We start from the raw sequence: 57,671 nt of genomic DNA on the forward strand, positions 1-57,671 counted from the left end.
TTGGCGGAAAAAGCCCGACGATCATTGACAGCGGCTATGATTTAATGGACGCAGCGAAAAAAATCGCCGTCGGCAAATTTGTCAATGCGGGGCAAACATGTATCGCTCCTGACTATCTCCTTATGAAGGAAGATGTACAGGACACCTTTACAGATCTCCTGCAAACTATTGTCAATGCAGGTTTTATGGAGGATGATCATACGGTTGACCGCAATAAATTCACGCAGATTGTCAATGAGCGCAACTTTAACCGTGTCAAAGCTCTATATGATGATGCCATTGAAAAAGGGGCGAAAACGGCCTTCGGCGGCGTATTCGATGCGCATGACCGCACGATTTCTCCGACCGTGCTGACAAACGTCACGCCTGATATGAAGATCATGCAAGAGGAAATTTTCGCACCGATTCTGCCGATTATGAATTACGAAGATATTAGTGAAGCCGTTGATTACATCACTGAACGGGATAAGCCGCTTGCCTTATATGTATTCAGCCGTAATCAGGAGCTGATCGATTATGTTCTGCAGCACACGACGTCCGGCAATGCTTCTATCAATGATGTCGTCGTTCATTTCACTGACGTTAACCTTCCGTTCGGCGGCGTTAATACGAGCGGAATCGGTTCATATCACGGTGTGTACGGCTTTAAAGAATTTTCTCATGAAAAAGGCGTTTTTATTCAAGCCTCTAAATAAAAAAAGAATCCGCGCAGATGACGCGGATTCTTTTTTATTATTTTTTTGCCCCGAATGCGAGCAGTTTCGTATAAGTGCCGACGTAAAGCGTGCCGTCTTCAGCCAGAACCGGGGAGGAAATGACATTGCTGTCTGTTTGATAGCGCCATTTTTCATTACCGTCAGCGTCAACCGCATAGACGTTTTTATCGTCGGAGCCGAAGTACACATTGCCGTCTGCATCAATCAGCGGCGCCGTTCTCACAGGCCCGTCCGTATAGAAAGACCAGTTCATATTACCGGTTTTGCTGATGGAAAACAGTTCGCCGCTTCCGGAACCGATATACACATTGCCGTTATGGTCAATCGCTAATGAAGAGCTCGAGAAACCATTTAACGGGAACGTCCATTTTACAGCACCCGTTGATGTATAGGCGTATAAGCTGCCGTCTTGGTTTCCGGCGTAAACGGTGCCGTCTCTGTCAATAACCGGATAGCCTTTAAACCCGTTGGACGTCGTTTTTGACCATTTCACTTGGCCCGTTCCGGAATTGATCGCATAAAAGATATTATTGTACGTTGCCGTATACAGCGTGCCGTTTGATGCTAACACGGGAGCGGAGCCGACCACGCCGTTTGTTTTAAACTTCCACTTTTGCGTCCATGTCGAAGGCGACGTCGGTTTAATCGCATAAATATAGTTATCCAGCGTCGACACATACAGCGTGCCGTCAGAACCGATAGCCGCATCGGAACTCGGCGCTGCGCTCAGCGGAACTGAAGTTAAAATGTTTCCGGTTTCTTTGTCGATGAAATACAGTTTTTTATCGTGAGAAGGAAGATAAATGACACCGTTTGTTCCGAGCACCGGAGTCAGCGTATAGGTTGTCCCGAGGTTTTCCGTCACCCATTTCACAGAACCGTCCGGATGATATGCCGTCAGCTTCCCGTCTTTTGATTGAATAAATACGGTGCCGTCTCCGTCAACCGCGGCTCCCGCACCGTTTTGAGGATTGGCCGGGACATTCTTTTCCCATTTTAACGATCCGTCGGCAGTGCTTGTGAACCGGCTTTCCCTTGACCAGTTGAACATCGTCGGAGACATCGCCTGCGCGTCATACCGTCCCGTCAAGAAACCGGATGCCGCATGATTTTGTTTAAATACCGTTTCCGCAGCTTGAGCAGCCGCTGGATGCAGCCATTTTGCCCCCGGCAGATCAGAAACCGCTCCCACAGATAAAGCCGCAGCAACCGCAGCGCCGGCCGCCAATGTTTTCATTCGAAGTGAAGCTGTCTTTTTTTTCAATGTCAGTTCCTCCCGTTTCTATTAAAAACTGCTATACCGCTTTCATCATACCATAATCATCCTATGAAATATTTGTATTTTAAGTAGATTTATAGAACAAATGTCACATAGACTGCTGCTGATGCTTCGGGGATGATCGAAACGCGGCAATGTACCACACCACATTGACGATAAAAGCCGCGCCTGACCAAACGAGAAGACCGTAATAAAGAGACAGCTCCTGCCCTAAGGAAATGGCGGCCAATAGCGCCACCAACAAGACAGCCGCGCAAATGATAAGCCCGATTCCGCAAAAAACGGCCATGATGATTTTCATGACACGAACACCGAGAACATACATAATGAACGGGACCGCATATATAACAAAGATCTGGCCGACGGCGGCCCACATGCCTGCAGAGTTAAAACGATTCGCGTTCGGCCCCGTTTCTGCAAGCGGAGAAAGCGAGACGATGACCGGCAACAGACAAAACATCAGAGCGGACAGCAAGGTCACCGCGACCGTACCTTTTTTCTTTTGATTCATGTGAATATCCTCCTGACAAATACCCGGATTTTTTACCGGTAATCTGATAATATGTTATATTTTAACACGGTTTTTACTTATTTTGAGAAGCGTTTCGTTAAAAAACGAATTTACAAATCCAGAAAAATAGATATAATAAACGTTATGGAACCGATATTGATTCATAAAGCGTTATCCAACAAAACACGAAGTGATATTATGACATGGCTTAAACACCCGGAGGACCATTTTGATGAAAGGCCTTATCTTGAGCAGGGCCTCAGTTTCCGCACCGGAATTTGCGTCGGTGATATTCAGGCAAAGTCGGGGCTTGCGCAGTCCGTCATCTCCAGCTACCTGCTGACCATGCAAAAAGCCGGCCTGCTGGAATCTGAACGAATCGGAAAGTGGACCTATTACAGAAGGAATGAAAAACAAATTAAAGCCTTTGCTGACTATGTTCAGCACCAGCTATAACCATGAAAGGAGGGCTTTTTCGTTCTAACATATCTATTTTTCTATATATGTAGTTATAAAAGGAGGCATACATAACAATGAAAAAAAGCAGTTCCATCTTCATTCTATTTTTGGCACTAGGGGTTTTCGGGATTATTACAACCGAGATGGGCATCATCGGGGTTCTTCCGCAAGTGGCGGACAGATTTCATATTTCTGCTTCAAAAGCGGGATGGCTTGTCAGTATTTTCGCATTCATCGTCGCTGTGTCGGGGCCGTTTTTGACCTTGCTTGCTTCAGGTATAAACCGGAAATACATTCTGCTTTTGACGGTGCTGATGTTTGCCGTTTCTAATGCGGTCTACGCGTATACGGCGCATTTCAGTGTCATGCTTGCGTTTCGGATCATTCCGGCTTTATGCCACCCCGTGTTCTTTTCTGTAGCGCTTGCGGCCGCGGCCCGCCTTGTGCCCGCCGGCCAATCCGGAAAAGCCGTAACGAAAGTCTTTTCAGGCATCACCGCCGGCTTTGCGTTCGGCGTTCCTTTCACATCCTATTTGGCTGAGCGTCTCTCCCTTGAATCAGCCTTCCTATTCGGCGCGATCGTCAGTCTCATCGCGTTCATGGGCATTCTTCTCTTTTTGCCATCCATGCCGGTCACAGAAAAAATGTCTTTCAGAAGCCAGCTCGGCATCCTTCGCAAACCGGCCTTGTGGCTTAATATCGCTGCCGTCACCTGTCTCTTTGCGGCCATGTTTTCTGTCTACAGCTATTTTGCGGAGTACCTCGGACGGGTGTCCCATATGAACGGCACATGGGTCAGCTTTATGCTGATGAGCTTTGGGGTGATTATGATAGCCGGGAATTTCGTCTTCGGCGCTTTGTTATACAAAAATATGAAAAAGACCGTCATCCTGTTTCCGCTTCTTTATACAGCCGCCTACTTGCTCATATACGGGTTTGGGACGTCTTTCGCACCGATGGCCGTCCTTGTCTTCGTATGGGGCGCCGTTCATTCCGGCGGTCTCATTGTGAGTCAGACATGGCTTACTGCGGAAGCAAAGGAGGCCCCCGAATTCGGCAACAGCCTGTTTGTCTCCTTTTCCAACCTCGGCATCACCATCGGAACGGCGGCGGGCGGCTGGTTTATTTCACATTTGGGAATCCATCAGCTGATGTGGTGCGGCATCATGTTTGCCCTTCTGGCTTTCGGGCTGATCATGGGACGCTTAGCATGGGGAAAGAGGCCGCTCGCAGAAGCTTAAGCTCCGTTGCAAAATCCGGCATGATTACGTATAATATGGCAGATTAAAGCAAGGGAGAGAAAAAGATACATGGAAAGACCGGCAGGATTTTGGATTCGGTTTCTGGCTTACGTCATTGATCAGATCATCATAGGAATTCCGATTTTTATCATTCAATTTGCAGTCAGTTTTTTATTTGCGGCAGGCGTTGCGGCGGCTGACCCCTTCATGACCGAAAATCAGTTTAACATCTCTTTTCTGGTGTTCGGCGTTATCCCGATTCTTGTGAGCTCTTTTGTGATCAGCATCTTATATTTCAGCCTGCTCACAGCCTCAAAGATGCAGGGGACACTGGGAAAAGCATTGCTCGGCCTTAAGGTCGTCAATGAAGATGGCGGACGCGTTTCCATCGGCCAGGCCTTCGGACGCGCTTTCGCTTATATCATATCTAAGGTCATTCTTTATATCGGTTTCATTATGGGTGCCTTCGGAGAGAAAAAAGCGCTGCACGACATCATGTGCAGCACCCGGGTGGTTTATAAATAATGTCCTTAAGTCCGGGCCTTTTGAGCCCGGGCTTTTTTATGACGGCTGCGCCCGCTTGATGTCAATGCCGCCTTTTCCGTCAGCCTCAATGCGGATCGTCCCGTTCACAATGACAGACAGCGGATGAAACTCCGCATGCTGATCAGAAAAAATCCAGCGGCGCCCGTTCCGCCCTAAAAGCAAAAACGCCCCATCATTGTAATCACCCATAAAATGAAACCCGTTCTCCTTAAGAGGCGCGCCGTCTCTCACCGGTATACCGAAACGCTGCAGCTCCTTCCCCGTCGATACCACCTCGGCAGCCGTCAGATTCACCTCGCCGATATTCAGGACGGACTCAATCGAAAAACGTTCTGCGCTTGCCGGTGACGTTTCTCTCGCGATGAATTCCGCCAGATTGTTGGACGGATCTTTGAAATAAAAGGAACGCGCATGTATATGAGAGAAATACACCTCATCCTCCCCATCTTCCGTTTGAAAAACGACTTTATCCTTTATCCACGCCTTCGCCTCATCAAAACGATTATTCGGAATGTTAAACGCGAAATGATACGCCGGATGAGATTGAGAATCGGCGCGCCTGAATTCCAATTCACTTTCTCCCGCCTTGATTGTAAACGAATCATCGGACTCACCCGCTAAAGAAAAACCCAACACCCGTACGTAGAAGTCTTTCGTCTCCTCTAAAGCACAACTGTACAAAGTAATGTTATTTATTTGCATGATCATACCCCCTTTGGTTTATACTGCCATATAGAGGGGTTGATTCCCACTATTTCGTTTCACCAATTGAGAATCCACCTTCCGCCCGGCGCTGAACGTGATAAACAGCGCCAAACCGCTTATACCAAGCGATTTTTAACGTCTAAAGCAAAAAAAGCAGAAAATAATACCTCATATAGCTTGACAAAAAATAAATGTTATTTAATAATCTATATATAATTAGAATTATTATTGAAAGATAAAGTGAATGCTTTGTCTTTTTAATATATTTTAAAATCACATTTCAGGAGGAAGATATTATGTCTTTAATCGGAAAAGAAGTACTGCCATTCGAAGCAAAAGCTTTCAAAAACGGTGAATTCATCGATGTAACAAACGAAGATTTGAAAGGTCAATGGAGCGTTTTCTGCTTCTACCCAGCAGATTTCTCTTTCGTTTGCCCGACTGAACTTGAAGATCTTCAAGGACAATACGCTGCACTGAAAGAATTAGGCGTTGAAGTATACTCTGTTTCTACAGATACTCACTTCGTACACAAAGGCTGGCATGACAGCTCTGAAAAAATCGGCAAAATCACTTACGCAATGATCGGTGACCCATCTCAAACGATCTCCCGCAACTTCGACGTTCTTGACGAAGAAACTGGTCTTGCTGACCGCGGAACATTCATCATCGATCCTGATGGCGTCATCCAAACAGTTGAAATCAATGCTGGCGGTATCGGCCGTGACGCAAGCAACCTTGTAAACAAAGTAAAAGCAGCTCAATACGTTCGTCAAAACCCAGGTGAAGTCTGCCCGGCTAAATGGGAAGAAGGCGGCGAAACACTTACACCTAGCCTTGATTTGGTAGGTAAAATCTAAGGAGTGCATTCAATTGGTACTTGATGCAAATATCAAAGCACAATTAAATCAATACATGCAGCTAATTGAGAACGACATTGTTCTCAAAGTAAGCGCTGGTGATGATGACACTTCTAAGGACATGCTGGCTCTCGTTGACGAACTGGCTTCCATGTCATCTAAAATTTCAGTTGAAAAAACTGAATTGAACAGAACACCGAGCTTCAGTGTTAATCGTACCGGAGAAGACACAGGCGTTACATTCGCCGGTGTTCCTCTCGGCCACGAATTTACATCATTAGTGCTGGCATTGCTTCAAGTCAGCGGCAGAGCGCCTAAGGCTGATCAAAAGGTCATTGACCAGATTAAGAACATCAGCGGAGAATACCGTTTTGAGTCTTATATCAGCCTGACGTGCCACAACTGCCCTGATGTCGTCCAAGCATTAAACATGATGAGCGTGCTCAACCCGAATATCACTCATACAATGATTGACGGCGCGGCATTCAAAGAAGAAGTAGAAAGCAAAAACATTATGGCTGTTCCGACTGTTTTCTTAAACGGTGAATCTTTCGGAAGCGGCCGTATGACCATCGAAGAGATTCTCGCGAAAATGGGCAGCGGCGCAGATGCGTCTGAGTTTGCCGACAAAGAGCCGTTTGACGTTCTTGTTGTCGGCGGCGGACCTGCCGGCGCAAGCGCGGCGATCTACACGGCGCGTAAAGGCATCCGCACTGGTGTCGTCGCTGAACGCTTCGGCGGCCAGGTACTCGACACCATGAGCATCGAAAACTTCATCAGCATCAAAGCGACTGAAGGACCGAAGCTCGCTGCAAGCCTTGAAGAGCACGTGAAAGATTATGATATTGACGTCATGAACCTTCAGCGCGCGAAACGCCTTGAGAAAAAAGACCTCTTCGAACTTGAACTTGAAAACGGCGCTGTACTGAAAAGTAAAACAGTGATCCTGTCAACAGGTGCCCGCTGGCGCAATGTCAACGTACCTGGTGAGCAAGAGTTCAAGAACAAAGGTGTTGCATACTGCCCACACTGTGACGGACCATTATTTGAAGGCAAAGACGTAGCCGTTATCGGCGGCGGAAACTCCGGAATCGAAGCGGCGATTGACCTTGCAGGTATCGTCAATCACGTGACTGTGCTGGAGTTCGCGCCTGAACTGAAAGCAGACGAAGTCCTGCAAAAACGTCTTTACAGCCTGCCAAACGTCACTGTGCACAAAAATGCACAAACGAAAGAAATCACAGGCGACCAAAACGTAAACGGCATTACGTTCGTTGACCGTGAAACAGGCGAAGAAAAACACGTTGAACTTCAAGGTGTATTCGTCCAAATCGGTCTCGTGCCTAATACAGAATGGTTAGACGAAACTGTCGAACGCAACCGCATCGGCGAAATCATCGTCGATAAGAGCGGCGCGACAAGCGTTCCCGGCCTATTCGCCGCAGGGGACTGCACAGACGGCCCGTACAACCAAATCATTATTTCAATGGGATCAGGTGCAACTGCCGCTTTAGGCGCATTTGATTATTTGATCCGGAATTAATATAAAAAAGCCGCCATATGAATGGCGGCTTTTTATGTTATCAGTTAGGGTTTGCCCCGCCAACACATGCTTTTCCTCATCGTTTTGCAGCTGCTCCCACTTTTTCGCCTTCTTTCTATATCATTTGAATTTTAAGGGTAATGTTAACATTACCCTTGTTAAAATATCAATATATTTCCATTTATATCTATTACTTTTTTCCTTTAATTAGAAAGGGGTTATTTGAATTGCAAAGAAAGTCTTTTACTGACTCATCCATTTTCTTTTTTTTAATTTGTATTTTGGGAGGCATACTTTTTCTTTTAATAAAATGATTCGAGTCTTTTTTAGTTGTTGACTCTCTAATCTATTTATACATAAGGCTTGCTCGCTATTAAGGCCCTATATTCGCCTGGTCAACGAAAGAAAAAGACAGCATACTGCAAGCGGTACGCTGTCTTTTTCTTGAAACTCTGATGACTATTTCATTCATAACCTTTATGTCTTGCTCCCTCTCGCCCGATAGATAAGAAACAGTCCAATAAACCACAGCGGCGTCAGCAGCAAAGCCGGGCGCGTCGCATCCGCAAATAGCATAATCACCAGAATGGCGGCAAACAGCGCCAGCACGGCGTAATTGATAAACGGCGCGAACGGCGCCTTGAAAGACGAGCTTGCGTGTAAGTCCGGACGGCTTTTCCTGTATCTGATATGACAGACAAGAATCACGCCCCACACCCAAATGAAACAAATTGCGCTGATGGTGGTCACGATGCCAAACGCTTCTTCCGGTATCAATTTGCTTAAAAGAGCGCCCGCTGACAGCACAATGACGGATACCCATAATGCGCTGCTCGGCACATGGTTTTTATTCAGCTTCGCGAAACTTGCCGGCGCCTGTTTCGTTTTGCTTAAGTTATACAAAATCCGGCTTGTAGAAAACATCCCGCTGTTACAAGCAGAAGCGGCCGACGTTAATACGACAAAATTAATGATTCCCGCAGCCACCGGAATGCCGACTAAGCTGAAGGTTTTCACAAAAGGACTTTCCGCCGCATTCAGCTGCGTCCAAGGGTTAATACATAAAAGAATGATCAATGCCCCCACGTAGAAAAATAAAATACGCAATGGAATTTTATTGATAGCGGACGGAATGTTTTTTTTCGGATTTGATGTCTCCGCTGCCGACACACCCACTAATTCCACACCGACATAGGCGAAGATCACCATCTGGAACGACAGCAAAAAGCCCGAAAACCCGTTTGGAAACAAGCCGCCGTGCTCCCACAGATTCGCCGCTGAAACCGTTCCGGTATGCGTTTTGAACCCAATCACCAGTAAAACCAAACCGATGACAATTAACGCGAGAATCGTGATCACCTTAATTAAGGCGAACCAAAACTCCAATTCTCCAAAAATCTTGACCGTTAACAGATTAAGCCCTAATAAAATGAGCAAACAGATAAGTGCAGGAACCCACTGCGGAATGTCAAACCAATATTTCACATATACACCGACGGCGATCACATCCGCCATAGCCGTCATAATCCAGCAAAACCAATAAGTCCAGCCGGTGACAAACGCCGCACGCGGCCCTAAATACGCCTCGGCAATATCCGTTAATGATTGGTACCCCGCTTTAGATAACAGCAGTTCTCCCAGCGCCCTCATGACGAAAAAAAGCGCAATACCTACAATAAAATACGCAAAGATGATAGAAGGACCCGCCAGCTGAATCGCCTTACCGGATCCTAAAAACAATCCGGTGCCGATCGTGCCGCCAATGGCGATCAGCTGCACGTGCCGATTCGACAAGTCCCTCTTTAGCTCTCGCTGTTCCACACCTGACTCCTCCTTACTTTTTGATGAACGACGAGAAAATAAAGCCAATAAAAAAAGAGATTGGATGCCCTCCAATCTCATGGTCATAAGAATATCAAATTATATTTGCGCCGCTGACAATCAACAGCATGCCAAATACATATTCGGTACTCTTCTGTCCTTTTGCCTGAGATTGTGAACCCTTCGGCGCCGCGGTAAACCCGCGGTCTCTCCAGAAGCCGCTCCTGCTGTAGTGCGACCCACAGCAATCATAGCCTGCTACGTATTAAGTTTCCGATAGAAATAACTATCAGATAACTTTTTATTTTAATGGAAGTTTAATCATTTGTCAATAGGGTGATGAGCTGTCTGCGGAAGGTATATGTTGAGGCCTCAAGCGCCGCATTTTCTGTTTTGTTTGTCTCAAAAAGGACTTATGAGGTACTATCATATAAGGTCTAATGATTTAAATATCATGTCATACTTTAAATTCACCTTATCATGCAATCGCTCGTAAATAAAAAGGGGATGGACGAGATTGGAAACCAAATATTTAGATCTGCTCGCACAAAAATACGATTGTGAAGAAAAAGTGGTCACAGAGATCATTAATCTGAAAGCGATACTGAACCTGCCGAAAGGAACCGAGCATTTCGTCAGTGATCTGCACGGAGAGTATCAGGCATTCCAGCACGTGCTGCGGAACGGTTCAGGAAGAGTCAAAGAGAAGATCCGCGATATTTTCAGCGGCGTCATTTACGATAGAGAAATTGATGAACTGGCGGCTTTGGTCTATTATCCGGAGGACAAACTGAAGCTGATCAAACATGACTTTGATACGAAAGAGGCATTAAACGAGTGGTATAAAGAAACGATCCATCGGATGATTAAGCTCGTTTCATATTGTTCTTCCAAGTACACCCGCTCCAAATTGCGCAAAGCGCTGCCTGCCCAATTTGCTTATATTTCCGAAGAGCTGCTGTACAAAACAGAACAAGCCGCCAACAAAGAACAATATTACTCCGAAATCATAGAACAGATCATCGCGCTCGGCCAAGCTGATAAGCTGATCATCGGGCTTGCTTACAGCGTTCAGCGATTGGTAGTCGACCATCTGCATGTTGTCGGCGATATTTATGACCGGGGACCGCAGCCGGACAGGATTATGGAAGAACTGATCAACTATCATTCAGTGGATATTCAATGGGGGAATCACGATGTTCTCTGGATAGGCGCCTATGCCGGTTCGAAAGTATGTCTGGCCAATATTATCCGTATCTGTGCCCGCTATGACAACCTGGACATTATTGAAGACGTCTATGGCATCAATCTGAGACCGCTATTGAACCTTGCCGAAAAATATTATGATGATAACCCGGCTTTCCGCCCGAAAGCAACCGAAAACAGACCGGAAGATGAGATTAAGCAAATCACAAAAATCCATCAGGCGATCGCGATGATCCAATTCAAGCTTGAGAGCCCGATTATTAAGAGACGGCCGAACTTTAATATGGAAGAACGGCTGTTACTGGAAAAGATTGATTATGACTGCAATGAAATCACGCTGAACGGAAAAACATATCAACTGGAAAACACCTGCTTCGCGACGGTGAATCCCAAACAGCCCGATCAGCTATTAGAAGAAGAAGCAGAAGTCATGGACAAGCTGCTGTTCTCTGTCCAGAATTCCGAAAAGCTGGGCCGCCATATGAATTTTATGATGAAAAAAGGCAGCCTGTATTTAAAATATAACGGCAACCTGTTGATTCACGGCTGTATTCCTGTTGACGAAAACGGCAATATGGAAACGATGATGATAGAGGATAAAGCCTATGCGGGCCGTGAGCTTCTCGATGTATTTGAACGGTTCTTACGGGAAGCGTTTGCTCATCCGGAAGAAACCGATGACCTTGCGACAGACATGGTCTGGTACTTATGGACAGGCGAGTATTCCTCCCTCTTCGGAAAACGCGCCATGACCACCTTTGAGCGGTATTTCATCAAAGAGAAGGAAACGCATAAAGAAAAGAAAAACCCGTATTACTATTTGCGTGAAGATGAGGCAGCCTGCCGAAACATCCTGAAGGAATTCGGGCTCAACCCGGATCACGGCCATATCATCAACGGCCATACACCGGTAAAAGAAATCGAAGGCGAAGATCCGATCAAGGCAAACGGAAAAATGATCGTCATCGACGGCGGCTTCTCCAAAGCCTACCAATCCACAACAGGCATCGCCGGCTACACGCTCTTATACAACTCCTACGGCATGCAGCTCGTCGCCCATAAACACTTTAACTCCAAGGCCGAAGTGCTGAGCACAGGAACCGACGTCTTAACGGTGAAACGATTAGTTGACAAAGAGCTGGAGCGGAAGAAAGTGAAAGAAACGAATGTCGGTGAAGAACTGATGAAAGAAGTCGCGATCTTGGAGAAACTGCGGGAGTATCGGTATATGAATTGAGGAATATGGAGTTCAGGGATGATTCTCTGGGCTCTTTTTTATGATTCCCCGTAACAACGGCTAATGATCCCCTTTCCCTGTATGTAAAACTGATTTAACCGCTTCTTCAATCTCCTTATAACCCGTACATCTGCAAATATTGGACTCCAGCCAATTTTTAATCGTTTCATCACTTGCATTCGGCTCAGTATTCACTAAAGCATGACAATTCATGATAAAACCAGGTGTGCAATACCCGCATTGAAACGCAAATTTTTCAATAAAAGCCTTTTGAATCGGCGTATTGATCAGTCCTTCAATTGTCGTAATGTCCTTTCCTTCTCCTTCTGCCGCAAGCATTAAGCAAGATTTCATCGGTATCCCGTCCGTTAATACCGTACAGGCGCCGCAATCCCCATTTAAGCAGCCCGGCTTTGAACCAGTTAATCCGAGACGAAGACGGAGAGCAAATAACAAAGTATCGGCCGGTCTGACCGTCATCTGTCTTTCTTCGCCATTTACTTTCAACGTAATAGGATCAGACATGGGAACCTCCTTCTAATTCTTGTAAGGCATCTAAGATTGTATGCTGCAAGACAAATATCCGATATTCACTTGAGCCTTCTGCATCATCAAGAACGGGTTTAGGTACATACTGTAAAGACCTGCGCACTCTATCTTCTGCTGTGCCGCTTTTATCGTTAAGCACAGCCTCCATTTCAGCAGAACGAAAAGGAAATGGACATACGCCGCTGAAGGCCATTCTGATCTCATCATCTTTTTTCAGCGCACAGACTGTCACCAATGGATATCCGACATTCCACTGCTGTCTTCTTTTGATACTGACAAACGGCAAGTCAACATACGCTCGATCCACCACGACATGAAATAAAAAATCTCCTTTTCGCAACTGTATTTCCTTGTTAAATACTTTATTTATGGGACGGTAATGAATCCCCGCTCTCCCTGCAATCCCTAGCAAACTATCAGAAATCAGCAGCGGCAGCACGGCCTCACGGTAATAGATGCCCCCGCAAATGTTTCCGCCCAGGCTGATTTTATTTCGAGACGTCCGATCCGCAATTTCACTTACTGTTTTACTTAATAGCGGAAATGGATTTTCTTCCTCCAGTTTCGTTAGTGATACGCCCGCTCCGATCACCAGATCATGTTCATAAAAACGGATGGCGTGAAATCCCGGAAGTGCGTTCATATCTATCACTGCATCCGTATAGACGATATTCAGCCTTCCTAACGTGATAATTTCCGTGCCGCCGGAAAAATACATTGGTGTTTTCTTTTCAGCCGCAAGCGAGTGAAACAGACGGGTTGTTTCTTGTATGGTCTTCGGCTTAAAATAGTCGAAATCAAACGGTATCATCTTTCCACCCCATTTGCGTCCTCCATAATTGTTCGGGAATGAGAGGAAGTTGATTCAATTGGACTCCTAAAGCGGCGGAAAGGCAATTTCCCAATGCTGCAGGCATCCCCAGCAGTCCGTGTTCCCCGCCGCCGCGCGCTCCATAAGGCGCAATCACATGCGAGGTTTCAACAAATTCAATGATATATTCAGGCTGCTCTCCATAGTGAAGGGGTCTGTATGTTCTGAGTTGAGGATTTAATACTCGGCCATACGGATCAAATACAAAGGTTTCTCTTCCTCCAAATGCGATTCCCATACTCATCCCTCCCATCACTTGACCCCTTGCAGCTTTTTCATTCAGTACAGTTCCTATATCTACAACAGAATAGGCTTTTGTGATCCGATACGTATAATCCCGCTTATCCAACTCAACTTCAATTCCCTGCGCACCTACAGCCCACTCGGGTCCCGGCTTTCCTCTTCCCGTTTCCCGGTCTAAATTCGTCATCCGGGTTAATGTATAATTGCCGCTCGCAATGATTTGGCCGCCAATGGTATTTCCATTTGGAAACGTGTATCCGTAAGCAATGTCTTTTATGTCAACATGTACAGCAGGATAATCTATAAAATAAACCTTCCCATCGGCCACTTCCAATTCCTCGACAGGAACCCGCAACACGCATGATGCCACTTCCTTAAGCTTTCGAATGGCTTCTTCCGCTGCATTCAGTACGGCTCTTCCGGCCATTAACGTCCCTCTGCTCCCCACGGTTTTCCAATGCTCGGGTGTTGTTTGGGTGTCTACAAGCATTTTCACGTGAATTTTGCTTATATCCATTTTCATTCGTTCCGCCAAGATTTGGGCTAACACTGTTTTTGTCCCTGTTCCAATTTCCACTACCCCTGACATCAAATTAATGCTTCCATCGGGATTAAAGGTTAAAATCACCCCGGACGTTGCATTTGTATCAAATGTTGAGGTTTTCCAAATGCAGCTGATCCCCTTCGCCCGTATCTTCCGGCCGTCGATTTCAATTCTCTGTCCCTCGGACCAATTCATTAATTCCTTCAATCTCTCAATGCATTTCGGCACATTTCCGACCGTGCTTGAATTGAGAAGAACTTGAGTAGGTGTAGTATCACCGGGACGAATGGCATTTTTATAGCGGAGTTCTAACGGGTCCATGTTCAGCTTTTCCGCCAATACATCCATCGTCCGCTCAAAGGCAAATAACACTTCAGCATGGCTGTAGCCCCTGAATGCACTTGGATATGGATGATTCGTATACATACAATATGAATCACACGATATATGATCGATAGCGTACGGACCCGTACAATCAACCACCGCAGCCCGGCTGATGTCCACTCCTTTATCAGAGTATGCTCCGCCATCAAATAAAAGCTGAATGTCTGCCGCCTTTAAAATTCCATCCTTTGTGGCCCCTAATTTGACAATGGCATCCAATCCTATGTGACCAGGAGATGTGATCATATCCTCTTCTCTCGTATTAAATAATTTGACGGGCCGGCCTCCGACTGCTTTTGAGGCCAAATAGGCAATGACCTCTAACTGAACGGCTGCTTTTCCCCCGTACGCCCCTCCTACTAAAGGAGTTTTGACGATAACCTTTCCGGGTTCAATTCCAAAGTACCACTCCATTAATTTTTTAATGGCAAAAGGAGCTTGAGAGGATGTTGTCATGATAATCTCCTCATCAGCCCGAATTTCAACAATCGAGCATCTTGTCTCCATAGCCGCGTGATCAGAAGGGTTAAAGGAAATTTGGAATTCTGCTGTCACATCACTTTCCTTAAACCCGTCTTCAATATTTCCTTTTCTGATTTTATCCAGGTTCGCGATATTTGTCTTCGGAACCGGGAATACACCTGCCTTCTTCTCATAGCGGTCAACATGTTCATGGACGAGGGGAGCATCCTTTTGAAAAGCCTCACGGGGGGAATTGACGACGGGAAGAGGTTTATAGGACACTTTAATGGCATCCGCGGCCTTTTTAGCTATGATTGGATTTTCCGCCACAACTACAGCAACCGGCTCCCCGTGGTACCTGACCCTTTTATAAGCAATCGGCGGCCTGTCTTTAATTTCTTCACCTGCAAGCGGAAAAGGTTCATCGCCCAATATCGCTTTCACTCCGGGAATCTTCCAGGCTTCTGAAAAATCAATAGACTCAATATCGGCATGAGCATATGGGCTGATCAGCATTTTTGCGTGTAATGTGCCTGTTGCATGTAAATCATCCGTATATTTCGCCTTACCCGTCACTTTTTCAAGAGCCTCTTTCCGAATGACACTTTTCCCGATATACTCCAACTCATTCACTCCCCGAATTTATTCAGCAGGAAAGTATAATCTTCAGCCGTGTCTACGTCATAAAAAAGCAAAGGGTCTTGAAAGCTGATCATTTTTCCCGTCTTGACCATACTTTCACGGATCACGTGCCGGGCGCCCTGATCTCCCTTTAACTGATGCAATACTGGAAAACATTGATTTGAGAATAAAATGGGGGGCATAGGAAGATGCTGATTTTCAGCGGCGATAAATGAATAGCGGCGCTCCTTTTGATAAGAATCAATCAACGTATTGATGATATCTGCGGTGACAAACGGCTGATCTGCAAGGAGAATGATAACGGCGTCAGCCTCGTACGCTGCCGCTTTTTTCAAACCGCATTGTATAGAATGGCCTTGGCCCTTACCCGCTTGCTCACATTCTGCCTGACTCCACTTATTTGAGATGGGATTTAAAAAGAAAAAATCCGAAAGCCAATGCAGTGAATCTCCCTTTCTCGTTATAACGAAGATATGATCTAATTCAGATAACAGGGCATGTTTAAGCGCCATACTTCCGAGGGAGACCCCATTGAGAAATAAACTGCGCTTATCCGTCCCCATGCGTCTGCTTGTACCGGCTGCCAGGTAAATGCCTGCTGTTTTCATAAGCGAGCCCTTTGTTTTCGCATTTCTTTTATCATCTCGCCAACAATGCTTACAGCAATCTCCTCAGGCCCTTGTGCCCCGATGGGAAGCCCAATAGGGGAATGAATATTCTCTGGAATCTCAGCTCCGCCTAATAGCCGCTCGGTGCGCCTTCTGGGGCCTAATACACCTTTATAAAACACATTCTTGTTTTTTAATGTATGTAAAATGATCTGATCTTTTTGAAAGCTGTGCGTCATAATAACAACAAAATCCCTTTGGGTCATGCTCAGGCCTTCTATGACTTCTTCCGGTGCTCCTATTATCAATTGGCCGGCTTCAGGAAAATGGCCGTGATAACATAAAGCGGGACGCCAGTCAATCACCGTCACATGAAAGCCCGCACGAGCCGCCAACGAAACGAGCGGCCTTGCATCTTCTCCTGCTCCGAAGACGTATAGACAAGGTTTTGGAACCATCTGATGGATAAAAAATAAATCAGATGTATGTTCATCCCTTTTGATTCCCTTTTCTGTCAGTCTCAGTTTTTGAATACAGCCTTGTTCCATAACATCCCCGGTTCCAAACACGCTGCCGTCTTCAGCTATATACAGATCTTCCTTCGGCTCTAACGTTTCAGTGAATCGTTTCATTCGGGTCACAGACTTTTTTTCATCTAAGCATGTCTTGACTGTCATCAGATTTCGTTCCAATTCCCCTTTTACAGGCTCAAGCAACACCGTCAAAGCACCATTACAGCCAACACCCTGCCCCCAGGATAAATCGTCCTCCGCACTCATATCATAGCGGACAATCAACGGCTCTCCCGCAGCCCAGATCTGCTCTGACCTTTCAGCAAGATCTTCTTCCAGACAACCGGCGGATAACATTCCGACTCTTGTTTTGTCCCCTAAAATTAACATGGAGGCCCCTTCCTTCTTATAAGCGGACCCCTCTGTTTTAATGATGGTAGCCAGTACCTTAGCTTTCGCAGAAGCCGCGATGACATCCAAAATCCGGTGTATATCATCCATTTGATTTCCCCCGCTTTTACCTGATCATCTGTATATCCATATTCTTTTTTTCCAGAGAACATTACAAACTCTTCAGCAATTTCTTCGTTTCTAAAAAAAAAGAGTCTTTATAGACCTTATGACCGGGCGGCGGGTGTGACTTCTTGCCGGAACGGAGAGATTCCAATAACACGTTCTGTTCCTTCTGTTTCCAATTGTCTGTTTCACCCTGCTGTATGCCTTTAAAACCCGCAAAAAATTCACTTAACACTTGTAAATCATTGCCCAGCTCCCTTTTGTCACTTGAAGATAAAGCTCCTTCTTTTTCCCATTCTTTTAACGTTTTCACGACATTGGATATATACTCATATCCAGCATTCATCTTTTGCATCTCTGTTTGATATCTTGCAAGAATGATTTTATGTTTTTTTCTGATGGGGTTGAATTTCAAGCTCTCAGAGGCTGTTTGCAGCATATCTTTTGCCGTATGCAGCTCCTGCAGAAGGTTATTCACTCTATCTTCCATGAGCGTCCCTTTTCCTTGTCCCCACTCTGATTGCACCCATTGGGAAACGTCTGAAAGTGTGTCAGAAAGCTGATGAGCCAATTTTTGAAAAGAGTCCGCTGCCCTTTTTGTATAGTCCGGCGGGAAAAGGAACATATGAACCAGAATCGCGATGACGACGCCGATCACCGTATCGATGATCCGATCCATTGCATAATCTTTAGAGTGTCGTTCAAACGTAAATACCAATAAAATGGTGAGGGCTACCTGATGCAGAACCGTTTCATCTATTCGCAACCACTTTGCAATGTAAGTCCCGCCTAATAGTAACAGCCCCAGCATCCAGCCATTCATTTGTAAGTAACTGACAAGATAAGAGGTTAACATGATTCCGATGACCGTTCCCGCAATCCGATGAAAAGAAAATCGAACCGACTGATCTATGGTCGATTGCAAACATAAGATAACAGATAGAGGCGCTAAATACGGGTGTTTAGAACCCGCCAGCTTTGCCGCTTCCCAAGAAACAGCGGAGGCAATCGCCATCTTCCAAACCAAGGATGATTTGTTTTGGTTTTTTTTACTTTTCTTCATCATACGCCCCCCTCCTTTCAGAAACCTTTTCCACTAGGTTTCCGTGACGGAAAGGGATTTATACTGTCGTATGGAAAAAGCGGAAGAAGCTGTTGTTCGATGGGGGATTCTTGAATGATGGATTCTTTTTGGGGTTGGGGAAACATTAGGAAACGATACATCTTTGGTCACTCTTGGGAGCAAACGGAAAAATGATCGTCATTGACGGCGGCTTCTCCAAAGCCTACAACCCACAACATGCATCGACCGCTACATGCTGCTGTACAACTCCTATGGCATGCAGTTCGTCGCCTATAAACACCTTGACTCCAAGGCCGAAGTGCTGAGCACCAGGCCCCCACGTCTTAACGGTGAAACGATTAGTGGACAAAGAGCTTGAGCGGAAGAAAGCGAAGGAAACAAATGTGGGTGAGGAATCGCTGAGGGAAGTGGCTATTCAGGAGTAAGTGATAGGAGGCTCCCCCTACAGGCGCCAGATGAAATAATAAAATCGGTTTACCTTGGGGGAGTTTTTTCGTGATTGGAAAGTCATAATCAAAAGAGGTAACTACTACTTTGAAAAATATAGCATTCACACGCAAGTGGAGAAAATAGCCCGATATGGCCGATATTATGATTCTTAAACGTTAAAACATCATAAGTTATACCTCTTTCGCTTACATAAAGAGCTAGTTATCTGATACTACTTACAAAAAAACGATTACTCCAGTAATAAGAATAGCTCCGTGAAAATAAAATATTTATAATATAAGGAAAATAACTACTTCACATCGTCTCAAACTATCAAGTTATATCTTTAACTTCACATAGCATTTCTATAATTAATTCCTCAAATGTTTCATTAATTTTATCAATTAAAGTATGTTGAGCTTCTGGAATACTTCTATATTCATGAACAAACAAATTTCTTACACTATAAAGAGCTTCTGCAACATTATTTTTAATACCTCTATTTACAATTTCTAGTAAAGAATTGCAAAAATTCATTAACATTGTTTTAGAATTCATAGTATTAGTATACTTAGAGAAAAGTTTTATTATTCTTTCTTTCTCTCTTGCAATATTACTCAAGTCCTCCTTAACCTGAAATAATGATTTTTTTTGTGTGGATAGGTCGTTTAGCATGTTTGTTAGTTCTTTATTAAATACTTTCTCAATTAGTAGCTCAATAACTTGATAAAGCAAATAAAACTTTACAAGATGATGCTTTTCATATAACAATAATTCTTTAAATAACTGAATAATAAAACCATCATTCTTTACACTATCAGAAACACTTTTTAAATTGAGTCTTTTGTCATTTATCGAGATTGGATTTCTGTAATTTCCGGTAGTATAGTAAAAACCTTTACTGTATAAATAAGGTAGGTAATTACAAATATCAAAACCTTCAATACCTTCTAAGTTCTTTTTACTTAAAATCATTACAATAGACTCGTCAGTGTTGTAAAAATCGTCCAATGAATATTTATCCTGATCATTGAAGAGTGGGATATTTATAAATTGAGGTTGATGGATGTTTAAAAGTTTTTCAAAAGCTACATATGCATAAGGTAAAAAGTGTTCATTTTCTGCATAATTATGTTTATTAGACAATAATGATTGCATAGGAAAAACCCAACCCACTCTAACACCATGTTGATGCTCATATACTTGATAAATATCATTCTCGGCAAAATTATCATTGAAAAATAAGTAAATTTCATATTCATCCTTTTTATATTGAGTTTTAGGCTCTAAAGGATAATTGATTTCAGCTTTAAATTTATTGAAATTCTTAGAAAAACCCCTTAATACAAATTCGGATTTTTCTGTATTGAACTGTATTTTTGTTAATTCTACAATGTCTGAGTCATCAATTTTCACTCTTAAGTTCATTATATCTACTCCATTTGACTACGGTATCTTTGATAACCATTTAGAGTTGCTTCGTTAAGATTTAAATAAGAGTCACTGTCTTCATTAAACAACTCCCTAAAAAACCAGTAAAAATAAATCCGCTGTGAGTTACCTATTTTTTTAGAAGTAGTTTTTATTTTATCTAAGTGGCTTAGGATATTTAAAATCCATTCTTCCGGACTACCTGTAAAACTTAAGCTATCAATCTTTTTTTCACAGTCATCAAATCCATTAACTTTATTTACATCTTTTAATTTTCCTAGAGCTGCACCAAAACCAGTAATTGATTGTGACTTGTTGAATATTTTGTAAGCTTTTTTACCAAATGGTTGACCAGATAAATTTAATTCTTCCTTATCCTCTTCACTTATTTCCCACTCTTCACTTAACTCATTCACCTTCATTACAAACTTATTATATGAAATTAAAAACCCTTCAAACAGATCTTTTTTCTGGTTTTCTTCAGACAGTTTTTCAAGCCCCTTAATGTTATTTAAAATTTCAAATCTATCTATTGGCAGCTCATTTCTTTCTAGATATGAGTTGAAGCCATCAATTATATCTTTAAACTTATATCTTTTTATTTCACTAATATTTTCACCATCTACTTCTGATACAAGTTTTACTCCGTCAAGGCCATCCATCATATAATCTTTATATAGAATTTCTACTTGATGTCGAATAGACATAGGTGACTGACCTGTATTAAGCGTGAGCATTCTGTATAAAATCCCAAATTTATTAATCCCTAAATAAAGTTCTATTCTTAATTTATTTTTATTAAATATTTCTATTTGTTCCGATTCTTCACTTTGAAGTAGCTCACTTTCTACGTCTAGAAAAGTGTGAGTCCTTTGAAGTCCATCTAATATGACCATTTTTTCTTTATTACTATTAAAGTATTCAATAATTTCTTCATTACTCATACTTTGGTAATTTCCCTCTCCGCCATTTGTTAACGCCAACACTATAGGCGGAACTAAACAACCTCTCTTTAAATCAGTTCTTAGTAAGGAGTAAACTGTATTAGATGATTTAACTCTCCTTCTTTGAAGAGGGTTGTTTTTGGTGATTTGTCGGGCTACGGCTAAGTATTCCTGATAAGTTAATTCGATAAAGATATTTTCAGCATTTATTCTTGTATCTGTAATTCTTGATTTTATCTCCACTTCATTTACCCCCGAATTTTTCTCAGAATTTATTCTAGATTTTTAATGGTGTTTAATTCTAATTTGTTTTTACCACTTTTTTCTTATTGCTTATAGAACCCTAAGCTATTTGACTGCAACTTACCTATCCTCAAAAACTAAAAAGTTTTTTAATACTTTTAAAAAAACCTTAATTACTTATGATAAGGCACACCGCAATATATCGAAGTGAGGTTTTCTCTACATTACTTTTCATAAAAATTGTAATTACTTTCATTACGTATTCATTATTACTCTTAACTCTTGTTCTAATTCTTTAAAAAAATAAGAATCATACTCCTCAAATACACTAGAAAATCTGTTACCTAGAATTATATTAAGATTTAAATCTAATCGTGGGTAAAAATGATAATTAGGAGAAATCCAATACCCAAACTGCGCTAGTTCATCAGAATGCAATGATTCTATAGCCAAATAATTTTGTGTTCTATATTCTAGGTACTCAAAAAAAGTTTTTATTCCATTTATTCTAGTGGAAATCCACAGGATTTTTTGCAATGCAAAAATATTAACTACCCATGTATCTTTATACTTTTCTTCTAAATATCTATTTGATAGCTCTGCTAAATCTAAATATTCGTCTAGTACAACTACTATTTTATATATTTTTTTATGCTCTGATTTACTAATCTTTAGTACTTCTTTTCTCTCTTTTTTATTATTAGAACTATAATAAATAACATTATTATTATTTAACAAATACTCTTTTCCTCTTTGACATTGCTTACATGCTTTCACAATAACATCTTTAAAGTGTTTTTCTATTGTTGATGTTGCATCTTTTCCTTCTATAAAGATATTTTTAAAATTTTGAGACTTACATTCTATGAATAAAATTATATCTTCATATGTTATAATTAAATCTTGTTCATTTCCTTTATTGTCAAATGAGGTATGGTATACTTTTTCAAAAAAATTTCCAATAATTTCTTTTGAATATGTCTCTAAAACATCACCTTTTTTGTCTTTAGATTTTGGACTTTCTAGAATTCCTCTTAAAATGTTTTCAAATAAATGATAAGTTCGCGGAACATATAAACCATCAGAAAACTTTATTCCTAGTTTTCCTTTAAAGGCCTTTCTTAGATTATCTTCAATAAACATTTTTTCATTAATTTCATTACCATCTATAAATAAGTTATCAAAATCCTCTTGTTTTCCAAATTCCTCTTTAAAATTTTTATTTTTAATATATAGATTTTTTGTTGATGATAAAAGGATAATCAAATTATAAAAATTTCTTTTTATTGATATACCGTAAATATCTTCAGACAATGTTTCAAAGTATTGAAATAGCTTAAAATACTCGTACAAATGAATAGAAGGATAATCATATTTGTAATTAAAATATCTTCTAAAATTATTTCTTTCAAATCCATTATTAATTACTTTCTTGGACCAATCTAATTCATATATTTTCTCTATAATAATTATAAATATTTCTTTTTCCGTAGCTAAATCAAATTTATATTTACCTAAAGTTTTAATAATATTAGTCTTATACGAAATAAATATAGAACTTAACTCAACAGATAGTCTTAAAGAAAAATTAAACCTTTCTAAATTCACTTGTCTATCTTGTATAACTTGATTAAAAATTAGGGCCCTTTCTGTCCTATTTAGTTTTCTATAATGTATCTTAGCAAATCTAATTACTTCAGCTATATCGGTGCATCTGTTTATTACTTCCATAATTTTTTTAAGGTCAGTCATCTACAATCTATCACCCCTTTTATAAACCACACTCACTTATGATAAGGCTCCCCACGATTAATCCGAAACGCGCGATAAATCTGCTCTACAAGTATGAGACGCATCAACTGATGAGGAAATGTCATTTTCGAAAATGACAGTTTGTCGTCTGCGCGTTTCATGACGGCGTCGCTTAGGCCGAGTGAGCCGCCGATGACGAAGGTGATTTTGCTTTTTCCATAAGTCGCCAGCTTATCTATTGTATCGGCCAGTTCTTCGGATGTTTTCATTTTTCCTTCGATGGCGAGGGCGATGACGTGGGTGTCCGGACTGATTTTGGCCAGGATGCGTTCGCCTTCTTTGTCTTTGACGATTTTCATGTCTTGGTCGCTCAGGTGTTCCGGAGCTTTTTCGTCCGGGAGTTCGATGATGTCGATTTTTGCGTAGGCTGAAAGTCGTTTTTTGTATTCTTCAATGCCTTGCTTGAGGTATTTTTCTTTTAGCTTTCCGATGGTCACAATATTGATATTCACAGGTCATCCCCACTTTAGAAACAAGTTATTCATATATATTGTCCACAATTGTGGATATCTTTTCTGTATTTTGTGTAGGATCATTCGTTCCCTACTAGATATGTTGCAGTGTCCCCACATAATTCACAGGCTGTGGATAAACTGTTAGTATGTTCGATTTTTCTGATTTCGGGCGGAAGCTCATGATCATCTATGTACATGTCCAGCACGGTTTCGATATGTTCTTCACAAGAATAATAAGCGGTTTTCATTGTTACATCCTCCGGTTTTCTTTTGCGCGCGGCAATTGTTCTCTTTTCAATATAACCTATTTATACACATGTTAGTAGTGCTTCGGGCTGAGTTTTATCCACAATTCGGCAAATCACGCGCAAAAAGAGCCGGCGTTTGCAGCATCCGGCTCTTTACGTGTTTTCTCTTTTTTCTAAGCGAAGGACGAACAGAATTCCTAATAGACACGCCAGCAGCGTACAGCATACGTCAATCCAGTCCGGCTTTCCGCCGTTTAGAAATGAGTTGGTTATCACGGAAACCAGGAGAATGGTTACGGTCACCGCGGCAAGCTTTTTCTTCATCGGCTCCCTCCTTCATCTGACTGTCTTCTGCTTTTACGGTTCAAATTCCTCTATTTCTATGTTCGGTCGGCTTTCTTCTTGCTATATAGCCTGATTATGAGGGTCACAACGATATATACAATCATAATCAATGCCCCGTTACTCACATCCGGGAATCCAATCAACATATTCATTATGACAAAAACAATGGTTATACAAATGACGGACAACAATAAGAAGAGACTGAATGATTTCAAATGAACACCTTCTTTCTTGCAGTAACGTTTCATTATAAAAAGCTTACCAAAAGCGGCAAGCTCTTCCCTAATGTTCATACTCTTCAAAACCCGCCCATCACCTGCACATCATACAGCTTGAGATGGCTTTTCGGTGACACGATGTCTTGCAGGCTGGGAATGGTCCGGTCGTTCAGCTTTTTGCCCGTTTTCAGGTCGAAGGATTCGATTTTGGCGGGCTTTTTGTAGCTGTACGTGAACAGATACAGCTTTCCGTTTCGATGCGTCAGGTCTTTGAAGTCAGCTTTCATTCGTGATGCGGGGAGGGTGAAGGCCTTTTTGCTTTTTCCGGTCTCAGGATTGATGCGGTGGACGGTTCCGAAGCCGTCAACGAAATAGAAGCTGCGCCGCTCCATGAAAAAGCTTTTTTTGAAGCTGAACGGCATGGAGTCATAGATAGTCTGTTCGTCATTTCTATAGGTGGCGATGTCATATGTTTTGATCGCGCCGCTCTTTCTCATAACTTTCACCATTTGGTAGATGTGTTCTGCTTTTTCCCCTCTGGTGACAAAGCAGACGGCGCCGTCGTCCGCAGCGAGCTGGGATTCGACTGACGTGCCTTCTTTATACGTCCATGTCGCAATTGATTTTGTATGGAGCTTTTCTTTATCGGCCTGAATGTCTTGTATGTGATAGCCTTTTTCGTCATCTGTCGGCGTGAGCGCGAAAAGATGATCTTTAAAAAAGCCTGAAGCGCGGATATAGTGCGGGATGACGTCTTGCTTCCACCTGCCGTCAATCTGGCGGTACAGCTCTGAGCGGTAGCTGCCGCCGCTCTTGTCGTAGCCCGAATTGTACAGCGTGTAAAAGCCTTTCGTCCGTTCGATATACCCGGCGCTGTCTCCCGTATGCTGGTACGCTCTTTTATACGTGTGAAGACCATTTTGAACGGTGTAGATTCCTTTTTTGTCCTCCAGCAGTACGCTGCCGTCATGCACTTTGGCCGATCCGAGCTCAAGCCCCTTCATTTGATAAGAAGAGAGCCGCCCCTTTTTATCGGCGAAGAGGGCATAGCTTTTTCCGCCGCCGAATGTGTCTTGATCAGCCGCAGTGGAGAAATACAGCAGCGCTTCTTTATCTTTCAGAAAATCAGGGTCATTTAATGTTTCCCTATCAACCTCCGCAGGCTCTTCCGTGCGGAAATAGAAGAAGCATAAGACCGCTGCGGCAAGGATGAGCACTAAGGGTATCCAGATGATTTTTTTCACGTTGTTCCCCTTAGTGAATGGTCAGAATCGTGGTCGTGTAAGACGAGCTTGTGATGTCGCGCGGATATACGCCTAAGCCGCCGTTAGAGTCGATATCAATCCCGGCTTTTAAAAGGAATGCCGACCACAGCAGTTTTGAGCAGTTTTTGGCGCCTTCATGGCCCGTATTTCTGTTATTGACGAAGTTGAAGGAGTATTCATCACCCACTCTTGATACAGCCCAGTCAGCGGCGGCTTGTTTTTGGGCATCAGTGACTTTCACGGTCTGGACGATTGAATTGTCTTCGACTTCTCTTCCGTTATAAGCAATCTGGCGGACGCCGTCTCCCGGCACGGATTCGACAATTTTATCAGCGGATGAATACATGCCGACATGCCCGTGGTTGTAATAAGCCGTGTATGAGTTCGTGTAATAAATATTGCCTTTTGTGCTTTTCGGAAGTTTTTTTGTGCCGGATGATCCGCCCATTGCAGAGAGCCCGCCTTTGGAAGCGATTACATTTCCTTGCACCTTGTCTGCCGTGATTTCTTGATGAAACTGCTTGAGAATCGCTTCTGTTGAAACGTGCTTCTGCTCGGCAAGCTCTTTGGCGGATCGGATAACGTCTTGCGGGGTTGTGCCCTGCTGAAGCTCTGCGATTTCTTTTGCGTAGCGGGCTGCTTCTGTTTCTTTCGCTTTGACATTCGTACCGGAGAACGACAGAACCATGGTGAACGACAGGGCAAACGGGAGGACAGCTTTGAACAGCTTTTTACACATATTACTTCGCCTCTTTTCTCAAAGTATAATTTTTCCACATTTGCATTATATGACGGAATTGTGATAAAAAAATAGCCAATTTACAGATTTTTAAAAATTTTATAACAATAGTAAAAGATATGCATAATCGTCTTATCAAATACATAACAATCGGGTCGTTGCGGTTTTCTCATTGGGGTTAGGGTGCATGGGCATGCAGGAAGGACTACGGCAGCCAGAGGGAGTCATGCCGTTCCTCTCGGGGTGATCAATGTGGATTGGATCGAATGAAGAGCTTGTCGGAAAAGCACTCGGCGCCATACAGAAAAATTCTTTACCTCGCGATGCAGGCCCGCTCAGAAACGATCTGCATAGGTTGATCCGCGGGTGCCGATTGAAGAGACCGGCGGCGCCATGAAGGAGGATGGCTGATCAGAGGCGTCCCCCTGCGTGAGCTCGGTAAAGGCGGATCAGCTTGATGCCGATGAAACACCGCGATTTCATTTAGCTGCCAATACGGAGCTCGTCCAAAAACTTACCGCCATTGCCCGGGAAATGAATAACAAAAGAGGCCCATCGTGCGGGCCTCTTTTCATGACAGCTTTTTGCTCATAATCACATCGGTCTCCAGGAATCCCGTCTTCTCATACAGCTTCCGCGCCGTTTCGTTATGAGCGAATACATGGAGAGAAATCTTGCGGGCACCCAGATCTTTGGCTTTGTCCTCCAGCCTTGCGAGTGCCTCTTTTGCATAGCCTTTGCCGCGGAAAGGCGGATGAAGGCCGAAATCATAAATAAATGCGTCGTGCTGCGGGTGATCCGGATCTGCGTGCAGCCAAAGCCAGCCGGCATTTTCCTTACCGTCCAATGTCAGCGTCCATAAATAGTGATCGGCCGTTTCCAGGCCGTCAGGAAGCAGGTCATCAAACGCCAGCTCCGCTAACTCCGGCGCTTCATCAGGAAGCCACGTTCCCGCTTTTACCTTTTCTTCAGCGTAATGCTTTGTTGAATGAGCGAGATAGGACTGAAATTCTTGTCCTGTCATCGGCTGCAGCGTGATAGCCATTGAATCACTCCTTACAAAACACAGACTGAAAGCGGTTCATGAAGTATTATCCGAAGGCTCCGTTTTCCGCCGGTTTTATGATTTGTTCGGCTTGTGCCGTTGAACCAGTTTGCGCAAATAATCCAATCGAAATGAGACTTGCTAAAGCTGCTGAGAGTACAATGAATTTACATGTTTTCATTACGAATCCCCTCCGTCAATCTCAAAATTTGGTCATTGGCATCAATTGATTCCTGAAAATACTTCGCCGCCAGTTTGTAATTCTCCTGTTTTTTAAAATGCGCTGCGGCTTGATACGATAAATCGGAAACGTCACTCCACAGCTCTTTCCTTCTTAACTCGGCGAATGCTGATTCAAGCGCTTCTTCACTGTGGTCAATAAATACATGCTGTAAGATGCGCAGCTTTTGGGTATATACGGGCTCGTTTTTGTCTTCTGCGGCATTCAGCGCTTTATGCAGCCAAAACCGGCCCTCATCCGTCTGTTCCTGCTTCAATAATACTCTGGCCAGCATGTACAGACTCCGCACCGAATACGCTGATCGCAAATGCTCCTTTTGATCGAGAGCCATTTCAAATTCGACTCGCGCCTCCTCCAATTTCTCCTGTCTTTCATAGCAAATGCCTGCGTTAAAGTGGGCGAGCGCTTCAATGTGCGGATCGCCCGCTTTGGCGGCTTGATGGACTGCCGTCTGCAGGAGCTCTTCAGCTTTCTGGTAGTGAAACAGGTCCATTCTGTTACAGCCGATCACCATTAAACACTGTGCTTCTCTGACCGCGTACATTTCGTTCGCTTTGTAGATCTCTAACGCTTTTTCCGCATGGTTCATCGCAAAGTAGTTTTGGCGGATTTCATAATAGGCAATCGCCACTTGATAATTAAACTCCGCTCTTTCAATCTCATTCGGTATGTGCCGGAGCCTGCTTTCAGCAATCCTGTAAAAATTAATGGCGTTCATGAACCGTTTTTGGTAAAACTCGTGCATTCCGGAAAAAAAGTAATAATAGTATTGAATCATCTGGTCTGTTTTTTCTTTATCGGCGGTCAGCTGGATCGTTTTTAAAATGCCGTCTGTTTTCTCATACTGTTCCATCAAAAGCTTATAGCGGGAATCAATTAAATTAAAATAAAGGAGCACCGTTTGATTTTGTGTCATATTTTGCAGATCTGTAAGCAGTTGTTCTCTTAACGCCTCAGCCGATTCGGTGTTGTGCTTTTTGATTTCTTCATACCAGTCACTGATTTTTTTCGCAACAGTTTCGTGGGCCATCACCTCAGCCATCTGTCAGGACACCTCCCTTTCCCATTTTGTGTAATAAATATATCATATTTACAGGGTCAAAAAGAGGGTGACAGCCTGCTAGTTTCCTCGTGGCAACAAAAAAACCTCCGCAGGTGCGGAGGCGCATATTTTATAATAGTTTTTTTCCCAACAAAGATTCCACCAGCTCAACCGCTGTTTTGCCGGTTTTGTTTTTGTGATCGAGGATCGGGTTGACTTCGACAAATTCAGCTGAGGTGATAATGTCGGCATCATGCAGCATTTCCATTGCCAAATGGCTTTCACGGTAGCTGATGCCGCCGACGACAGGCGTCCCTACGCCGGGCGCGTCGCTCGGATCGAGGCCGTCGAGATCAAGGCTGAGGTGAACGCCGTCACAGTCTGACAGGTAGTCAATGGTTTCTTCAATGACCTTCGTCATGCCGAGGCGGTCAATCTCATGCATCGTATAAACCTTCATGCCTGTTTCCTTAATGTATTCACGCTCGCCTTCGTCAAGCGATCTCGCGCCGATGATGACGACGTTTTCCGGCTTGATTTTCGGGGCATAGCCGCCCAGGTTCACCAATGTGTCGTGCCCGACGCCGAGGCTGACGGCCAGCGGCATTCCGTGAATATTGCCTGACGGCGATGTTTCCAGCGTGTTTAAATCGCCGTGCGCATCGTACCAGATGACGCCGAGCTGTTTATAGTGCTTGGCCGTTCCTGTCAGCGTTCCGATCGCGATGCTGTGATCGCCGCCCAAGACGAGTGGGAACCGCTCATTCTCAATGACGCTGTCCACCTTGTGGGCGAGCTGCTCGTTCCCAGAAAGCACAGAGTTCAGATTTTTCAGCTCTTCATCATTTTTGAGTTTTTCACGATTGACGGGGATGTCGCCTAAGTCTTCCACCGCATACCCCATGTCAGATAACCGTTCAATGAGATGCGCGTAGCGGATGGCGCTCGGGCCCATGTCCACTCCGCGTCGTGCTTGTCCTAAATCCATCGGCATTCCAATAACTGAGATATTCTTGTTCATCCGTTTTTCCACCTCAACATGTTGTATGTTGTCCTGTGCGGGTTTCTCAAAGATGACTTGGACACGAAAAGATTTAAAGCTCTATCTGTTTTTCTGACTGTTTATGCTTTTTTACATACAGATGATAGACGATAACGCACACCGCCATGAACGGGATGCCGCAATAAAGGGCGAGCCGCTGTTCTGAATCAAATGCGAGACTGATCAGAACGACCGTATTTAATGTCAGCCCGACAATAGGCAGCACCGGGTACAGCGGTGTTTTAAACTTAAGGTCTTTCACTTTGCCGCCTTCGCGGATGTATTTCCGTCTGAACATCAGCTGCGACAGAGAAATCGTAATCCAGCCGACCTGCGCGCTTAGTCCGGCTAATGATAAAAGAAACATATAAACGGTTTCCGGCGCTGCCACTTTAGACAGCAGCGACAGGCAGGCGACGGCCAGCGTCACAATCAGCGCGTTCATCGGCACGCCGCGTTTATTTGTTTTGCCGAGCGCTTTAAAAGCTTGTCCTTCGTTCGCCATGGCATATAGGATACGCGTCGATGCAAACAGGCCTGAGTTGGCCACTGACAGCAGCGCAATTAAGATAACAAAGTTCATGATATCGGCGGCATACGGGATTCCGATTTGTTCAAACACCACGACAAACGGGCTTTCGACCACTCCCGCCTGCTTCCACGGAATCATGCCGGCAATGACGATGATAGAGAGAACGAAGAAGACAAGCGTTCTCCATACCGTCTGCCGGATAGAGCGCGGAATCGTTTTCTCGGGGTCTTCACTTTCTCCCGCGGCAACCCCGATCAGCTCCGTTCCCTGGAACGCGAAGTTTACGGTAATCATCGTAACAAGCATCGCCTTCATGCCGTTCGGGAACAATCCATCCTCATAAAAATGAGAGAAGAAAGGTGCCTGCTCGCCGTGTTTCAGATCGATCAGGCCGAACATGGCGGCGCCTCCCAAAATAATAAACAGCAGAATGACTAAAATTTTAATGCCGGAAAACCAAAATTCCGACTCAGCGAACGCTTTTGTGGTAATGGCGTTCAAAAGAAACATCAGCCCGACAAACACGAGGCACCACACCCATACGGGAACATGCGGAAACCAGCGGAGCATCAATTGTCCCGCAGATAAAAACTCAATGGCGCATGTCACCGCCCAGCCGAGCCAGTACAGCCAGCCGAATGCGAAACCGAAAGCGGGGCTGATAAATTTGGTGGCGTACGTCTGAAACGACCCTGATACGGGAAGGGCAACCGCAAGCTCGCCTAAGCAGAGCATTGTCAAAAACATAATAAAACCGCCGACCAGATAAGACAGAACCGCGCCCAGCGGTCCCGCCTGGTTGATTGTATATCCGGTACTCAGGAAAAACCCGGTGCCGATTACTCCGCCCAATGAAATCATAAACAAATGGCGCGATTTCATTGTGCGCTGAAGCTGATTCTCTTTTTGATTTGTATTCACTATTCTGCACCCCTTCAGCAACTTGTATTGGAACCAAGCCGGTGCTTTGAAACCGATTTGCTGTCCAAAGAGCCTCTATTTGTATATGAAAGTTATATGAAATTCATTTTCGTACATAAAGATACATTATACTAAAATACTGTCGCCGCGCAAATAGAGTGTGCTGAATTTTTTATTTGTTAATTCCATACAAGCTGAGGGAAAGCGTTTCCACATCAAGTTTTTACGCGTTTTGAAGCACGTTTGTGATCTTTTGGACCGCCCAGTCCAAGTCTTCCTGGGAAATCATTAACGGCGGTGCAAACCGGATCACGGTATCATGTGTTTCTTTGCATAAAAGCCCTTCGCCTTTCAGCTTTTCACAGTACGGGCGGGCCGCTTCAGTCAGTTCCACGCCGATAAACAGGCCGCGGCCGCGCACATCTTTTATGATCGGGTTATCGATTTTCTCAAGCTCTTCTTTAAAATACCGGCCAAGCTGAAGGGAACGCTCTGCCAGCCCTTCTTCCTCTAGGACTTCAAGAGATGCGAGCGATACCGCGCAAGCGAGCGGGTTTCCGCCGAATGTCGAGCCGTGGGAACCCGGATTAAACACGCCGAGAATATCACGGTTCGCCGCGATGCACGAAATCGGGAAGACGCCGCCGCCGAGCGCTTTGCCCAAGATAAACATATCCGGTACGATATTTTCCCAGTCAACCGCGAATCTTTTCCCTGTCCGGCCGAGTCCCGTCTGAATTTCATCAGCGATCAGGAGCACATTTTCTTCCTTACAAATAGCGGCCGCTTCTTGTAAAAATCCTTCCGGCGGAATGACGATGCCCGCTTCTCCCTGAATCGGTTCGAATAAGAAAGCGGCTGTGTTCGGCGTAATCGCCCGGCGCAGCGCTTCCGCGTCTCCGTATGGAATTAATTTTATACCCGGAAGCATAGGCCCGAAACCGCGTTTATACTCATCTTCTGAAGAAAGGGATACCGCAAGCATCGTTCTGCCGTGGAAGTTGCCGATACACGCAATGATTTCCGCCTGATTATCTTCTACTCCTTTGACCTCATATGCCCAGCGTCTCGCCGCTTTGACAGCGGATTCAACAGCTTCCGCCCCCGTATTCATCGGCAGAATCATATCTTTTCCCGTCAGCTTGGCTGTTTTCTCATAAAACGGGCCGAGCTGATCGTTATGGAACGCGCGTGACGTCAAAGTGATTTTATCCGCCTGATCCTTCAGCGCCTGAATAATCTTCGGATGTCTGTGTCCCTGGTTCACGGCAGAATAAGCACTGAGCATATCCATATATTGATTGCCTTCAGGGTCTTTTACCCAAACACCCTGCGCTTCAGAAATAACGATCGGAAGAGGATGGTAGTTGTTCGCACCGTAGTGTGAAGTTTGGCTGATAATCTCTTGAGATTTTGTGAAAGCTGACATAATCTGATTCCCCCTTGTTTTGTATATCATTCAACATAAGATCTTGCTTTCCCTTTTTATAAAGCAAGTTCCGTGCCAATCCGAAAAAACGGGATATTTCGCCAGCATTCTTTCTCTTCCTGCAAAATTTTCCGGCAGTTTGCGTGCAAACTTCAGCCAAGCGCAAAATTTTTTTGCATTCCCGCTGACAAAATAGGAGCAATCCAATTAGATTGCTCCCATTCAACCGTTATTTATTCAATTGTCTCTGATATACAATGTAAGAATATAGTAAGGATAATATGATACAGCCGATTGCGGCAATGAAAATGACTGACACTCTATACACTGGAGGCAAAAAAGCTGCAAGCATCATGATAATGCCCGCTAAGACAAAAATTTTCGAACTGACCCTGTGTGTATCCTTCCAAACTCTTTCACTGCTCAGCGTCCAAGGCGTTCTTATCCCTAAAAAGAAATTAGGCTTAACGATCTGAATAAAGTTTCCAAACACAATGAAAATGACTCCCACGATAAAGTTTCCTAAATAAGATATAGGGAGATCATATCCCAGTCCGGTCAAGATGGTCATCAGATTAATGATAAACAGAACCGCAAACATTGTATTAAATATAGCCATATATGGCCGGATAAATGTGTTGTAGTTATTTTTAGGATCAATCTTAGGGATGATAACCATTAAAATATATAGAATCATCATTATGCCAATAAGCATCATCATCGCATTAGCTTTCGTTTGGTAACCATTTGCACTTCCGTTTAATCCCCAGTGTGTCGCCAAAATGTCCGGTAAAGATGAATATGTGAAAACCCATGTTAAAACAGTTAAAACAATAATTCCTGCCGAAAAGAGATATTTTTTCATGATTCCCCGCCTTTCTTATTATCATGTTCTGAATCAGCCAAAGAAAAGAACCAGCCTATAAGATCCTGTAATACAGTGGTATTTAATGAGTACATAATAAATTGGCCTTTCCTCTCATCGTGAACCAGATCAGTATTTTTCAATATGTTAAGGTGATGAGAAATACTGGGTTTTGACATGTCGAAGTGCTCCGCAATTTCTCCAGCTGTCATATCTTGTTTTTTTAATAAATCCAAAATTCTTCTCCTTGTAGGATCGGCTAGTGCTTTAAATGCTTTATTCAAGAACGTTCCCCCTCTCATACATGCATGATTTAGATATTTAAGTATATATCTAAATATCAACCATTTCCCTAAAAAAGTCAATGGTTTTATTACCTTAATTACCATTTATTTTTAAAATATCAGCCGAGCGCAACATTTTTTTGCGTTTCGTAATCAATTTATTTTAAAATAATGAATGTTACGACGATTGGGAGGGGGAATTGACCTGCACACAACCAGCGAATTTTTCACACTCGTGTTACAAAGCATTCTGGAAGAGATTGATGTCGGGCTGCATGTGGTGGACGAAAAGGGCAGCACCGTCATTTACAATAAGAAAATGATGCAGATTGAAGATATGGATGAACGGGACGTCCTGCATAAAAACCTGACTGATGTATTTATGTTTTCCAATCAGCAGGACAGCACACTCGTCCAGGCCCTTCAGGAAGGCAAAACCATTAAAAATGTAAAGCAAAGCTATTTCAATAACAAAGGCCAGGAAATCACGACGATCAACCACACCTTCCCGATTGTACAAAACGGCGAGATCAAAGGCGCCGTGGAGATCGCCAAAGACGTCACCAAGCTCGAACGGCTGATCAGGGAGAATATGCACAGAAAAGAACAAAACAGCTACACGTTTGACAGCATTCTCGGCAACAGCCCGGTTATCCGGGAAGTCATCGAAAACGCAAAACGGGCAACCCGCACGTCATCGTCCGTGCTTTTGGCCGGTGAGACGGGAACGGGCAAGGAACTGTTCGCCCAAAGCATTCACAACGGCAGCCAGCGCTCAGGCGCCCCGTTCATATCACAAAACTGCGCCGCCCTGCCGGACAGTCTGGTCGAAAGCATTTTATTCGGCACGAAAAAAGGCGCCTTTACCGGAGCCATCGACCAGCCGGGCTTATTTGAGCAGGCGCAGGGAGGCACCCTTCTCCTTGATGAGATCAATTCTCTCAATCTCAGCCTGCAGGCAAAGCTGCTCCGCGCCCTTCAGGAAAAGAAAATCAGGCGCATCGGATCAGCGCAGGACAAACCGATCGACGTCCGCATCATCGCCACGATGAATGAAGACCCGATCACCGCCATTTCAGAAGAGCGGCTGCGCAAAGATTTATACTACCGATTAAGCGTTGTCACGCTGATCATTCCGCCGCTCCGGGAGCGCAAAGAGGACATTCTGCCTCTGGCCGAAGTCTTTATCCAGAAAAACAATCACCTGTTTCAAATGCATGTCGATTCGATCAGTGACGATGTGCAGCGATTCTTCCTGGAATATGACTGGCCGGGCAACATTCGCGAGCTTGAACATATGATTGAAGGCGCCATGAACTTTATGACGGATGAAACGACGATTACGGCAGCCCACCTTCCTTATCAGTACCGCATGAAAATCAAACCGGCTGACACGGACGCCAAAGCCGCCGCAAGCACCCAGCCCGGCACTGATTTAAAAGATAAAATGGAGAACTTCGAAAAATATATGATCGAAAAGACCCTGAGAAAACACGGCAATAACATATCCAAAACGGCAAACGAGCTCGGAATCAGCAGACAAAGCCTGCAATACCGCCTGAAAAAATTCGGTCTGGACCGGATGAAATGAATCCAACTGAAAAAAGGCTGAGATGCTCTTCAGCCTTTCGTCAGGTTATGTCTGATTGGCGAGCCGCTCCCCGGTAAACCAAAAGTTTTCCCTCACTGCCAATGTATGTTCCGTATTCTCGACTGGATGGCGACGCTCGCTTTCAGTTTGTAAAAGCTGCGCATCATAAATAGCGACAATAAGATGGATAACACCCCGATTGCGGTCAGCAGCAAGGCTGAATCAAAATAGTCCGTTAAGAATCCGATAAACGGAAAGGCAATGAACATGAAGAGCGATGTCAGCAAACTGATAATTGACAGCAGCGTGGCTCTCGTTCTTGACGGAATCTCATTGTTCACCACCTGACTGGAGACGGGTTCTATCACGTCATAGAGCGTGTTAATGACGACAAAAGCGGCTATCGTCACGTACAGGCTGCCCGAAGGTATAAACAGATAGGCCGCCCCGATGATGCAGAATGTCAGCAGAAGCACGCGCCTCGGCGTGAATTTTTCCGCCGGCTTTGAAGAAAAGATGGAGCACAGCGCCTGTAAGATGGACAGTCCCGCAAAAATAACGGATATGTGACGCACGGACAGCCCTTCCGATATAAAAAACCGATGTAATCGCAAAGAAAACGGAGAGTGACAGCACCAGATATTTAAAGGCTTTGTTCAGCCTGAAGAAGTCCTTGACTTCCTTTAGATGTCACCGACCGTCTGCGTTTCGTGTTCACTGTTTTCAAATCTTAAATCATTGAATTGGCTGACGCGGGGGACAGATACGTCCGCTCCGGCCCGCGTTCGGATAATAATCGGCATACACGATTCGGATCGGTTTTTTCCTGCGGCTTCCATCCGTTTTTCCTATTCTAAATAGTCCGGGTGAATTTTATTATTCTTCTTGTATGAGCGGGATCTTTTTGGATCAACAGGCTTACCCCGGCAGCCGGATTACGAACACGGAGCCTTTTCCCTGCTCGCTTTTCACTTCAATTGTTCCGTTATGGCTGTCGATAATGGTTTTGGTAATGGCAAGACCCAGCCCGGTGCCGCCGTATTTACGGGATCGGGAGGTTTCTGCCCTGTAAAACCGGTCAAACAAATGAGGCACATGCTCCGGGGCGACGCCCGCTCCGTTGTCCGCCATCATGAGCATGATTCCGCCGTCTTTCTGCAGGGAGACGGTGATGACGCCCGTTTCTTCATCCGTATGCTGCACCGCATTGTAAAAAAGATTGAGAATGACCTGCTTCATTTTGTCTTTGTCAAAAACGGCTTCAATCTTTTGATCGACAAAAAACTCGAGCTTCCGGTTTCCCGCCAGCAGCCTCAGCTGAGCCTCCATTTCCAAAATGACGTCTCCCAGCGCGCCTTTTTTCATTTCAAAGCTCGGCTCCCGGTCCATCTTCGCTAGAAACAGAAGGTCCTCTATCAGCTTATTCGCTCTGGCGGATTCCGCGTACAGGCTTTGAAGCGCTTTTTCTTTCTGCTCCGGCTTCTCCGCCGCTCCGCGCATTAAAATTTCAATAAAGCCGTGAATGGAGGTAAGCGGTGCTCTCAGCTCATGTGACGCGTCTGATACAAACTGCCGGATGCGCTCCTTCGCTTCTTTTTCAGCCTGAAACGCGGTTCCAATCCGTCCCAGCATCTGATTGATGGATATGCCCAGCGACTCCATTTCTGCCTGCCTTTTATCAATCGGCAGCCGTTTATCGAGACTGGCGGCATTGATGTCATCCACCATACGCCTAATGCGCGATAATGGCTTGAGTGTGAGCCGGATCATCGGTAAGAAAACAAACAGCCCGATAACCAGAGCCGCAAAGGAAAGCACCGCAAAAATGCCGATCTGGCGGAAAAGCGAAGCATTCAGAGGCTGGGTCAGCGTACTCATTTGCACAACTCCCGCCTGTCTTCCGTCAACGGAAATCGCCTGAAACACGACGATGATTTCCTTACCCGCTTTATTGTGAGCCACCTGATAGTGAAGCGCCATGGGGTCTGTCAGCGCATCCCGATACACGTTTTTCGGAAAAGATGGGGCGGCTCCCGCTTGCGGGTCTTCTGATAAAACAGACATCTTGTATGATGGATTGATAAAAGCAGCCGTCATCCCGGGGGAAATCAAATTCGGGTGAGCCGGTGTTTCGGAACGGGCAAGGGTTTTGATTGACCTCCATACACTTTGATCCATTGAATGGATATAGCTTTGGATGCTGGCCGCCTGATTTTCATACATCGTCCGTGCCATAAACATGTACTGAGTGCCTCCGATGAAGCATAACAGCAGGGCCAAAATCGCCAGTGACCTGAACAGGAGCTGGAATCGCAGGGTTCTGAACAGCTTTCTCCGCTTCATCCCAGGTCCGCCCTGCATTCGGCGCCCCGCACCTTGTGCTCTTTGTCCTTCAGCTTTTCGCGTAAAGAGCGGATATGTGCCTCGATGGTATTGTCTTCCCCGAGAACCGTTCCGTGGCGAAGCCCCATCGTTATCAAATCAATGAGTACAGACCCGCCGTCTGCACTCAGCAGCCAGATGCCTTTCAACTTATTCATGATGCAGTCTCTCCTTAGATGTATCAGCCTGTGTTTATTTTTTTCGCTTCCTCTTCTATTATTCGCTTTTATCTGAAACAAAACGGAATCTTAGCTGAATTGGTTAAAGTCAACGCCTAAAACGGTGCAGTCTGCACATCACAATAATTTCACCTGCCGCTTCGATTTTGCAGCATCAGTCTGTTTCTGCCTATTATCAATTGAGCGTGTTGCGGCCCGCCTTCAGGAAAAAACGGCATAAAAAAAGCGCCCTGAAAAAGGACGTTTGATATGTCATATTTCATTTTCTTAAATTCTGCATTCTAAAATAATTCTTCCTTCGCATTCACCCTCGATTTCGTTCAATACAATAATCTTATCAGCCGTTTTCATGTGTTTCACCCCCTTTTCTTCATCATATTAACAAATAAATCAATAAAAAACAGCCCGGTTTTTTCCGGGCTGTTTTTTTATTTCTGTAATCGATCCGCTTCTGTCAGTTTGACTTCCGCTGTTTTTTTCTTTCCTGAACGGTAGAACGTGATGTTCACACGGTCGCCGATCTTTTTGCGATACAGACGTTCACGAAGGTCCACAATGTCGTTGACCTTATGACCGTCGAAACCGGTGATCACGTCAAGCTTTTTCAGTCCTGCTTTGCCGGCCGGTGAAAACGCGTCGACACCCATAATGACCGCCCCGGTTTTAACACCTTTCGGAAGTTTCAGCGTCTGGCTCCAGTGGTAGCTCGCAATATCCGTTAAAGATTTCATTTCGATACCGAGGAAAGGCCGTCTGACTTCTCCGTATCTTTCTAAATCCTGAATAACGGGAATGACAAGCTTTGAAGGGATGGACAGGCCGATTCCTTCAACGGCGGATTCGGCGATCTTCATTGAGTTAATGCCGACCACCTTACCCGATATATCCATCAAAGCGCCGCCGCTGTTGCCGGGATTAATCGCGGCGTCGGTCTGCAGCACTTCCGCATTCCAGTCCGGCTGTCCGTCTCCGTTTGAGTCAACGGGCACCGCCCTTTCCTTGCCGGAAATGATTCCCTGTGTCACTGATCCCGCAAATTCAAGCCCGAGCGGATTTCCGATCGCCACGACCGGTTCTCCGACTTTGACTTGATCGGAATTGCCGAACTGGGCGGCCGATTTGATTTTATCAGACTTCACCTTCAGCACGGCCAGATCCATCAGACGGTCGCTCCCGATCAGATCGGCAGGCACGCGCGAGTCATCTTTCAGACTGATCTCAATCTCAGTCGCACCTTCAATGACATGGTGATTGGTTACGATATAAGAAGTGTTTCCGTTCTTTTTGTAAATGACACCGGACCCGCTTCCCGCTTCGCCGCCCTCTCCCCAAATATCGGTCTTTTGGATATTGAGAACGCCGACTACCGAATCCGATACACGGCTGACCATATTCGTGACAGCATCGTTGACATTTACGTTGACTGTTTTCACTTGTTCGCTTCCGATACGCTGATTGGCGCCTCTGCTGCTTTCACCATGGTCTCCGCCTGTCCAGTACGGCAGCAGTAAAGCCATGAGCGCGGCCCCGACGATGACGCCGATCAGACTAGAAAGGAAGTATCCTCTCTTACTGCGGCGGGGCTGTTCGGGGGCGTACTGTTCATCATCGCGATTATAATCCACCCTATCTCAAATCCTTTCAAGAGAACTCAATTTGCTTATAGTGTGGGTTATATCGCGGATTAATAATCATGATTCATTTGGAAAAATTACACGGCGCACAGCGGCGTCGGGATTTTCGGATCGGTATCAAATAATTGAAACGTTTCCCCCGCGACAAATCCTTTCGCAGCCAATGTCTGCTGCACGGACATTCTCGCCAGTTCCTTCATATTGTTATCTTGGCTCAGATGCGCCAAATAAATGCGGGATGTGCCGTCGCCGATGACATCGGTCATGGCGAGCGCCGCGTCTTCATTTGAGACGTGGCCGACATCGCTTAAAATCCGCCGCTTAATGCTCCAAGGGTATCTGCCCATTTGCAGCATGCCGACGTCATGGTTGCTTTCAAACACAAATACATTGGCCGAACGGATAATGCCTTTCATTCTGTCGCTCACATATCCGGTGTCCGTCATCAGCGCGAGCTTTCTGCCTTGGTAATGGAAAACATAAAACATCGGCTCGGCCGCGTCATGAGAGACGCCGAATGACTCAACATCAAGCCCTCCGAAAGATTTCACGCTTTCCATCGGGAACAAAAACTTTTGTCCGGTATCCAGCTTGCCGATCTGATTCTCCATCGCTTTCCACGTCTTTTCATTGGCGTAGACGGGAAGACCGTACTTTCTCGCAATGACGCCGAGCCCTTTAATATGGTCGCTGTGCTCATGAGTGACAAAGATGCCGTCCACGTCGTCTATCTTGCGGCCGATTCTCTCCATCAGCCCGTCCATCGCTTTACCACTCAGGCCGGCATCCACCAGAAAAGAGTGCTCCTCTGTCTCCAGATAAAACGCGTTTCCGGTACTCCCGCTCGCAAGAACGCTAAATTGCAAGCTCATTTGTTCTCACTCCATTATTTATTTTGATTGTTATCAATGACTGTGCTTTCCAATGCATTCACAGTGTACGTTTGCTGTGTCTTTTTCTTCGTCCCTTTTGACTTATCTTCAATTGTAATTCTCCATACCGGCGCCAGCACCTGCGTACTTGTCAGCGGGTATTGGGCAATATAGCCGAACTTGACGCTTTTGACGGCGCAATTCGCTTTTAAGTAATTTTGAGAATACAATAATTCGACCGCATCCAGCTCAGGAATCAGGCTTTCCGTCTGGATTCGCTTGAATGACTCCAGCATGGTCTGCTCGTAAGACACGACCTCGTTTTTATCGTTCAGATGCAGAATCACCTGTCCGATCGCATCAGTGGACGAGTCAAAATCCTGATAAATAAACTGTCCGTCATACGTCTGGTAAAAAATGATCTGTTTTTGATCCTTGTCGACTTTCCACAGTTTATATTTTTCACCGCCGGTTATTTTAGAGCTGACAAGCGATTCCGCATCATCCTGCGGTTTTTGCTTCGATAAACCGACCGGATCGGTAAATTTCATTTTCAGCGTCGTGACCTTGTGATCATCCGCCGGCATCTCCATTAAAGGCTTTTGATCCTTCAAGGCATCAATATCTTCCGCGGTGAATACCTTTTGGCCCGCCGTCAGCCGGTAGCCCGTCGCGGAATCAGAAGACAGGTTGCCGAATGTGATATGATCCATCTCCATGTCTTTTTCCACATTTGAATTTTTAATCACTTCGTATTCACTGCTTGAGCGTTTTTCAAAAAACTGATAGCCGAGAAAAATATCGAGGATGAGGAAGGCAATGATGAAGATCGTTTTTGTCTTATTCCACTCCATTATCGGCCTCCTCCTTCCCCAGCAGATCTTTCGTAATCGGAACGATCTTCCCGTTGATTTTCATACTCCAGACGGGTTCCAGCTCAACAAGATCATTCGTTGATGAAGATACCATTTGATAGGACAGGAAGATCTGGTCGATTTTGTTCACATCGTATTTATCCTGCTGCTCCAGCAGAGACACAATCTCATTGCCGCTCATCATTTTTACGTCTTTTGTTTTAATCGGATTCGGCCCGAGAACATAGTTCGGCCGCTTGTAGCTGAGAACCTCGTCATTGGCCCATTGCAGGGTCATAACAGGCCCGGACCCGAAAGGCTTAGACATGCTGTTGATGACAGGCATTTGGTCTTTAAACATGTAGAAACTCAGCTGCTGGTTATCACTCACATTGAAAAATTGATAATGATCCGTCCAGCTCCCCGTATCCTCTAAATATTTATAGCTTTTCTTAATCAGCTCTCCCGTTTGGTAAGAAGCGCTTTGCGCCAGGTTCCGGTGCTGGAACTGAATCTGCCGCTGCGTCGAATTGATTTCCAGACGGCTGATTCCGTCAGTCAGCACGTTCCGATTGTAATTCGGGTCCTCTCTGACCGTGCTCGGATCATTAAAGAGTGTCTGCTTAAACAGGTTCGTCTTAATGGTTTCAGTGATAAATTCTTTTTCCTTCATATTAAACCGCGCATTCGGCATGAGAAATTCTTTGCTTTTTCCGACCGAATAGAGGTGGTATAACGGCATACTCGATTTTTTGCTGTACAGCTCATTCATCAGATTGCGGTAATTTGCAGACTCGACAGTCACTTCCAGAATCAGCTGTTTGCTGTAAGAGACCATGTAAATCTTCTTATTCGGCTTATTCTCATTAAACGGAATGACAATATGGTCAAATGAGCTGTATTCCATTGACGGATTCGACCATTTAAACATCGATTGGAAGAAATCAATCGGAATGGTGTCATTGAATTGCAGATCGAGCTTTGCCGAATTCCCATTTCTGCCGTAAAGCCAATTTTTAAAACCGAGTTTGTCGTATTGATCAGAAATATCCTTCATCCCTTTTACTTCCCATTGCGGCAAATCCGCCCACAGGTCATTAAAGAGCGTTTCATCAACCACTTTATAATGAGAGCCGTTTGTATGAATGAACATATCCCGGGGTTTTACCGTTTGCGACATTTTTTGGCTCGTTTTATCAATTTTATGCTTTTCCCGGACAGTCGATTTGGTTGAGGCCGTGCCTTCTGAGAAATTGGGCTGGAATGTCCAAATTCCCCATGTTAAAACAAGACTAATGACGACTAGCACCGACAGTATGACTGTTTTTATATTTTCACGCCTCATCCCAATCATCCTCTTGCTCTTCTTTATATGGAAGAGTAAATGTAATCTTCGTGCCTTTGCCTTCTACACTGTCGGCCCAAATGTCACCGCCGTGCGCCTGAACCATCTCTTTTGCAATCGCAAGGCCGAGTCCGGTGCCGCCGAGCTTTCTCGTGCGCGCCTTATCCACCCTGTAGAAACGGTCAAATACTTTTTCCACATCTTTTTTCGGAATGCCGATCCCTTCATCTTTTACACTGATGTAGAGCAGCTCTTCTTTCTCATTCACATCAACTGAGAAGGTGACATGTCCGCCTTCCGGTGAGTATTTCAATGCGTTAGAAATGATATTATCAAGAACCTGCGTCACTTTATCCTGATCAATCTCCACGTACAGATTTCTGTCCGGCAGCTCGCGGATAAATTCGACATGCTGTTCTTTCGTCATTTCAAAACGGTCAATAATCAGAGACATAAAGCGGATCATATGAATCCACTCTCGATTAAACTGATAATCTTTGCTGTCGAACTTAGAAAGCTGAAGCAGATCATTCACCAATCTGATCATGCGCTCAGTTTCATTTTGGGTCACCATTAAGAAACGCGGAGCAATCTCTTTGTTTTCCCACGCGCCTTCTGCAAGCGCCTCTAAATAGCTTCGCATTGTCGTCAGCGGCGTCCGAAGTTCATGGGACACATTCGCAACGAATTCTCTGCGCTCGCGATCGAGTTTTTCCTGCTCGGTGACATCATAAAGAACCGCGATTAAACCATCAATTTTTCCGTGCTCTCTCTGAATCACGGAGAAATTGACCCGCAGCACAGTCGTTTCATCGTCACGTTCGATCTCCAGCAGCATGGAGTCCTGCTGCTCTACTAAATCCTCAAATGTAAAGTTCTCTTTTATGCCCAATAAAGACGTAATCGGCATCTCTAAAGCCGTTTCACGTGAAACATTCAGCAGCTCAAGCGCAGGGCTGTTTAACAGAATAATAGCCCCGTTGCGATTCGTGGCGATGACGCCGTCCGTCATATACGCGATAACGGAAGAAAGCTTTCTTCTCTCCCCTTCCGTCATAGCTTGGGCATCTTCAAGCTCTTTCGTCAGATGGTTGAAAGTTGTTGCGAGCTGACCGATTTCATCATGCCCGTATTTTCGAACCTTTCTGGAGAAATTCCCTTTTGCCAGTTCCATCGCCTGCTTACGCATATCCGAAAGCGGATGGGTAATGGTCCGGGCGAGAAAGATACCGAGAAGAGCCGTCAGAACGAGGGCTAAGCCTGTTCCTGAAGCAAGGATCGAGTTGACGGTTTTCATTTGGTTAAAAGTATCTTCCATACTGGCCACGACATATATCGCGCCGACAACTTCCTGATTCTCTGTAATGACCGGTTTTGCCGAAATCAGCACTCTGTTTTTGCTTTTAGGATCATAATATTTTTTTGAATATGCCTGTTTTGTAGAGAAAATCCGTTTGAAAATCGGGTCTGTCGTCTGTTTCCCCGCTATTTCCTCGCCATAAGGCCTCGAAGAACCGACGACCTCATAGCTTTTATCAACAAAGGTAATTTCCCGTATTTCATTGTTTTTCGTAAAATCATTCAAAATACGCTTGACGTCATCCTTAATGACGGTGCCGTCATTGTCCCCTTTATATTCCTGCTCAATATAATAGGAAAGGTTGTCAATCCGCTGATTTAACGATAATTCATAGGACTTGAGAAGAGAATTCTCCACCTGTTTCACAAAGTACACGCCGATAATCTGCATGGCAATGATAATGAGAAGCACATAGATCAGCGTGATCTTAAATTGAATCGACCGAAAAAAACCAACCTTATTCATCGCCGGTTAGTCCTGTTCAGGGTTTCTCAAGTAATAACCGACACCCCGTCTTGTGACGATCCAGTTCGGATGGCTCGGATTATCCTCGATTTTCTCGCGAAGGCGGCGAACTGTCACATCCACCGTTCTCACGTCACCGAAATAGTCATAGCCCCATACAGTCTGCAGCAGATGCTCGCGCGTCATGACCTGTCCGATATGTTTGGCTAAGTAATGCAGCAATTCAAATTCACGATGGGTCAGCTCGATCGTTTCTTCTCTTTTTGATACGACATAAGCGTCAGGGAAGATGACGAGGGAACCGATATGAATGTCATTTGAAGCTGATTCTTCCTCAGCCGGCGCAACCGTAAGCTGGCGGCGCAGGTTTGCTTTGACGCGGGCCAGAAGCTCACGCGTGCTGAAAGGCTTAGTGACATAGTCATCCGCTCCGATTTCAAGTCCGATGACCTTGTCAATCTCCGAGTCTTTTGCCGTCAGCATAATAATCGGCATATCATATTTTTTCCGGACTTCCCGGCACACTTCAACTCCGTCTTTATTCGGAAGCATAATATCTAATAGAATTAAATCGGGCTGAAGCTCCTCCACCATTTCCACGGCTTCGTTTCCGTCATACGCACAGTGCACGTCATAGCCTTCTTTTCTTAAATTAAACTCTAATATATCTGCAATCGGTTTTTCATCATCGACTACAAGGATTTTCTTATCCATCATCTTGATTTTCCTCCTGCCAGAATGACTTCATTTCATCTATTGATGTTTCATGATGATCACAATTCGGATCGTGAAAAACGTTCCCCGTCTATTATAACGGTTTCAGGTCAAAAGATAAAAAAATTAAAGAGAACAGCGCAAAAACGTATTGAACTGCCATCCTTTTGTCATGTTTTTTATTTTCTTTTAAAAAATAATATTTTTTTGAAACCTCACGAAAAAAAACGCCGTCTACTTTTTGACGTCTTCTTCTGGGCCGGCTGAAAAGCCGGCTCTCCCTTTTTTTATCACAAAGAAAAAACGCACCTACTATTGCAGATGCGTTTGGGTAAGTGGCTCGGGACGGAATCGAACCGCCGACACACGGATTTTCAGTCCGTTGCTCTACCAACTGAGCTACCGAGCCAGATGTTTCTTTTCTATACTATAAAGTAAAGTAAAATGGCGGTCCGGACGGGACTCGAACCCGCGACCTCCTGCGTGACAGGCAGGCATTCTAACCAACTGAACTACCGGACCTTACAGTAATTTGTCCGGGGAACCGTATCGTGGCGGCCCTCCCAGGACAAATAAGGAGTTAGCAATAACGCTAAAGTAAATCAATGACCCGTACGGGATTCGAACCCGTGTTACCGCCGTGAAAGGGCGGTGTCTTAACCGCTTGACCAACGGGCCATAAAAAGTGGTGAGCCATGAAGGACTCGAACCTTCGACCCTCTGATTAAAAGTCAGATGCTCTACCAACTGAGCTAATGGCTCTTAATGTGTCGGATTATGTATCATAGAGCATTCAGACAAAAGCTTTCTTGCAGTACTCTATTGAAGCTGTTCCGTAACAACGAGATTTATAATATCATAGAATATTCGAAAGTGGCAACTACTTTTTTGAAAAAAATCTATTATTTTTTTCCTACATGAAAAAACAAGCCTCCGGTCACGGAGGCTTGTCTGCTGCAAATCCTTAGTTAGCACGGTATACACTGCGGATGACGTTCGTTTGTGAACGGTCAGGACCGACAGAGAAAATAGAAAGCGGAATACCTGTCAGCTGAGACACGCGTTCCAGATAATGGCGCGCATTTTCAGGAAGGTCGCTTAACGTTTTTGCGCCTGTAATATCTTCCGTCCAGCCAGGCATTTCTTCATATACCGGTTCACACTCAGCGAGGGCTTTCAGGCTTGCCGGGAATTCTTCAATCACTTCACCTTTATAGCGGTAAGCGACACAGATCTTCAGCGTTTCAATGCCAGTCAGCACATCAATTGAGTTCAGAGAAAGATCTGTGATTCCGCTGACGCGGCGGGCGTGGCGGACAACAACGCTGTCAAACCAGCCGACACGGCGAGGGCGTCCTGTCGTTGTGCCGTATTCGCGTCCGACTTCACGGATTTGATCCCCGATTTCGTCTTTCAGCTCAGTCGGGAAAGGACCGTCACCGACACGGGTTGTGTACGCTTTCGATACGCCGACGACGTGCTGAATTTTTGTCGGGCCTACGCCTGAACCGATCGTCACCCCTCCGGCGACCGGGTTGGATGAAGTAACAAACGGGTATGTCCCTTGGTCGATATCAAGCATAACCCCTTGAGCGCCTTCAAATAAGACGCGGCGGCCTTCATCCAGCGCGTCATTTAAGACGACGGATGTATCGCATACATACTTTTTAATCTGCTGGCCGTATTCATAATACTCATCCAGAATATCTTCAATTTTGAAGCCGTCCGTTTCATACATTTTTTCAAGAAGACGGTTTTTCTCTTCAAGGTTCCGCTCAAGCTTTTCTGCAAACACGTCGCGATCTAACAGGTCTGCGATCCGAATGCCGATCCGCGCCGCTTTGTCCATATAAGCAGGTCCGATGCCTTTTTTCGTTGTGCCGATCTTATTGGCCCCTTTGCGTTCTTCCTCTACTTCATCCAGTTTCAGATGATACGGAAGAATCACGTGGGCTCTGTTGCTGATTCTCAAGTTATCCGTGCTCACATTGCGTTCATGAAGATACGCAAGCTCCGTTACGAGCGCTTTCGGATCAACAACCATTCCGTTCCCGATGACACACGCTTTTTCTTTATAAAAAATTCCTGATGGGATTAAATGAAGCTTGTACGTGACGCCATCAAACTTGATGGTATGTCCTGCATTGTTTCCGCCTTGATAACGTGCGATCACTTCTGCATTTTCTGATAGGAAATCTGTAATTTTACCTTTTCCTTCATCGCCCCACTGCGTACCTACTACGACTACTGAAGACATATATCCGTGCACCTCCGTTAACCTTTCAAAACGATATCTCATTCAAACAAATTAAGTGTATCAGTGCCGAAACAGAAAGTCAATCGTAAATCCGAACATTAAAATCTTATCATTCTATATTTGTTCGCCTTAACTCCGTTTAAAAGCGTTTTCTCTTTCAATTGTTATCTATTACTCCCGAAACTTTCATACTTTAACATAACAAAGAACCCGTATCCCGGGTTCTCCAGACAGTCATTTATATGCCGCTTGTATTCATTAGAACGATCCGCCAGCCGTCGGGATCTTCGATGGTCACGCCTTTTTCTTCCCAGTACGGATTTTCGGGTTCTTTCTCTTCATATCCCATCTGCTTTAACCTCGTGCTGATGCGAATGACCTCCTGAGAATCCGGGATGTAAAAGACAAGCAGGCTGTCGCCGTGCGGAACGGGCGCCGGCTGAGACGCGCCCGTTTCTTCGGTAAATTCTAAATGATATTGCGTATGTGGCAGGCCGAACATGACGCCGCTGTAGCCTCTATGTCCGGAAAAGCTGCCGACCCTCTTCAGTCCGAGGCCCTCTTCATAAAACCTGATGATTTCTTTGAGCTGTCCGGTCGGCCGGGCAATCCGGATTTGCGCCGCTTGGAATTGCGGAAATTCAATTGTCATCATCATTCCTCCCTTGATGCCATTATATAAAAGCGCTTTCTTTTTATCGACTGCAGAACGGACGGCATTCTCTCATTCTTTCGGATGAAAAAAAGCCTCAAGACATCGCTTGAGGCTTTACGCACCTGCCGGAACACCGCCGTCATCAAAGCGTCTTTCCAGGTTTACGAACTTATTGTATTCCTTCACAAAAGCCAGTGAGACGGTGCCCACCGGGCCGTTACGCTGTTTGGCAATAATGATTTCGATGATGTTTTTGTTTTCGGATTCTTTATCATAGTAATCATCACGATACAGGAAGGCGACGATGTCGGCATCCTGCTCAATACTTCCTGACTCACGGATATCTGACATCATCGGACGTTTATCCTGCCGCTGCTCAACACCCCGGGAGAGCTGAGACAGGGCGATGACCGGAACTTCAAGCTCCCGTGCCAGCGATTTTAGCGCCCGTGAAATTTCCGATACCTCTTGCTGGCGGTTGTCGCTTGAACGGCCGCTTCCCTGAATGAGCTGCAAGTAGTCAATTAAAATCATGCCCAATCCGTTTTCCTGCTTCAGCCGGCGGCATTTTGAACGGATTTCGCTGACGCGGATGCCTGGGGTGTCATCTATAAAGATACCGCTGTTTGACAGGCTTCCCATCGCCATCGTCAGCTTGCCCCAATCTTCTTCCGTCAGATTTCCCGTTCTGAGATTTTGGGCGTTAATATTCCCTTCGGCACAGAGCATACGCATGACAAGCTGCTCGGCTCCCATCTCAAGACTGAAAATCGCGACGCTCTCATCCGTTTTGGTGGCCACGTTTTGCGCAATATTTAAGGCGAACGCCGTTTTCCCCACGGACGGACGGGCTGCGACAATGATCAGATCATTTCGCTGGAAACCCGCCGTCATCCGGTCAAGCTCAATAAAGCCGGTCGGAATCCCGGTAATATCGCCTTTCCGGTTGTGAAGCTGCTCAATATTGTCATATGTTTGCACAAGCACATCTTTAATATTTTGGAAGGCACCCGAATTTTTTCGCTGCGCAACCTCCATAATCGTTTTTTCCGCATCGCTTAATAGATCTTCAACTTCATCCTCGCGCGTATACCCGTCTTGGGCGATCGAGGTCGCCGTTCTGATTAAACGGCGGAGAATTGATTTTTCCTCAACGATTTTCGCGTAATATTCTATATTAGCCGCTGTCGGAACGGAATTCGCGATATCCGTCAGGTAAGAAACGCCTCCTACCTCTTCTAACAAATCGGTATTCGCAAGCTCTGACGTTACCGTGATCAAATCAACCGGTTCGCCGCGGTCTCCGAGCACGAGCATGGCATTGTAAATTTTTTGATGTGACATTCTGTAGAAATCATCCGGAATCAACACTTCAGAAGCCAGTGTCAACGCAGACGGCTGTAAAAAAACAGCACCTAACACGGCCTGCTCAGCTTCTATGTTTTGCGGCGGCAGCCGATCATTCAGAAGGTCTGTCATGCTAAGCACCGTCCTCTCCTTAAAAAATATCCAAACTCCATTTTACCATTTCTCATGAAAAAGAATAGAAAAATATCACTTTCCCTGTATTTGTCAGGAGAGGGTTATGTGTTTTGCCGTTCCGAATGCCGGGAAACAAATAAACAAACCAAACCCAGGAGGGAAGAAGGATGAAGACATATGCAGTAACACCAAGTATTGATGCAGACGGATGGTTTGTGAAGGCAGAAAATGTGGCGCCGACGGCTCTTTGTACATCAAAGGACGCGGCGATCGAAAAAGCGGAGCAGATGGCGAAAGAGAACAGCCCGGCTAAGCTTGTCATTTATGATCAGCATAAAAACATTGAAGAGGAACGTTCCTTTTAAGAAAAGCCTTCGCCCGCGCGAGGGCTTTTCTTATTCGATGAAGCGGATATGCAGCACCGTCTGCGCCATGAGATCAGCCGTTTTTTGATACAGATCCCATTCTTCACAGGCGGCGAATACTTTCATCATTTCCTGCAATGTCTGTTTAAGTATGATAAATTCGTCAATTGTCCGCAGTTCTGCGGCTTTTTTCTGATAATCAGCCAGCTTCAGCTGTAATAACATCAATGGCGATTGCATAAAAAACCTCCCCCATTCTGTTATAAAGCCAGGCTTATCAAACCTCCATTTCTTTGTCATATCCTCTTACGATAGAATTTTGATTTTAGTACAATAAAGAAACGGAAGGAGTGATCACATGAAACCGCTGCAAATTTCCGCTGAAACGGCGCAAAAGCTTGCAGAATCACTGAATATGCCGCTTGAACGAATCATGCACATGCCTCAGCACATTCTGCTTGCCAAATTAGCTGAAGTCCAAAAAGAGAACGATCAAAAATAAAGGCTGTTCCCTCATATATATGTGCGGGAGGCGGAAGCAATGGCTTTCCGCCTCTTTTTCTTATAGGTAAATAAGGAATGGCGGCCGGACGAGGCGAGATCAAGACCCAGTCTCTTTGCTTTGCTCTTAATCACTCATTTTAAAAAATGACTGATAAATACTGTCTATTTGTGAAACCATGTTCTCCTGACGCAGATGCTGGCCGGCATAGGTCTTTGCTGCTTTTCCAAACTGTTCTCTGAGAGCTTGATCCGTAATCAGTCTTAAGAGGGCATCGGCAAGCTCCCGTATGCTGCCGGGCTGACAGATAAGGCCTGTTTTCTCATGCCGGATCATCTCAGGGATCCCCCCGCAGTCAGTTGCGACAATGGCCTGCCCTGCGAACATCGCCTCGATGATCGCTATGGGAAAATTATCATTCAATGTAGGCAGAACAAAAATAGACGATTCAGCCAAAAGCGCCGGCACATCACGCCGTTTTCCGAAGAAAAACACATTTGAAAGACCCAGTTTCCGTCTCTTCTCTTCAAGAAAACCCCGCATTTTCCCGTCTCCGATTATCCATATTTCGACTCCGGATAAGTGCTGCCGGATTTGTGCGAGAGCGTCCAGCAGCACGTCATGTCCTTTTCGCTCTGTCAGACGGGAAACACATGCAATCACGAGCTTCTCAGCACGTTTTGGCTCGGGTGCATCCCGGATGTCAATGCCGGTATAAACAGTCGTCAGCTGTGTTTCTTTTGCACCGTACTCCAGAAGAGGCGCATGAAAGGAGTCGCTGATGGTAATGATTTTATCCGAAGCCCGAATGCCCTGTCTTTCTATCTCAGAGAAGTATGCCTCTTCAATTGAGCCCTTTTGGATTTTATGAAACTTCATCCGGCTTTTCGTAAAATGTCCATGCGGCGTGAAGAAAAGAGGACGCCGATACGTTCGATTAAGATGTCCCAGCAAAAATACCGCAAACAAATCCTGTGCATGAAACAGATCGTATTGCTCTAAATCCTTTTCCATCAAAAATCGTTGAAAGACACGTAAATAGCTGAGATTTTTGACGAGTTTTTCGTTTGCGGCGCCGTATCTGCCAAGAAGAAACACTCTGACTTCATCAGCCGCACGCGGAATATCTTCCTGAAAAAACGATGGAGGCATTTGAAGGGGCGAGATGACATCCGCCTGATGACCGGCGCGCTCAAAACCTGTCTTAACTGACGTGATATAGCTCGCCAATCCTCCGACATTCGGGTACTTGAGAAAAGTTGCGTACAAAATACGCAACAGCCTTTTTCGTTTGGGGGAGCTTTTTCTTTCCGCACAAAATGAATGCAGCTCTTGTTCATCTTGATGGCCGATGCCATAAAATTGATCCATGACGCGCAATAAGGCAGGAGGCACCAGACTGCACGGCCTCCCGATCTCTTCTCTCAAACCCGCTCCCCCTCTCTCAAACCTATAAACCTAATTCCCGTCCCCATTGTGACACTTTGTCTGCATGATAGGGCAGCAGCTCTCCTCCCCGATTGTCGAATATTCTCCGCAATTGGGTATGAAGCCCTTTCTCAAGTGTTCTCTGCACATAAGCCATTTTATAAAGCGTCATAGGGGGCGTCTCAAAATGAATGCCCCGCTTTTTCATTTCTTTCGCATACACTTTTACACAAAACGTCCGAATCTCTTCTGCGTGGCGGCTCCAATCTTTTCTGAAGCCGATCAGAATCTCAACCAAAACCGTCATATCGAACCATACCGGCGCGTATTTTGCTGATTCCCAATCGATGAATTGAATGTCCCACGGTTCATGGCCGGACGCGTCATGGGTGCAGATATTCTGCATATGAAGGTCGCCATGTGTAATGGCCGAGCCGTTTTGTATCAATTCAGGGAAAAAATCCGGTCCTTTTTGCTCCAGCAAGTGAGAGATCTGCCGATAATGAGGCTTGACGATATCTTTTGTACGTTCATCTTTAAGGGCCCTATCCAATAATTCCGCTGTCTTTTTGATCTGCTTTTTACGCCCCTTCCTCATCGTTTCCGATTCATATACTGGGAGCCATGAGCGCCATTTTCCGTCAGAAATTTTCTTGTTTTCAAAGGTGCGGCTGTGCAGTTCTGCGACAGACGGAATAATATATTTGAAATGCTGAGGATGAAATGTAAGCTGTCCCCTGATCTGGCTGACAAACTCCATAAATATCCATGTTTCATGATTGCTTTCTTCGATAAGATAGATTTCCGGCAGCAAATCCCCTAAGACAGAACGGGCTTTACTGTATATATTAATCTCGACCGCGTTTTTTTCACGGGAAGATTTATACACCTTCAAAATCAGCGGTACAGTCCCGGATTTCTTTTTCACAAGGAGTTTATAAATGGCGCTTCTGTCCGTTGATTTCAGACATGTGATGCCGTCCGGATTCACAGCCGCCTTTTCGCCAAGTGAATACGATAGTTTTTCGTCAATTCTCAGTTTCTGAAACGCAGCATACAAACGATCCTTTTCATACATGCCGATCTTCCTTCCGCTTCCGTTTCCAGCTGTTTTTGAGATGGGACCAAGTGTTTCTGATAAACGGCATCGGGTCATTCCAAGCAAAAAGGGCATATTCTTTTTTTCCTTTAAATCCTCTCCAAAAATGCCGGAATGTCATTTCTCCTCTTTTTCGTTTCTTCAAAAACGTTAAGAAGTAACGCACCTCATAAATCCAACTGATTCCTTCTTTTTGTTCGAGCTGGGGCTTTACATTTTGTCCGGTCAAATACAGATAGTACATGTAAACGAAATGAACGCCTGCAGATTCCGTCAGGCTATGGCTGAGCCAAAAGCGCGGATTTATTTCTATAAACTTGTAAACATTGTCCCGCGGATCCTTTTTAAATTCCGCCATGCCTACTCCTTTGAGCTGAATCGCTTCAAAAAACGGCAGGGTCTTCTCAATTAATTCAGGAACCCGTTTGCTCACGACATGAGCCCCAGCGCCAAAATCAGCAGGAAATTGATGGTTTTTTCGCAGTGAAAACAAGCCCATTAACTTCATTTGGTCATCATAAAAAGTCGCCACTTTATAAAAACATTGATTGTCTCCGGGAATGATCTCCTGCACGAGCAGTTCTCCATTTTCTCTGTAGGAGCTGAACTCCCTGCGCAATTGTGCGGCATCCTTCATCACTATTGCTTTTTTGTTTACTTTTTTTCTGTATTCATGGCCGGCCACCGGTTTTAAAATACACGGGAAGTCAATATTGGCGATGGCCTCTTCCAGTTCATCCTGATTGTTCGGAAAAAAGGTTTTCGGGCAGGGAATGTTGTGCTTCATCGCTAATTCATATGCTTTGCTTTTATCTAAAACCGTCTCTAACAGAGAGCGGCTCGGGAGCAAAAATAAAAAAAAACCGGCTAATGTGTCGCGGAATTTGGATATGAATCCCGCATAATCATCAGATCCTGCGTACAGAACCGGTTTTGCTTGAAATCGCTTCCCGAAATCAGTCAGAAATGTCAGCAGTTCTTTCTCTTGTGTTAAAGGGCTGGGACAGACCCCGCAATCTGCCAATCTTGATTTTCCGATACGATAAGGTTCCTCCGTGTCAAACGCGTAAACATCTATTCCTCTTCGGGCCAGGCTTCGAATCATCCCGATCCCGTTTGCACTGAAATCAAGTACAACGGCCGCATGTTCGTGTTTCATAATCTCCCTCCGAGCTTGATGGTATTTTGATAAATGGATTCAATATTTCTGATCATTGTCTCGCTGCTTAAGTGCTTCTCTGCGTAGGCCTTTGCATTTAAAGCAGCTTTTTTCCGCGCAGATTTGTTAGAGATAAAAAACGTTAAAGCCCGGGCTAGCGCCTCTGCATTTCCCGGCTCGACAATCAGCCCTGTTTTGTTATGACGGATGAGATCCGGGATGCCCCCGCAATCGGTCGCGATGATAGCCGAGCCGCTGAACATCGCTTCAATAATCGAAATGGGCAGACTATCATTAATGGTCGGCAGTACGAATATGTCCGTTATATTCAAAATAGCGGGAACATCGTCTCTTTTTCCTAAAAAGGAGACCATTGATAGTTTCAGTTTTCGAGCCTGTTCCTCCAGGGCTCTCCTTGTCTCTCCGTCTCCTGCGATCAGCACTTCTACATCATCAAGTACGTGAGACGGAATTCGCGAGAGTGCCTCCAGCAAATACTTATGTCCCTTTCTCGGGCCTAATCTTGCAATACACGAGATGATAATCTTATTTTTCGGTAACGGGATTTTCTTTTTCCAGCCTGTTTTTGTATCGTAATCAATTCCCGTGACCACCGTTGTCATGTCTTTCTGTTCGGCCCCGAGCTTCATGAGCGGCCTGCGGAACGTATCGCTGATAATAATCAGGCGGTCTGCGTATTCAATGGCTTTCATCTCTAATGTTTTATAATAAATCTCTTCTACCGAGCCTTTTTTAAATATGTGAAATTTAAGTCTGTTGAAAGTAAACATGCCATGCGGTGTAAAAAATAAAGGTTTCTTATAGATTTGATTGAACCTGCCTAACATATTGGCTGTAAATAAATCTTGAGCGTGGAACACATCATATCTTTCCAAAGGAATCTTTTGAAGCATTTGCTCGTATACAAACATCAGCCGATTATTTCTCAAAATATGATCGTTATAATCCCCGTATCTGTCTTTAAAGAAATCTTTTAATTTCGGAACAACAGCATCCCGCAATTCTTTTACTTTGTCGGAAGGAAACAGATTAGGGGATATGATATCCACCTTATGGCCTCTCTTTTTCAGGCCTTCACTAAGCGTTTTAATATAGTTTGATAAACCGCCCGTGTGCGGGTAGTCCCAAAACGTGGCAATCAAAATGGATAACTTCTTCTTTTTCCTGTATACCGGCGGAATTTGATCTGCATGTTTCATCTGTGTCTTTATGGCTTTCTTTTTTTGCGGGCGCGTTTTGACCCCGTAGTAGCGGTCAAGCGTCTGGACCATATACGGATAGGGGACGGAAAATGTCTTGTTCATTTCCAGATCCTCCGCACCACTTCAAATGCTTCGGCGTATTCCACACCCGCTGTCATCCCTCTGACTCTTCCTAAATGTTTAACGCCTTCATATGAACGGGGATGAGGGTAATCCCTCATTTCTACGTCGTAGTGGTGAAGCGCCGCGAGTTTGGCATCCATCGTGTCTGTGATATTGACGAAGTAATTGGGCTTGAAGAGTTTATCAGCCGTATTCCTCTCCCACTCGCTTGAAGACAGCGTTTCAAACGTAAGCAGTTCAATCGGCTTTTGATCCGGAAGAGGTCTGGCGGCTGTTAAAACTGCTTGGAATGTTTTCTGATGGTCCATATTGATATCGCCGTAATGATGAGTAAAGATTTTATCAGGCTGATAGACGCGAATGAGCTGTTCTAATTCTTTGACAAGCTTATGAAGAGGGATACATTCCAATTCTAAATTCGTATGCTCCAAAAAGATGACTTTCTCAATTCCAAGCTCTTGATTCGCACGTTCGCCTAATTGTTTAATATGATGAGCTTCTTCTTTTCTTCCTAATGCCGTAATAACGGAAATTACTTTATATCCTTCATTGATCAGCCGTTTTATGGTGCCCGCTGATCCCAATAGTTCATCATCAGGATGAGCGCCGATAACCATAATGTATTCTTCCATTTTTTCCACACTCCACCAAACAATTGTTACAAGTATCATATGACGACCCTAAAAAAAGGAAACTTACATGTGCGGATTTTCAGAAACTTACATGTGCAGCTGCCATTCCAGGTAACGTGACGGATTTAATTTTTTTATGGTGTCCAAAAACTCATCCGCCAGGCCGTATTGGTTCAATCCTTTTAATAGTTTTACAGGAAAGCGGGCAATTGCGGAAAAGGCTCTTTTATGATCAATAACTTTAAGATTACCGTATTCGTTGATTAGAATGTGCCTGATTTCAGCGTCCCATCTGGTAAAACCGATTTTCTTTAATTCATCCAGCATATTTAAAATATCAGCCGCCAGTTTTTCGGAAATGGATTTTTCTGTTTTAATATGGCGGGCAAGGGAGGTGCCTTGAACATATTCCATCACAATATAACGATCTCCGTATTCATACAGTTTTGGAATCACTGGGGAACCTTGTCCGATTTGCAAAGCTGCCAATTCCTTCTCGCATGTTTCTATTTCAAAGAAATACTTTAAGCATTTGTTGTGTGTTAAGCGATAGACTTCCCCGTCTTTTCCGTTCCCGATCAGCGGATAGTGTTCCAGCGTCTTTTTATTTTCCGGATCATTAAAATATGTTTCAGAAAAAAATCGTATCATACCGACACATCCTTCGTTATGTTGTAATATCATATGCAATCTGATAAGCATCGGACATGAAACATTCTCATCATTTTCTTACGCTGCTGACATAAAAAAACCCGCCGAATCGGCGGGTTTTTTTATTATTATATATTACGCTTCTTCTTTTACGTGAACCTTCAGCACAGCCTGAACTTCAGGATGCAGCTTTACAGGAACGTTTGTATATCCCAATGTGCGGATACCGTCTTGGAGTTCCAGTTTCCGCTTATCCACTTTAATCTTGTGCGACTTTTGCAGCGCTTCTGCAATCTGCTTGCTTGTGACAGATCCGAACAGGCGGCCGCCTTCACCGGATTTGGCACTCAGCTCAACAGTCAGCTGTTCAAGCGTTTCTTTTAAATCTTTCGCTCTTTCAAGCTCTGCAATCGCTTCTTTTTTCTCTTTTTCTTTCTGTCCTTTCAATGCGCTGATGTTTGTCGCATTTGCTTCGACAGCGAGGCCTTTTTTAATGAGAAAGTTATGTGCATAACCGTCTGCTACGTTTTTCATTTCGCCTTTTTTCCCTTTACCTTTTACATCTTGTAAGAAAATAACCTTCATCTCTGAACGCCTCCCTCAAAATATTCATCAATGGCTTCCTTCAGC

The 57,671-nt window shown here is 44.7% G+C and carries 56 protein-coding genes, 4 tRNA genes, 2 pseudogenes and 1 riboswitch (2 of these 63 running past the window's edge); of the genes and pseudogenes, 11 read left to right on the forward strand and 51 right to left on the reverse strand.

What is annotated here, in order from left to right:
- Nucleotides 1-695, forward strand: the 3' portion of a protein-coding gene (locus AC1DN5_RS03535; protein WP_366969920.1) for an aldehyde dehydrogenase family protein. 643 nt of this gene lie to the left of the window's left edge; the window shows 695 of its 1,338 coding nt (coding positions 644-1,338); its start codon lies beyond the left edge, outside the window; the stop codon is at nt 693-695.
- A 37-nt stretch (nt 696-732) separates the two neighbouring features.
- Here AC1DN5_RS03535 and AC1DN5_RS03540 read toward each other — a convergent pair whose 3' ends face one another.
- Together AC1DN5_RS03540 and AC1DN5_RS03545 are read right to left on the reverse strand one after the other, a co-directional pair.
- Nucleotides 733-1,953, reverse strand: coding sequence for an outer membrane protein assembly factor BamB family protein (locus AC1DN5_RS03540; protein WP_188154527.1), 1,221 nt, complete (start codon nt 1,951-1,953; stop codon nt 733-735).
- Between the two features lie 130 nt (nt 1,954-2,083).
- Complete coding sequence (locus AC1DN5_RS03545; protein WP_366969921.1) at nt 2,084-2,506, reverse strand: DUF5391 family protein; 423 nt, start codon at nt 2,504-2,506, stop codon at nt 2,084-2,086.
- Between the two features lie 144 nt (nt 2,507-2,650).
- Here AC1DN5_RS03545 and AC1DN5_RS03550 point away from each other — a divergent pair, with 144 nt between their 5' ends.
- The 3 genes from AC1DN5_RS03550 to AC1DN5_RS03560 all read left to right on the forward strand — a co-directional run bounded on the left by AC1DN5_RS03550 (nt 2,651) and on the right by AC1DN5_RS03560 (nt 4,731).
- A complete protein-coding gene (locus AC1DN5_RS03550; RefSeq protein ID WP_015240918.1) occupies nt 2,651-2,962 on the forward strand; it encodes an ArsR/SmtB family transcription factor in 312 nt (103 codons plus the stop codon).
- Between the two features lie 77 nt (nt 2,963-3,039).
- Nucleotides 3,040-4,206, forward strand: a complete 1,167-nt coding sequence (locus tag AC1DN5_RS03555; protein WP_366969922.1) for an MFS transporter — start codon at nt 3,040-3,042, stop codon at nt 4,204-4,206.
- A 69-nt stretch (nt 4,207-4,275) separates the two neighbouring features.
- Nucleotides 4,276-4,731: an RDD family protein gene (locus tag AC1DN5_RS03560; RefSeq protein ID WP_188154239.1), complete on the forward strand. Its 456-nt coding sequence runs from the start codon at nt 4,276-4,278 to the stop codon at nt 4,729-4,731.
- A 36-nt stretch (nt 4,732-4,767) separates the two neighbouring features.
- Here the strand turns inward: AC1DN5_RS03560 and AC1DN5_RS03565 are convergent, their stop codons facing one another.
- Complete coding sequence (locus tag AC1DN5_RS03565) at nt 4,768-5,454, reverse strand: VOC family protein (RefSeq protein WP_047477403.1); 687 nt, start codon at nt 5,452-5,454, stop codon at nt 4,768-4,770.
- Between the two features lie 299 nt (nt 5,455-5,753).
- Between AC1DN5_RS03565 and ahpC the strand changes: the two genes are divergently transcribed.
- Nucleotides 5,754-6,317: an alkyl hydroperoxide reductase subunit C gene (gene ahpC / locus AC1DN5_RS03570; protein ID WP_004393188.1), complete on the forward strand. Its 564-nt coding sequence runs from the start codon at nt 5,754-5,756 to the stop codon at nt 6,315-6,317.
- A 13-nt stretch (nt 6,318-6,330) separates the two neighbouring features.
- Nucleotides 6,331-7,860, forward strand: coding sequence for an alkyl hydroperoxide reductase subunit F (gene ahpF / locus AC1DN5_RS03575; protein WP_342007248.1), 1,530 nt, complete (start codon nt 6,331-6,333; stop codon nt 7,858-7,860).
- Nucleotides 7,861-8,337: 477 nt separating this feature from the next.
- Here the strand turns inward: ahpF and AC1DN5_RS03580 are convergent, their stop codons facing one another.
- Nucleotides 8,338-9,681, reverse strand: a complete 1,344-nt coding sequence (locus tag AC1DN5_RS03580) for an amino acid permease (protein WP_366969923.1) — start codon at nt 9,679-9,681, stop codon at nt 8,338-8,340.
- A 144-nt stretch (nt 9,682-9,825) separates the two neighbouring features.
- Nucleotides 9,826-9,906, reverse strand: a riboswitch (glycine riboswitch).
- A gap of 292 nt (nt 9,907-10,198) precedes the next feature.
- Here AC1DN5_RS03580 and fbp point away from each other — a divergent pair.
- On the forward strand, nt 10,199-12,124 hold the full coding sequence (gene fbp / locus AC1DN5_RS03585; RefSeq protein WP_366969924.1) for a fructose-1,6-bisphosphatase: 1,926 nt from the start codon (nt 10,199-10,201) through the stop codon (nt 12,122-12,124).
- 60 nt (nt 12,125-12,184) lie between these two features.
- Here fbp and AC1DN5_RS03590 read toward each other — a convergent pair whose 3' ends face one another.
- From AC1DN5_RS03590 to AC1DN5_RS03615, 6 genes are all read right to left on the reverse strand, one after another.
- The gene (locus tag AC1DN5_RS03590; protein WP_095241086.1) at nt 12,185-12,649 is read right to left on the reverse strand and encodes a (2Fe-2S)-binding protein; all 465 of its coding nucleotides are present in this window, start codon (nt 12,647-12,649) and stop codon (nt 12,185-12,187) included.
- The gene (locus tag AC1DN5_RS03595; RefSeq protein ID WP_095241085.1) at nt 12,642-13,484 is read right to left on the reverse strand and encodes an FAD binding domain-containing protein; all 843 of its coding nucleotides are present in this window, start codon (nt 13,482-13,484) and stop codon (nt 12,642-12,644) included. Before AC1DN5_RS03595 ends, AC1DN5_RS03590 begins: the two co-directional genes overlap by 8 nt.
- Complete coding sequence (locus AC1DN5_RS03600) at nt 13,471-15,801, reverse strand: xanthine dehydrogenase family protein molybdopterin-binding subunit (protein WP_366969925.1); 2,331 nt, start codon at nt 15,799-15,801, stop codon at nt 13,471-13,473. Before AC1DN5_RS03600 ends, AC1DN5_RS03595 begins: the two co-directional genes overlap by 14 nt.
- A gap of 5 nt (nt 15,802-15,806) precedes the next feature.
- Entirely contained in the window at nt 15,807-16,427 is a 621-nt protein-coding gene (locus AC1DN5_RS03605) for an NTP transferase domain-containing protein (RefSeq protein WP_099744922.1), read from the reverse strand.
- The gene (locus AC1DN5_RS03610) at nt 16,424-17,440 is read right to left on the reverse strand and encodes an XdhC family protein (protein WP_099744921.1); all 1,017 of its coding nucleotides are present in this window, start codon (nt 17,438-17,440) and stop codon (nt 16,424-16,426) included. The genes AC1DN5_RS03605 and AC1DN5_RS03610 overlap by 4 nt, the downstream gene beginning before the upstream one ends.
- 61 nt (nt 17,441-17,501) lie before the next feature.
- Nucleotides 17,502-18,518, reverse strand: coding sequence for an FUSC family protein (locus tag AC1DN5_RS03615; RefSeq protein ID WP_366969963.1), 1,017 nt, complete (start codon nt 18,516-18,518; stop codon nt 17,502-17,504).
- Between the two features lie 179 nt (nt 18,519-18,697).
- Between AC1DN5_RS03615 and AC1DN5_RS03620 the strand changes: the two are divergent.
- Nucleotides 18,698-18,964 (forward strand): annotated as a pseudogene (locus AC1DN5_RS03620) (fructose-bisphosphatase class III); the annotation flags it as partial.
- 337 nt (nt 18,965-19,301) lie between these two features.
- Here AC1DN5_RS03620 and AC1DN5_RS03625 read toward each other — a convergent pair.
- From AC1DN5_RS03625 to AC1DN5_RS03700, 16 genes are all read right to left on the reverse strand, one after another.
- On the reverse strand, nt 19,302-20,396 hold the full coding sequence (locus AC1DN5_RS03625) for a hypothetical protein (protein ID WP_366969926.1): 1,095 nt from the start codon (nt 20,394-20,396) through the stop codon (nt 19,302-19,304).
- 5 nt (nt 20,397-20,401) lie between these two features.
- Nucleotides 20,402-21,586, reverse strand: coding sequence for a hypothetical protein (locus AC1DN5_RS03630; RefSeq protein WP_366969927.1), 1,185 nt, complete (start codon nt 21,584-21,586; stop codon nt 20,402-20,404).
- Nucleotides 21,587-21,841: 255 nt separating this feature from the next.
- Nucleotides 21,842-23,338, reverse strand: coding sequence for a hypothetical protein (locus tag AC1DN5_RS03635; RefSeq protein WP_366969928.1), 1,497 nt, complete (start codon nt 23,336-23,338; stop codon nt 21,842-21,844).
- 32 nt (nt 23,339-23,370) lie between these two features.
- Nucleotides 23,371-23,850: a 23S rRNA (pseudouridine(1915)-N(3))-methyltransferase RlmH gene (gene rlmH / locus AC1DN5_RS03640; protein WP_095241081.1), complete on the reverse strand. Its 480-nt coding sequence runs from the start codon at nt 23,848-23,850 to the stop codon at nt 23,371-23,373.
- Nucleotides 23,851-23,930: 80 nt separating this feature from the next.
- Nucleotides 23,931-24,101, reverse strand: a complete 171-nt coding sequence (locus tag AC1DN5_RS03645; RefSeq protein WP_004393147.1) for a CxxH/CxxC protein — start codon at nt 24,099-24,101, stop codon at nt 23,931-23,933.
- Between the two features lie 153 nt (nt 24,102-24,254).
- Complete coding sequence (locus AC1DN5_RS03650; RefSeq protein WP_004393146.1) at nt 24,255-24,425, reverse strand: hypothetical protein; 171 nt, start codon at nt 24,423-24,425, stop codon at nt 24,255-24,257.
- Between the two features lie 319 nt (nt 24,426-24,744).
- Complete coding sequence (locus tag AC1DN5_RS03655; protein WP_366969929.1) at nt 24,745-25,908, reverse strand: hypothetical protein; 1,164 nt, start codon at nt 25,906-25,908, stop codon at nt 24,745-24,747.
- Nucleotides 25,909-25,918: 10 nt separating this feature from the next.
- Nucleotides 25,919-26,668: a hypothetical protein gene (locus tag AC1DN5_RS03660; RefSeq protein ID WP_366969930.1), complete on the reverse strand. Its 750-nt coding sequence runs from the start codon at nt 26,666-26,668 to the stop codon at nt 25,919-25,921.
- 571 nt (nt 26,669-27,239) lie between these two features.
- A complete protein-coding gene (locus tag AC1DN5_RS03665; RefSeq protein WP_047477372.1) occupies nt 27,240-27,713 on the reverse strand; it encodes a GNAT family N-acetyltransferase in 474 nt (157 codons plus the stop codon).
- A 46-nt stretch (nt 27,714-27,759) separates the two neighbouring features.
- The gene (locus AC1DN5_RS03670) at nt 27,760-27,894 is read right to left on the reverse strand and encodes a hypothetical protein (RefSeq protein ID WP_007407881.1); all 135 of its coding nucleotides are present in this window, start codon (nt 27,892-27,894) and stop codon (nt 27,760-27,762) included.
- Nucleotides 27,881-28,996 carry a response regulator aspartate phosphatase gene (locus tag AC1DN5_RS03675; RefSeq protein WP_366969931.1) on the reverse strand — a complete coding sequence of 372 codons (1,116 nt, stop codon included), beginning with the start codon at nt 28,994-28,996 and terminating at the stop codon, nt 27,881-27,883. Before AC1DN5_RS03675 ends, AC1DN5_RS03670 begins: the two co-directional genes overlap by 14 nt.
- Nucleotides 28,997-29,126: 130 nt before the next feature.
- A complete protein-coding gene (gene rocF / locus AC1DN5_RS03680; RefSeq protein WP_016937381.1) occupies nt 29,127-30,017 on the reverse strand; it encodes an arginase in 891 nt (296 codons plus the stop codon).
- A gap of 73 nt (nt 30,018-30,090) precedes the next feature.
- Nucleotides 30,091-31,491: an amino acid permease gene (locus tag AC1DN5_RS03685; RefSeq protein WP_016937380.1), complete on the reverse strand. Its 1,401-nt coding sequence runs from the start codon at nt 31,489-31,491 to the stop codon at nt 30,091-30,093.
- A 223-nt stretch (nt 31,492-31,714) separates the two neighbouring features.
- A complete protein-coding gene (locus AC1DN5_RS03690) occupies nt 31,715-32,920 on the reverse strand; it encodes an ornithine--oxo-acid transaminase (protein ID WP_016937379.1) in 1,206 nt (401 codons plus the stop codon).
- A 229-nt stretch (nt 32,921-33,149) separates the two neighbouring features.
- On the reverse strand, nt 33,150-33,785 hold the full coding sequence (locus tag AC1DN5_RS03695) for an SdpI family protein (protein ID WP_045925609.1): 636 nt from the start codon (nt 33,783-33,785) through the stop codon (nt 33,150-33,152).
- Nucleotides 33,782-34,069, reverse strand: a complete 288-nt coding sequence (locus AC1DN5_RS03700) for an autorepressor SdpR family transcription factor (protein ID WP_045925610.1) — start codon at nt 34,067-34,069, stop codon at nt 33,782-33,784. The genes AC1DN5_RS03695 and AC1DN5_RS03700 overlap by 4 nt, the downstream gene beginning before the upstream one ends.
- A gap of 175 nt (nt 34,070-34,244) precedes the next feature.
- Here AC1DN5_RS03700 and AC1DN5_RS03705 point away from each other — a divergent pair, with 175 nt between their 5' ends.
- Entirely contained in the window at nt 34,245-35,660 is a 1,416-nt protein-coding gene (locus AC1DN5_RS03705; protein ID WP_436627807.1) for a sigma-54 interaction domain-containing protein, read from the forward strand.
- A gap of 92 nt (nt 35,661-35,752) precedes the next feature.
- On the opposite strand, the pseudogene AC1DN5_RS03710 reads toward AC1DN5_RS03705, so the two are convergent.
- The 16 genes and pseudogenes from AC1DN5_RS03710 to dnaB form a co-directional block, all read right to left on the reverse strand.
- A pseudogene (locus AC1DN5_RS03710) lies at nt 35,753-36,391 on the reverse strand (MFS transporter); the annotation flags it as partial.
- A gap of 187 nt (nt 36,392-36,578) precedes the next feature.
- Nucleotides 36,579-38,003, reverse strand: coding sequence for a sensor histidine kinase (locus tag AC1DN5_RS03715; protein WP_099744915.1), 1,425 nt, complete (start codon nt 38,001-38,003; stop codon nt 36,579-36,581).
- On the reverse strand, nt 38,000-38,200 hold the full coding sequence (locus AC1DN5_RS03720) for a hypothetical protein (protein WP_342007264.1): 201 nt from the start codon (nt 38,198-38,200) through the stop codon (nt 38,000-38,002). The genes AC1DN5_RS03715 and AC1DN5_RS03720 overlap by 4 nt, the downstream gene beginning before the upstream one ends.
- 449 nt (nt 38,201-38,649) lie before the next feature.
- The gene (locus AC1DN5_RS03725) at nt 38,650-39,846 is read right to left on the reverse strand and encodes a S1C family serine protease (protein WP_366969932.1); all 1,197 of its coding nucleotides are present in this window, start codon (nt 39,844-39,846) and stop codon (nt 38,650-38,652) included.
- 86 nt (nt 39,847-39,932) lie between these two features.
- Nucleotides 39,933-40,727 carry an MBL fold metallo-hydrolase gene (locus AC1DN5_RS03730; protein WP_016937374.1) on the reverse strand — a complete coding sequence of 265 codons (795 nt, stop codon included), beginning with the start codon at nt 40,725-40,727 and terminating at the stop codon, nt 39,933-39,935.
- Nucleotides 40,728-40,741: 14 nt separating this feature from the next.
- Nucleotides 40,742-41,581 (reverse strand): two-component system regulatory protein YycI, encoded by an 840-nt coding sequence (locus AC1DN5_RS03735; protein ID WP_016937373.1) that lies wholly within the window; start codon nt 41,579-41,581, stop codon nt 40,742-40,744.
- Nucleotides 41,568-42,926: a two-component system activity regulator YycH gene (yycH, locus tag AC1DN5_RS03740; protein ID WP_016937372.1), complete on the reverse strand. Its 1,359-nt coding sequence runs from the start codon at nt 42,924-42,926 to the stop codon at nt 41,568-41,570. Before yycH ends, AC1DN5_RS03735 begins: the two co-directional genes overlap by 14 nt.
- The gene (gene walK, locus AC1DN5_RS03745; protein ID WP_016937371.1) at nt 42,916-44,751 is read right to left on the reverse strand and encodes a cell wall metabolism sensor histidine kinase WalK; all 1,836 of its coding nucleotides are present in this window, start codon (nt 44,749-44,751) and stop codon (nt 42,916-42,918) included. The genes yycH and walK overlap by 11 nt, the downstream gene beginning before the upstream one ends.
- A 6-nt stretch (nt 44,752-44,757) precedes the next feature.
- Nucleotides 44,758-45,465: a cell wall metabolism DNA-binding response regulator WalR gene (walR, locus tag AC1DN5_RS03750; protein WP_004393104.1), complete on the reverse strand. Its 708-nt coding sequence runs from the start codon at nt 45,463-45,465 to the stop codon at nt 44,758-44,760.
- Nucleotides 45,466-45,801: 336 nt separating this feature from the next.
- Nucleotides 45,802-45,874 (reverse strand) — tRNA-Phe (locus tag AC1DN5_RS03755).
- A 36-nt stretch (nt 45,875-45,910) separates the two neighbouring features.
- Nucleotides 45,911-45,987, reverse strand: a tRNA-Asp gene (locus tag AC1DN5_RS03760).
- 84 nt (nt 45,988-46,071) lie between these two features.
- Nucleotides 46,072-46,143: transfer RNA gene (locus tag AC1DN5_RS03765), tRNA-Glu, on the reverse strand.
- 8 nt (nt 46,144-46,151) lie between these two features.
- Nucleotides 46,152-46,227, reverse strand: a tRNA-Lys gene (locus AC1DN5_RS03770).
- A 202-nt stretch (nt 46,228-46,429) separates the two neighbouring features.
- Nucleotides 46,430-47,722, reverse strand: a complete 1,293-nt coding sequence (locus AC1DN5_RS03775) for an adenylosuccinate synthase (protein WP_016937370.1) — start codon at nt 47,720-47,722, stop codon at nt 46,430-46,432.
- Between the two features lie 238 nt (nt 47,723-47,960).
- Complete coding sequence (locus tag AC1DN5_RS03780) at nt 47,961-48,374, reverse strand: VOC family protein (protein ID WP_198698274.1); 414 nt, start codon at nt 48,372-48,374, stop codon at nt 47,961-47,963.
- A 117-nt stretch (nt 48,375-48,491) separates the two neighbouring features.
- The gene (gene dnaB / locus AC1DN5_RS03785) at nt 48,492-49,856 is read right to left on the reverse strand and encodes a replicative DNA helicase (protein ID WP_016937368.1); all 1,365 of its coding nucleotides are present in this window, start codon (nt 49,854-49,856) and stop codon (nt 48,492-48,494) included.
- Nucleotides 49,857-50,026: 170 nt separating this feature from the next.
- Between dnaB and AC1DN5_RS03790 the strand changes: the two genes are divergently transcribed.
- Nucleotides 50,027-50,224: a DUF2188 domain-containing protein gene (locus AC1DN5_RS03790; RefSeq protein ID WP_016937367.1), complete on the forward strand. Its 198-nt coding sequence runs from the start codon at nt 50,027-50,029 to the stop codon at nt 50,222-50,224.
- 30 nt (nt 50,225-50,254) lie between these two features.
- On the opposite strand, the gene AC1DN5_RS03795 is transcribed toward AC1DN5_RS03790, so the two are convergent.
- Complete coding sequence (locus AC1DN5_RS03795) at nt 50,255-50,464, reverse strand: hypothetical protein (protein ID WP_045925617.1); 210 nt, start codon at nt 50,462-50,464, stop codon at nt 50,255-50,257.
- 118 nt (nt 50,465-50,582) lie between these two features.
- Between AC1DN5_RS03795 and AC1DN5_RS03800 the strand changes: the two genes are divergently transcribed.
- Complete coding sequence (locus AC1DN5_RS03800) at nt 50,583-50,726, forward strand: YycC family protein (protein WP_016937365.1); 144 nt, start codon at nt 50,583-50,585, stop codon at nt 50,724-50,726.
- Between the two features lie 126 nt (nt 50,727-50,852).
- On the opposite strand, the gene AC1DN5_RS03805 is transcribed toward AC1DN5_RS03800, so the two are convergent.
- From AC1DN5_RS03805 to AC1DN5_RS03840, 8 genes are all read right to left on the reverse strand, one after another.
- Nucleotides 50,853-52,154 carry a glycosyltransferase family 4 protein gene (locus AC1DN5_RS03805; RefSeq protein WP_366969933.1) on the reverse strand — a complete coding sequence of 434 codons (1,302 nt, stop codon included), beginning with the start codon at nt 52,152-52,154 and terminating at the stop codon, nt 50,853-50,855.
- A 22-nt stretch (nt 52,155-52,176) separates the two neighbouring features.
- On the reverse strand, nt 52,177-53,232 hold the full coding sequence (locus tag AC1DN5_RS03810; RefSeq protein WP_366969934.1) for a phosphotransferase: 1,056 nt from the start codon (nt 53,230-53,232) through the stop codon (nt 52,177-52,179).
- The gene (locus AC1DN5_RS03815) at nt 53,225-54,412 is read right to left on the reverse strand and encodes a carboxylate--amine ligase (protein ID WP_366969935.1); all 1,188 of its coding nucleotides are present in this window, start codon (nt 54,410-54,412) and stop codon (nt 53,225-53,227) included. Before AC1DN5_RS03815 ends, AC1DN5_RS03810 begins: the two co-directional genes overlap by 8 nt.
- Nucleotides 54,409-55,737 carry a glycosyltransferase family 4 protein gene (locus AC1DN5_RS03820; protein WP_141228466.1) on the reverse strand — a complete coding sequence of 443 codons (1,329 nt, stop codon included), beginning with the start codon at nt 55,735-55,737 and terminating at the stop codon, nt 54,409-54,411. Before AC1DN5_RS03820 ends, AC1DN5_RS03815 begins: the two co-directional genes overlap by 4 nt.
- The gene (locus tag AC1DN5_RS03825; protein ID WP_016937360.1) at nt 55,734-56,390 is read right to left on the reverse strand and encodes a PIG-L deacetylase family protein; all 657 of its coding nucleotides are present in this window, start codon (nt 56,388-56,390) and stop codon (nt 55,734-55,736) included. Before AC1DN5_RS03825 ends, AC1DN5_RS03820 begins: the two co-directional genes overlap by 4 nt.
- 87 nt (nt 56,391-56,477) lie before the next feature.
- Entirely contained in the window at nt 56,478-57,041 is a 564-nt protein-coding gene (locus AC1DN5_RS03830; RefSeq protein WP_095241069.1) for a kinase, read from the reverse strand.
- 135 nt (nt 57,042-57,176) lie between these two features.
- Nucleotides 57,177-57,626 carry a 50S ribosomal protein L9 gene (rplI, locus tag AC1DN5_RS03835; RefSeq protein ID WP_095241068.1) on the reverse strand — a complete coding sequence of 150 codons (450 nt, stop codon included), beginning with the start codon at nt 57,624-57,626 and terminating at the stop codon, nt 57,177-57,179.
- Nucleotides 57,623-57,671, reverse strand: the end of a protein-coding gene (locus AC1DN5_RS03840; protein ID WP_016937358.1) for a DHH family phosphoesterase. Its footprint extends 1,931 nt past the window's final position; the window shows 49 of its 1,980 coding nt (coding positions 1,932-1,980); its start codon lies off the right edge, out of view; the stop codon is at nt 57,623-57,625. Before AC1DN5_RS03840 ends, rplI begins: the two co-directional genes overlap by 4 nt.

It is taken from the genome of Bacillus sp. 01N42_2 (genome assembly GCF_056399565.1).

What these genes read in the sequence shown, in the direction of transcription:
- AC1DN5_RS03540 (WP_188154527.1), bottom strand. Translation starts at nt 1,953, where the DNA reads ATGAAAACATTGGCGGCCGGCGCTGCGGTTGCTGCGGCTTTATCTGTG.
- AC1DN5_RS03545 (WP_366969921.1), bottom strand. Translation starts at nt 2,506, where the DNA reads ATGAATCAAAAGAAAAAAGGTACGGTCGCGGTGACCTTGCTGTCCGCT.
- AC1DN5_RS03550 (WP_015240918.1), top strand. Translation starts at nt 2,651, where the DNA reads ATGGAACCGATATTGATTCATAAAGCGTTATCCAACAAAACACGAAGT.
- AC1DN5_RS03555 (WP_366969922.1), top strand. Translation starts at nt 3,040, where the DNA reads ATGAAAAAAAGCAGTTCCATCTTCATTCTATTTTTGGCACTAGGGGTT.
- AC1DN5_RS03560 (WP_188154239.1), top strand. Translation starts at nt 4,276, where the DNA reads ATGGAAAGACCGGCAGGATTTTGGATTCGGTTTCTGGCTTACGTCATT.
- AC1DN5_RS03565 (WP_047477403.1), bottom strand. Translation starts at nt 5,454, where the DNA reads ATGCAAATAAATAACATTACTTTGTACAGTTGTGCTTTAGAGGAGACG.
- ahpC (WP_004393188.1), top strand. Translation starts at nt 5,754, where the DNA reads ATGTCTTTAATCGGAAAAGAAGTACTGCCATTCGAAGCAAAAGCTTTC.
- AC1DN5_RS03590 (WP_095241086.1), bottom strand. Translation starts at nt 12,649, where the DNA reads ATGTCTGATCCTATTACGTTGAAAGTAAATGGCGAAGAAAGACAGATG.
- AC1DN5_RS03595 (WP_095241085.1), bottom strand. Translation starts at nt 13,484, where the DNA reads ATGATACCGTTTGATTTCGACTATTTTAAGCCGAAGACCATACAAGAA.
- AC1DN5_RS03605 (WP_099744922.1), bottom strand. Translation starts at nt 16,427, where the DNA reads ATGAAAACAGCAGGCATTTACCTGGCAGCCGGTACAAGCAGACGCATG.
- AC1DN5_RS03610 (WP_099744921.1), bottom strand. Translation starts at nt 17,440, where the DNA reads ATGGATGATATACACCGGATTTTGGATGTCATCGCGGCTTCTGCGAAA.
- AC1DN5_RS03615 (WP_366969963.1), bottom strand. Translation starts at nt 18,518, where the DNA reads ATGAAGAAAAGTAAAAAAAACCAAAACAAATCATCCTTGGTTTGGAAG.
- AC1DN5_RS03625 (WP_366969926.1), bottom strand. Translation starts at nt 20,396, where the DNA reads ATGAACTTAAGAGTGAAAATTGATGACTCAGACATTGTAGAATTAACA.
- AC1DN5_RS03635 (WP_366969928.1), bottom strand. Translation starts at nt 23,338, where the DNA reads ATGACTGACCTTAAAAAAATTATGGAAGTAATAAACAGATGCACCGAT.
- AC1DN5_RS03645 (WP_004393147.1), bottom strand. Translation starts at nt 24,101, where the DNA reads ATGAAAACCGCTTATTATTCTTGTGAAGAACATATCGAAACCGTGCTG.
- AC1DN5_RS03650 (WP_004393146.1), bottom strand. Translation starts at nt 24,425, where the DNA reads ATGAAGAAAAAGCTTGCCGCGGTGACCGTAACCATTCTCCTGGTTTCC.
- AC1DN5_RS03660 (WP_366969930.1), bottom strand. Translation starts at nt 26,668, where the DNA reads ATGTGTAAAAAGCTGTTCAAAGCTGTCCTCCCGTTTGCCCTGTCGTTC.
- AC1DN5_RS03665 (WP_047477372.1), bottom strand. Translation starts at nt 27,713, where the DNA reads ATGGCTATCACGCTGCAGCCGATGACAGGACAAGAATTTCAGTCCTAT.
- AC1DN5_RS03670 (WP_007407881.1), bottom strand. Translation starts at nt 27,894, where the DNA reads ATGAAAACATGTAAATTCATTGTACTCTCAGCAGCTTTAGCAAGTCTC.
- AC1DN5_RS03675 (WP_366969931.1), bottom strand. Translation starts at nt 28,996, where the DNA reads ATGGCTGAGGTGATGGCCCACGAAACTGTTGCGAAAAAAATCAGTGAC.
- rocF (WP_016937381.1), bottom strand. Translation starts at nt 30,017, where the DNA reads ATGAACAAGAATATCTCAGTTATTGGAATGCCGATGGATTTAGGACAA.
- AC1DN5_RS03690 (WP_016937379.1), bottom strand. Translation starts at nt 32,920, where the DNA reads ATGTCAGCTTTCACAAAATCTCAAGAGATTATCAGCCAAACTTCACAC.
- AC1DN5_RS03695 (WP_045925609.1), bottom strand. Translation starts at nt 33,785, where the DNA reads ATGAAAAAATATCTCTTTTCGGCAGGAATTATTGTTTTAACTGTTTTA.
- AC1DN5_RS03705 (WP_436627807.1), top strand. Translation starts at nt 34,245, where the DNA reads ATGTTACGACGATTGGGAGGGGGAATTGACCTGCACACAACCAGCGAA.
- AC1DN5_RS03715 (WP_099744915.1), bottom strand. Translation starts at nt 38,003, where the DNA reads ATGAAGCGGAGAAAGCTGTTCAGAACCCTGCGATTCCAGCTCCTGTTC.
- AC1DN5_RS03720 (WP_342007264.1), bottom strand. Translation starts at nt 38,200, where the DNA reads ATGAATAAGTTGAAAGGCATCTGGCTGCTGAGTGCAGACGGCGGGTCT.
- AC1DN5_RS03730 (WP_016937374.1), bottom strand. Translation starts at nt 40,727, where the DNA reads ATGAGCTTGCAATTTAGCGTTCTTGCGAGCGGGAGTACCGGAAACGCG.
- AC1DN5_RS03735 (WP_016937373.1), bottom strand. Translation starts at nt 41,581, where the DNA reads ATGGAGTGGAATAAGACAAAAACGATCTTCATCATTGCCTTCCTCATC.
- yycH (WP_016937372.1), bottom strand. Translation starts at nt 42,926, where the DNA reads ATGAGGCGTGAAAATATAAAAACAGTCATACTGTCGGTGCTAGTCGTC.
- walK (WP_016937371.1), bottom strand. Translation starts at nt 44,751, where the DNA reads ATGAATAAGGTTGGTTTTTTTCGGTCGATTCAATTTAAGATCACGCTG.
- walR (WP_004393104.1), bottom strand. Translation starts at nt 45,465, where the DNA reads ATGGATAAGAAAATCCTTGTAGTCGATGATGAAAAACCGATTGCAGAT.
- AC1DN5_RS03775 (WP_016937370.1), bottom strand. Translation starts at nt 47,722, where the DNA reads ATGTCTTCAGTAGTCGTAGTAGGTACGCAGTGGGGCGATGAAGGAAAA.
- AC1DN5_RS03780 (WP_198698274.1), bottom strand. Translation starts at nt 48,374, where the DNA reads ATGACAATTGAATTTCCGCAATTCCAAGCGGCGCAAATCCGGATTGCC.
- dnaB (WP_016937368.1), bottom strand. Translation starts at nt 49,856, where the DNA reads ATGACAGACCTTCTGAATGATCGGCTGCCGCCGCAAAACATAGAAGCT.
- AC1DN5_RS03790 (WP_016937367.1), top strand. Translation starts at nt 50,027, where the DNA reads ATGAAGACATATGCAGTAACACCAAGTATTGATGCAGACGGATGGTTT.
- AC1DN5_RS03795 (WP_045925617.1), bottom strand. Translation starts at nt 50,464, where the DNA reads ATGCAATCGCCATTGATGTTATTACAGCTGAAGCTGGCTGATTATCAG.
- AC1DN5_RS03800 (WP_016937365.1), top strand. Translation starts at nt 50,583, where the DNA reads ATGAAACCGCTGCAAATTTCCGCTGAAACGGCGCAAAAGCTTGCAGAA.
- AC1DN5_RS03810 (WP_366969934.1), bottom strand. Translation starts at nt 53,232, where the DNA reads ATGTATGAAAAGGATCGTTTGTATGCTGCGTTTCAGAAACTGAGAATT.
- AC1DN5_RS03815 (WP_366969935.1), bottom strand. Translation starts at nt 54,412, where the DNA reads ATGAAACACGAACATGCGGCCGTTGTACTTGATTTCAGTGCAAACGGG.
- AC1DN5_RS03820 (WP_141228466.1), bottom strand. Translation starts at nt 55,737, where the DNA reads ATGAACAAGACATTTTCCGTCCCCTATCCGTATATGGTCCAGACGCTT.
- AC1DN5_RS03825 (WP_016937360.1), bottom strand. Translation starts at nt 56,390, where the DNA reads ATGGAAGAATACATTATGGTTATCGGCGCTCATCCTGATGATGAACTA.
- AC1DN5_RS03830 (WP_095241069.1), bottom strand. Translation starts at nt 57,041, where the DNA reads ATGATACGATTTTTTTCTGAAACATATTTTAATGATCCGGAAAATAAA.
- rplI (WP_095241068.1), bottom strand. Translation starts at nt 57,626, where the DNA reads ATGAAGGTTATTTTCTTACAAGATGTAAAAGGTAAAGGGAAAAAAGGC.